This is a genomic window from Photobacterium sp. AWH4_225, from assembly GCF_056158405.1.
The window spans coordinates 634,386-692,056 of record NZ_JBSWTF010000004.1; the positions used below are offsets into that span (position 1 = coordinate 634,386).

51 protein-coding genes (1 of these 51 only partly in view) are annotated in these 57,671 nt (G+C 48.8%); 20 read left to right on the forward strand and 31 right to left on the reverse strand.

The genetic code is table 11. The features are described from left to right. Positions 1-257: 257 nt before the first annotated feature. Entirely contained in the window at positions 258-3,869 is a 3,612-nt protein-coding gene (locus ACXAD4_RS20260) for an ImpA family metalloprotease (RefSeq protein ID WP_475243719.1), read from the forward strand. Between the two features lie 64 nt (positions 3,870-3,933). Here the strand turns inward: ACXAD4_RS20260 and ACXAD4_RS20265 are convergent, their stop codons facing one another. Continuing rightward, positions 3,934-4,848, reverse strand: a complete 915-nt coding sequence (locus tag ACXAD4_RS20265) for a DUF808 domain-containing protein (RefSeq protein ID WP_475243721.1) — start codon at positions 4,846-4,848, stop codon at positions 3,934-3,936. Between the two features lie 288 nt (positions 4,849-5,136). Here ACXAD4_RS20265 and ACXAD4_RS20270 point away from each other — a divergent pair, with 288 nt between their 5' ends. Genes ACXAD4_RS20270 through ACXAD4_RS20290 form a run of 5 tightly spaced genes read left to right on the forward strand, consistent with a single transcriptional unit; the run spans position 5,137 to position 9,714 of the window. Further along, positions 5,137-6,270, forward strand: coding sequence for a cytochrome c oxidase subunit II (locus ACXAD4_RS20270; protein WP_475243722.1), 1,134 nt, complete (start codon positions 5,137-5,139; stop codon positions 6,268-6,270). Beyond that, positions 6,270-8,060, forward strand: coding sequence for a cytochrome c oxidase subunit I (gene ctaD, locus ACXAD4_RS20275; protein ID WP_475243723.1), 1,791 nt, complete (start codon positions 6,270-6,272; stop codon positions 8,058-8,060). The genes ACXAD4_RS20270 and ctaD overlap by 1 nt, the downstream gene beginning before the upstream one ends. Then, complete coding sequence (locus tag ACXAD4_RS20280) at positions 8,057-8,647, forward strand: cytochrome c oxidase subunit 3 (protein ID WP_475243724.1); 591 nt, start codon at positions 8,057-8,059, stop codon at positions 8,645-8,647. Before ctaD ends, ACXAD4_RS20280 begins: the two co-directional genes overlap by 4 nt. Before the next feature lie 15 nt (positions 8,648-8,662). Continuing rightward, positions 8,663-9,361 carry a heme-copper oxidase subunit III family protein gene (locus tag ACXAD4_RS20285; RefSeq protein WP_475243725.1) on the forward strand — a complete coding sequence of 233 codons (699 nt, stop codon included), beginning with the start codon at positions 8,663-8,665 and terminating at the stop codon, positions 9,359-9,361. Positions 9,362-9,387: 26 nt separating this feature from the next. Further along, on the forward strand, positions 9,388-9,714 hold the full coding sequence (locus ACXAD4_RS20290; protein ID WP_475243726.1) for a cytochrome C oxidase subunit IV family protein: 327 nt from the start codon (positions 9,388-9,390) through the stop codon (positions 9,712-9,714). Here the strand turns inward: ACXAD4_RS20290 and ACXAD4_RS20295 are convergent. Together ACXAD4_RS20295 and ACXAD4_RS20300 are read right to left on the reverse strand one after the other, a co-directional pair. Further along, a complete protein-coding gene (locus ACXAD4_RS20295) occupies positions 9,707-10,765 on the reverse strand; it encodes a patatin-like phospholipase family protein (RefSeq protein ID WP_475243727.1) in 1,059 nt (352 codons plus the stop codon). The two genes, ACXAD4_RS20290 and ACXAD4_RS20295, sit on opposite strands and share 8 nt — an antisense overlap. A gap of 246 nt (positions 10,766-11,011) precedes the next feature. After that, positions 11,012-11,716, reverse strand: a complete 705-nt coding sequence (locus ACXAD4_RS20300) for an NAD(P)H-dependent oxidoreductase (RefSeq protein WP_475243728.1) — start codon at positions 11,714-11,716, stop codon at positions 11,012-11,014. A gap of 302 nt (positions 11,717-12,018) precedes the next feature. Here ACXAD4_RS20300 and ACXAD4_RS20305 point away from each other — a divergent pair, with 302 nt between their 5' ends. Beyond that, the gene (locus ACXAD4_RS20305; protein WP_475243729.1) at positions 12,019-13,116 is read left to right on the forward strand and encodes a linear amide C-N hydrolase; all 1,098 of its coding nucleotides are present in this window, start codon (positions 12,019-12,021) and stop codon (positions 13,114-13,116) included. A gap of 106 nt (positions 13,117-13,222) precedes the next feature. Here ACXAD4_RS20305 and ACXAD4_RS20310 read toward each other — a convergent pair whose 3' ends face one another. Next, positions 13,223-13,723: a lactoylglutathione lyase family protein gene (locus ACXAD4_RS20310; RefSeq protein WP_475243730.1), complete on the reverse strand. Its 501-nt coding sequence runs from the start codon at positions 13,721-13,723 to the stop codon at positions 13,223-13,225. Positions 13,724-13,944: 221 nt separating this feature from the next. Between ACXAD4_RS20310 and ACXAD4_RS20315 the strand changes: the two genes are divergently transcribed. Both ACXAD4_RS20315 and ACXAD4_RS20320 read left to right on the forward strand, forming a co-directional pair. After that, positions 13,945-14,295 carry a putative quinol monooxygenase gene (locus tag ACXAD4_RS20315; RefSeq protein ID WP_107297174.1) on the forward strand — a complete coding sequence of 117 codons (351 nt, stop codon included), beginning with the start codon at positions 13,945-13,947 and terminating at the stop codon, positions 14,293-14,295. A 45-nt stretch (positions 14,296-14,340) separates the two neighbouring features. Continuing rightward, positions 14,341-14,643 (forward strand): DUF1330 domain-containing protein, encoded by a 303-nt coding sequence (locus ACXAD4_RS20320; protein WP_107297175.1) that lies wholly within the window; start codon positions 14,341-14,343, stop codon positions 14,641-14,643. Positions 14,644-14,720: 77 nt separating this feature from the next. On the opposite strand, the gene eno is transcribed toward ACXAD4_RS20320, so the two are convergent. The 8 genes from eno to ACXAD4_RS20360 form a co-directional block, all read right to left on the reverse strand. After that, entirely contained in the window at positions 14,721-16,022 is a 1,302-nt protein-coding gene (gene eno, locus ACXAD4_RS20325) for a phosphopyruvate hydratase (RefSeq protein WP_475243732.1), read from the reverse strand. After that, complete coding sequence (locus ACXAD4_RS20330; protein WP_475243733.1) at positions 16,003-16,983, reverse strand: phosphotransferase family protein; 981 nt, start codon at positions 16,981-16,983, stop codon at positions 16,003-16,005. The genes eno and ACXAD4_RS20330 overlap by 20 nt, the downstream gene beginning before the upstream one ends. 9 nt (positions 16,984-16,992) lie before the next feature. After that, the gene (locus tag ACXAD4_RS20335; RefSeq protein WP_475243734.1) at positions 16,993-18,471 is read right to left on the reverse strand and encodes an aldehyde dehydrogenase family protein; all 1,479 of its coding nucleotides are present in this window, start codon (positions 18,469-18,471) and stop codon (positions 16,993-16,995) included. Positions 18,472-18,523: 52 nt separating this feature from the next. After that, positions 18,524-19,717 (reverse strand): hypothetical protein, encoded by a 1,194-nt coding sequence (locus ACXAD4_RS20340; RefSeq protein ID WP_475243735.1) that lies wholly within the window; start codon positions 19,715-19,717, stop codon positions 18,524-18,526. A 59-nt stretch (positions 19,718-19,776) separates the two neighbouring features. Then, positions 19,777-21,372 (reverse strand): solute:sodium symporter family transporter, encoded by a 1,596-nt coding sequence (locus ACXAD4_RS20345; RefSeq protein WP_107297180.1) that lies wholly within the window; start codon positions 21,370-21,372, stop codon positions 19,777-19,779. A gap of 134 nt (positions 21,373-21,506) precedes the next feature. Continuing rightward, positions 21,507-22,340: a class II fructose-bisphosphate aldolase gene (locus ACXAD4_RS20350; RefSeq protein WP_475243737.1), complete on the reverse strand. Its 834-nt coding sequence runs from the start codon at positions 22,338-22,340 to the stop codon at positions 21,507-21,509. After that, positions 22,324-23,265 carry a carbohydrate kinase family protein gene (locus tag ACXAD4_RS20355; RefSeq protein WP_475243738.1) on the reverse strand — a complete coding sequence of 314 codons (942 nt, stop codon included), beginning with the start codon at positions 23,263-23,265 and terminating at the stop codon, positions 22,324-22,326. The genes ACXAD4_RS20350 and ACXAD4_RS20355 overlap by 17 nt, the downstream gene beginning before the upstream one ends. A gap of 2 nt (positions 23,266-23,267) precedes the next feature. Then, entirely contained in the window at positions 23,268-24,785 is a 1,518-nt protein-coding gene (locus ACXAD4_RS20360; RefSeq protein WP_475243739.1) for an L-fucose/L-arabinose isomerase family protein, read from the reverse strand. 184 nt (positions 24,786-24,969) lie between these two features. Between ACXAD4_RS20360 and ACXAD4_RS20365 the strand changes: the two genes are divergently transcribed. Continuing rightward, on the forward strand, positions 24,970-25,827 hold the full coding sequence (locus tag ACXAD4_RS20365; protein WP_475243740.1) for a helix-turn-helix domain-containing protein: 858 nt from the start codon (positions 24,970-24,972) through the stop codon (positions 25,825-25,827). A gap of 6 nt (positions 25,828-25,833) precedes the next feature. Here ACXAD4_RS20365 and ACXAD4_RS20370 read toward each other — a convergent pair whose 3' ends face one another. From ACXAD4_RS20370 to arcC, 4 genes are all read right to left on the reverse strand, one after another. After that, entirely contained in the window at positions 25,834-26,391 is a 558-nt protein-coding gene (locus tag ACXAD4_RS20370) for an NAD/FAD-utilizing enzyme (RefSeq protein ID WP_475243741.1), read from the reverse strand. A gap of 152 nt (positions 26,392-26,543) precedes the next feature. Further along, positions 26,544-27,590 (reverse strand): putrescine carbamoyltransferase, encoded by a 1,047-nt coding sequence (ptcA, locus tag ACXAD4_RS20375; protein WP_475243742.1) that lies wholly within the window; start codon positions 27,588-27,590, stop codon positions 26,544-26,546. 299 nt (positions 27,591-27,889) lie between these two features. Further along, positions 27,890-28,504, reverse strand: a complete 615-nt coding sequence (locus ACXAD4_RS20380) for a TetR/AcrR family transcriptional regulator (protein WP_475243743.1) — start codon at positions 28,502-28,504, stop codon at positions 27,890-27,892. A gap of 8 nt (positions 28,505-28,512) precedes the next feature. Then, the gene (gene arcC, locus ACXAD4_RS20385; RefSeq protein ID WP_475243744.1) at positions 28,513-29,433 is read right to left on the reverse strand and encodes a carbamate kinase; all 921 of its coding nucleotides are present in this window, start codon (positions 29,431-29,433) and stop codon (positions 28,513-28,515) included. Positions 29,434-29,710: 277 nt separating this feature from the next. Between arcC and ACXAD4_RS20390 the strand changes: the two genes are divergently transcribed. The 3 genes from ACXAD4_RS20390 to ACXAD4_RS20400 all read left to right on the forward strand — a co-directional run bounded on the left by ACXAD4_RS20390 (position 29,711) and on the right by ACXAD4_RS20400 (position 32,606). Beyond that, a complete protein-coding gene (locus ACXAD4_RS20390; RefSeq protein WP_107297189.1) occupies positions 29,711-31,135 on the forward strand; it encodes an APC family permease in 1,425 nt (474 codons plus the stop codon). 16 nt (positions 31,136-31,151) lie between these two features. Beyond that, the gene (aguA, locus tag ACXAD4_RS20395; RefSeq protein WP_475243745.1) at positions 31,152-32,243 is read left to right on the forward strand and encodes an agmatine deiminase; all 1,092 of its coding nucleotides are present in this window, start codon (positions 31,152-31,154) and stop codon (positions 32,241-32,243) included. Between the two features lie 180 nt (positions 32,244-32,423). Continuing rightward, positions 32,424-32,606, forward strand: a complete 183-nt coding sequence (locus ACXAD4_RS20400) for a hypothetical protein (RefSeq protein ID WP_222549380.1) — start codon at positions 32,424-32,426, stop codon at positions 32,604-32,606. A gap of 291 nt (positions 32,607-32,897) precedes the next feature. Here ACXAD4_RS20400 and ACXAD4_RS20405 read toward each other — a convergent pair whose 3' ends face one another. After that, positions 32,898-34,154, reverse strand: coding sequence for a D-amino acid dehydrogenase (locus ACXAD4_RS20405; RefSeq protein WP_475243747.1), 1,257 nt, complete (start codon positions 34,152-34,154; stop codon positions 32,898-32,900). Positions 34,155-34,324: 170 nt separating this feature from the next. Between ACXAD4_RS20405 and ACXAD4_RS20410 the strand changes: the two genes are divergently transcribed. Next, positions 34,325-35,221 carry a LysR substrate-binding domain-containing protein gene (locus ACXAD4_RS20410; protein WP_475243749.1) on the forward strand — a complete coding sequence of 299 codons (897 nt, stop codon included), beginning with the start codon at positions 34,325-34,327 and terminating at the stop codon, positions 35,219-35,221. 142 nt (positions 35,222-35,363) lie between these two features. Here ACXAD4_RS20410 and ACXAD4_RS20415 read toward each other — a convergent pair whose 3' ends face one another. Next, complete coding sequence (locus tag ACXAD4_RS20415; RefSeq protein ID WP_475243750.1) at positions 35,364-36,893, reverse strand: hypothetical protein; 1,530 nt, start codon at positions 36,891-36,893, stop codon at positions 35,364-35,366. Between the two features lie 399 nt (positions 36,894-37,292). After that, a complete protein-coding gene (locus ACXAD4_RS20420; protein WP_475245600.1) occupies positions 37,293-38,195 on the reverse strand; it encodes a LysR substrate-binding domain-containing protein in 903 nt (300 codons plus the stop codon). A gap of 235 nt (positions 38,196-38,430) precedes the next feature. Between ACXAD4_RS20420 and nagE the strand changes: the two genes are divergently transcribed. Beyond that, positions 38,431-39,885, forward strand: coding sequence for an N-acetylglucosamine-specific PTS transporter subunit IIBC (gene nagE, locus ACXAD4_RS20425; protein ID WP_475243752.1), 1,455 nt, complete (start codon positions 38,431-38,433; stop codon positions 39,883-39,885). A gap of 212 nt (positions 39,886-40,097) precedes the next feature. On the opposite strand, the gene ACXAD4_RS20430 is transcribed toward nagE, so the two are convergent. The 3 genes from ACXAD4_RS20430 to ACXAD4_RS20440 form a co-directional block, all read right to left on the reverse strand. After that, on the reverse strand, positions 40,098-42,176 hold the full coding sequence (locus ACXAD4_RS20430; protein ID WP_475243754.1) for a DUF4962 domain-containing protein: 2,079 nt from the start codon (positions 42,174-42,176) through the stop codon (positions 40,098-40,100). A gap of 319 nt (positions 42,177-42,495) precedes the next feature. Next, positions 42,496-42,966, reverse strand: a complete 471-nt coding sequence (locus tag ACXAD4_RS20435) for a GNAT family N-acetyltransferase (protein ID WP_475243755.1) — start codon at positions 42,964-42,966, stop codon at positions 42,496-42,498. Between the two features lie 89 nt (positions 42,967-43,055). Then, the gene (locus ACXAD4_RS20440; protein ID WP_475243757.1) at positions 43,056-44,360 is read right to left on the reverse strand and encodes an MATE family efflux transporter; all 1,305 of its coding nucleotides are present in this window, start codon (positions 44,358-44,360) and stop codon (positions 43,056-43,058) included. A 60-nt stretch (positions 44,361-44,420) separates the two neighbouring features. Here ACXAD4_RS20440 and ACXAD4_RS20445 point away from each other — a divergent pair, with 60 nt between their 5' ends. The 5 genes from ACXAD4_RS20445 to ACXAD4_RS20465 all read left to right on the forward strand — a co-directional run bounded on the left by ACXAD4_RS20445 (position 44,421) and on the right by ACXAD4_RS20465 (position 49,549). After that, on the forward strand, positions 44,421-44,594 hold the full coding sequence (locus tag ACXAD4_RS20445) for a hypothetical protein (protein WP_475243759.1): 174 nt from the start codon (positions 44,421-44,423) through the stop codon (positions 44,592-44,594). Positions 44,595-44,710: 116 nt separating this feature from the next. After that, on the forward strand, positions 44,711-45,466 hold the full coding sequence (locus ACXAD4_RS20450; RefSeq protein ID WP_475243760.1) for an ATP-binding cassette domain-containing protein: 756 nt from the start codon (positions 44,711-44,713) through the stop codon (positions 45,464-45,466). An 8-nt stretch (positions 45,467-45,474) separates the two neighbouring features. Continuing rightward, positions 45,475-46,278 carry an ABC transporter ATP-binding protein gene (locus ACXAD4_RS20455; RefSeq protein WP_475243761.1) on the forward strand — a complete coding sequence of 268 codons (804 nt, stop codon included), beginning with the start codon at positions 45,475-45,477 and terminating at the stop codon, positions 46,276-46,278. Between the two features lie 23 nt (positions 46,279-46,301). Then, entirely contained in the window at positions 46,302-47,792 is a 1,491-nt protein-coding gene (locus ACXAD4_RS20460; RefSeq protein WP_475243762.1) for an ABC transporter substrate-binding protein, read from the forward strand. Positions 47,793-47,827: 35 nt separating this feature from the next. Continuing rightward, positions 47,828-49,549 carry an ABC transporter permease subunit gene (locus ACXAD4_RS20465; protein ID WP_475243763.1) on the forward strand — a complete coding sequence of 574 codons (1,722 nt, stop codon included), beginning with the start codon at positions 47,828-47,830 and terminating at the stop codon, positions 49,547-49,549. Between the two features lie 70 nt (positions 49,550-49,619). Here ACXAD4_RS20465 and ACXAD4_RS20470 read toward each other — a convergent pair whose 3' ends face one another. The 9 genes in view from ACXAD4_RS20470 to ACXAD4_RS20510 are tightly spaced (at most 9 nt apart) and all read right to left on the reverse strand, a layout consistent with a single transcriptional unit that may run on beyond the window. After that, complete coding sequence (locus tag ACXAD4_RS20470) at positions 49,620-50,132, reverse strand: putative 4-hydroxy-4-methyl-2-oxoglutarate aldolase (protein ID WP_475243764.1); 513 nt, start codon at positions 50,130-50,132, stop codon at positions 49,620-49,622. Continuing rightward, on the reverse strand, positions 50,129-51,412 hold the full coding sequence (locus ACXAD4_RS20475; RefSeq protein WP_475243765.1) for an allantoate amidohydrolase: 1,284 nt from the start codon (positions 51,410-51,412) through the stop codon (positions 50,129-50,131). The genes ACXAD4_RS20470 and ACXAD4_RS20475 overlap by 4 nt, the downstream gene beginning before the upstream one ends. 8 nt (positions 51,413-51,420) lie before the next feature. Next, complete coding sequence (locus ACXAD4_RS20480; RefSeq protein WP_475243766.1) at positions 51,421-52,659, reverse strand: pyridoxal-phosphate-dependent aminotransferase family protein; 1,239 nt, start codon at positions 52,657-52,659, stop codon at positions 51,421-51,423. Between the two features lie 2 nt (positions 52,660-52,661). Then, complete coding sequence (locus ACXAD4_RS20485; RefSeq protein ID WP_475243767.1) at positions 52,662-54,233, reverse strand: gamma-glutamyltransferase family protein; 1,572 nt, start codon at positions 54,231-54,233, stop codon at positions 52,662-52,664. After that, complete coding sequence (locus ACXAD4_RS20490) at positions 54,230-55,459, reverse strand: amidase (RefSeq protein ID WP_475243768.1); 1,230 nt, start codon at positions 55,457-55,459, stop codon at positions 54,230-54,232. The genes ACXAD4_RS20485 and ACXAD4_RS20490 overlap by 4 nt, the downstream gene beginning before the upstream one ends. A gap of 8 nt (positions 55,460-55,467) precedes the next feature. Beyond that, positions 55,468-56,196 (reverse strand): amino acid ABC transporter ATP-binding protein, encoded by a 729-nt coding sequence (locus ACXAD4_RS20495; protein ID WP_475243769.1) that lies wholly within the window; start codon positions 56,194-56,196, stop codon positions 55,468-55,470. Beyond that, entirely contained in the window at positions 56,183-56,833 is a 651-nt protein-coding gene (locus tag ACXAD4_RS20500) for an amino acid ABC transporter permease (protein ID WP_475243771.1), read from the reverse strand. The genes ACXAD4_RS20495 and ACXAD4_RS20500 overlap by 14 nt, the downstream gene beginning before the upstream one ends. Further along, a complete protein-coding gene (locus tag ACXAD4_RS20505; protein ID WP_281027955.1) occupies positions 56,833-57,513 on the reverse strand; it encodes an amino acid ABC transporter permease in 681 nt (226 codons plus the stop codon). Before ACXAD4_RS20505 ends, ACXAD4_RS20500 begins: the two co-directional genes overlap by 1 nt. Before the next feature lie 9 nt (positions 57,514-57,522). Beyond that, positions 57,523-57,671 carry the 3' end of a transporter substrate-binding domain-containing protein gene (locus ACXAD4_RS20510; protein ID WP_475243773.1) on the reverse strand. The gene runs 637 nt beyond the window's last position, so only the last 149 of its 786 coding nucleotides appear in the window; its start codon lies beyond the right edge, outside the window; it ends in the stop codon at positions 57,523-57,525.

Genomic DNA, 57,671 nt, shown 5'->3' on the forward strand with positions numbered 1-57,671 from the left:
TCAACAATAGCTGCTTTGATGGCAAACTCTATTTTTCAAAAAAGAAACCAATACAAAAACGCCTAACCATCCATACAAATTATTACTTCATGAAGCAAGCTCACATAACCTTACTGGATTGAAGGTCTAATTCCATTACCCTTAATTAAGCACTTATATGCAATTAGCTTATTTTAATCATTCACAACACTCGACATGATTTTTTCGTAATAAAAATAACAACTTTCCCCGCAACGACAGTGATAAAGGAATTATCTATGACGAAAAGACTCGGCCAAATCGCGTTTAATGTATGGGCATTAAGCTGCTCATCGGCTATTGCCGCTCCCATAGCACTAGAACTAGAACAATTAGCCGGACAAGCCAATCAAGCTCTTGCTGATGTCTATATGGCTTCAGAGAGTGCTGGTATCAGCGAGTTAGGTGATTGCTCCTATAGTTGTGGTGGGCACCCAAACTGGGACCCCATCGCCGGGTACTATTTTGTCAATGTAAACGACACGAAGGTATACGTTCGCTATGGTGCCCCGGTACGCTTTTCTACACCTATTTATCGCAATGAGGGTGGCCAGACAGACTTCTTCAGCCAATTGGCTGGTCTCGATCTCGACAATTACCATACTGGGGTCATAAGACTGGATAAATGGCCTGATTTCTTCGTTGATAAAAGCTTACCTTCGGACTTCACTCAACAAGCTCAGAATTCGCATAGCGGCTGCTTCTTAGCTTACCAACCCGTCAATAGCTACGTCCCCCAAGCTAGCTTCTATACCGAAACATCAGGTTGCCCTGATCCCATGGATGCTGCAGTTGAGTCTGGCAATGCCCTTCTTATTCCGGATCGAGAATCAATCCTAAAAGCGATCCTCAACGTCATTGATGCGAACAGCACACAATATCAAGAGGCAAAAAATGCCATCTTTAATCTCACTCCTGAAGGGTATGCCAAAGAGGATGGCAGCAGCTTAACCAGCCTGTCTTGGGACCCAACCCATGATGCCAGCACCTTTATCCCCACCTATGGGGTCAACGAGGCCATCTTGTATACCAATGATGTCTATGTGTCGGGAAAAACAATGTATGAAAAGGCAATCGGTATTATCGGAGAAACAGACAACAGCCGCTATTTAGTACTCGGTTCCAATCCAATGCGCACTTGGCAACGTGGTTTTGAAACCAATGAACAGACAGAAAATTTTGTTGAAAACAGCATTCAATGGCTAACCGGAAAAACACACAGTGATATTCTCTCCAGCGGCCTGAACATCATTATCGCGCAGATGGAGAACGGGTATTACTTCCCCGATGAAAGTGCAACGCGGAACTGGCTGGATCACCGATTTCCAGACAACGTTACTTACAACCCGGCCAGAAGCTGCAATGGAACAGCTCTTGGCAACTGCCTTACCGCAGAAACAGATTTATTGATCATCTCCCAGTATCTTCGCAGCGGGGAAAACGCTGAGGCCATTGCTGAGCAGGTACAAGCAGCCCAATCACAAGGCATCCCCGTCATGTATCTGCATCATGACGGCAACCAGACCGCGCTTGGTAAGCAACTGTTCCTGAATTTCAATGTCAGTTACGAGTGGGATAATTATTGGAAAAAACTAGGACTGAAAGGTTTTGATATTACCGCGAGGCAAGGGGTACTGCCTAATGATGTCGTGAAGGTCAAAACCATGATCACACATTTCCTCGATCAGAGCTTTAGTAGTGACCTAAGCCAATGTAACTCAAGTTGCTCAAATATCGACAGCTTTAAAACAGAATTTCAAGAAGCAGCTACCCTTGTCAGGAACATAGCCAATAGCCTAGACAGCAACAAAACAGATTTATTTTCATTAGAAGGGTTTAAGTACCAGAAATCGCTGATCTTGCTCGCTGATTATTTCCGTCAGTCTATAGTATTTCCTATGGACATGGCCTCGGGAGAAACTACACGATTCCTAGAATCGTATTACGCTGATCATGTTCAATACAACTATCGTGGCCTCAGCCCTGCACAGCCAGATTTGGGCAACTTTAGCCGTGGTGACTTCAGCCATATCACCCCAAGTGACCGAACTGTAACCCTGACAAGCAAAGGGCATTTCCAGTCTGCCGGGGTTTACGCTCTGCCGGGACAGACATTTGAAGTCACACGCCTTGATGATAACCTCGCTGCTAATACCACAGTATTTGTCAACTCATTACGTTCTTCAGCTTCTAAACCCTTCTCCTCTGGAGGTTACAAACGACCGAAGTACCTTCAATCGGTAAAGATTACCTTACTGCCGGGTGAAACCCTCAAGTTCACATCTCCTTATGGTGGACCTGTTCAAGTTGGATTTAGTGGGGAAGCTGGGTTACCGATTGAGCTGGCATTTAAGCACATTGGCCGCCACCCTCACTGGCGTAACAGCGAAGATAATGCCCATTTTGCCCTCGCTATGGAGCAAGAGGACTTTGACTGGGCCGAAGTGGCAACCCCCTACTTTGAAATCCATTCAACCCTGTCTAAAATGAAATCCACCTTGTCCAATGCCAATTGGTCAACGGCTGAAAGCCTGGCAGCAGCCACTGAGGCTTACATGCATGACTACCCGCACGTACTCGCTGGGTTCCAAGGTGATGGTATTAGCCAGATACCTGAAATCCATGATTTTGCTGCCCAACAAGGTTGGACAATAGACAGCCATACTATCGTTAAACACATGAATGCGGATCAGCCGACTTGTGGCTATGGCTGCTCGGGTAACCCCTATGATGCCGGCTGGGCCTTTAGCCCAACAGGTCATGGTGATATTCACGAACTCGGACATGGTTTAGAAAAAGGGCGTTTTCGTTTTAGTGGTTGGGAAGGCCATGCCAGTACCAACCCTTACTCGTACTATTCTAAATCCCAATTCTTCAAGCAAACTGGAGAGGCACCTAGCTGCCAGAAACTTCCCTTTAAATCCATGTATGAAACATTGCAGACAGCGCAAAACCAGCCCGATCCTTTTGCCTATATGCAGCAAGCTAACTTAACCAAGTGGAATCATGGCGTCGCCATCTATATCCAAATGATGATGGCCGCCCAGGCACAAGGGGCATTGCAAGACGGTTGGCACCTACTGGCTCGACTGCACATACTTGAACGTGAATTTAATCGGGCGAAAAAAAATGGATCCGAATGGCTGCTTCACAGGGCTAACTTGGGATTCAGCCAGTATTCTTATGATGAGATTAAATCTATCAGCAATAACGACTGGCTCGCGGTCGGTATCTCTTACGTTACCCGCCTCGACTATGGTGATTACTTGAACATGTGGGGGATCTCAGTCTCTGAGAAAGCACTACAGCAATTGGCTGAACATGACTTCGCCCAAGTCATACTTCAATATTATCAAGCTGACGGTAATAATTACTGTTACGGCCTAGACAAGCCGGTATTACCAATCAATGGCACAATGAGGTGGTCTGGAATTGATCCAGGTGAAGGGACAGATGTTGCGTTCGGTAAGCCTGTAACGGCCTCTAGCTATTATGATGAAAGCCGCTTCCCAGCTAGCCATGCCGTCGACGGTAAGTCATCGACTTTCGTTCATACTCAACGCGGTAGCAATGAATGGCTGGAAGTCGATCTAGAGGGGAATGTTGAAATCAGTGCCATCATTCTGACCAACCGTACAGACTGTTGCCAATCGCGAACAGAAAATATCACGCTTGATCTGCTCGATGACTCTCGAAATATCCTCTGGTCCTCTGGTCCACTCGGCACTCAAGATGAATGGCTATTTGATTCACAGCACGGCTTACCAAAATCGGCGGCACGTTATATCCGTTTGGAGTCAAACAACCAATATATCAACATCGGGGGCATCATGGCATACAGCATGCCATAAGCCCATATTTTTGAACTAAAAAACCGCCACACTTGGCATTGAGTGCGGCGGTTTCTTATTATCTTTAAGCCACAGCATCTCTGACCCTGCGGTAAATCGTTACGGCAAACAACACTACCGCCCCACTGAACAGCCCAATAGCCGCATTAACAAACGCGGGAAGCATTAAGGCACCACCTGGTACCACAGCGGCTTGGTGGGTCAGGTGCTCGATCAAGACATGTGAATGCGGCATGCTGTGCACCACAATACCACCACCGACCAAGAACATTGCAATGGTGCCGACAATAGCCAAGAACTTCATCAAATAAGGGGCTGACTTTACCAAAGTCTCGCCAAATCCCCGCTTAAACGTACCCGGTTCGCTAGTTCGGACAAGGTACAAACCGCCATCATCCAGTTTAACGATGCCAGCGACCAAGCCGTAAACGCCTATGGTCATACACAGAGCGATCACACTGACCACCAGCACTTGGGTCAGCATGGCGGACTCCTGCACCGTACCCAGAGCAATCACTATGATCTCAGCGGAAAGAATAAAATCCGTCCGGATTGCACCCTGTATTTTCTTTTTCTCAAACTCGGCAATATCTTGTGGCTCGTCTAGCTGTTTCAGCTCTTCGTCTTCTTGCGGCCGTGGCGGATGAAGCATTTTCTCCACCACCTTTTCAAACCCTTCGAAGCACAGGAACAAGCCACCAATCAGCAGCATTGGCGTGATCAGCCACGGGGCAAAGGCACTGATCAGCAGTGCGGCTGGCACCAATATCAGCTTATTGCGAAACGAACCTTTGGCGACGGCCCAGACGACGGGAATTTCACGCTCAGCACGTACCCCTGACACCTGCTGGGCATTTAGGGCCAAATCATCCCCTAGCACCCCGGCAGTTTTACGGGCTGCTACTTTACTCATGACTGCCACATCATCGAGCACGGTGGCAATATCATCTAACAGAGTTAATAAGCTCGCTCCGGCCACTAATCACCTCTTTTTCTTTTTTGTACTGATTAACTGTAGTGAATATTTATCGGTTCTAGCCACCGCGGAGAAGCAATCAAGAGACAGCATCTAATTAAGAAATTCATTGAAGATCTCGCGGCATCGAGGATCCCCCGCTAGAATGTAACAAGATATTACCATTAATCAGCCTCTTGGCGAGATAGATATTATTCAGCGATGACCTAACCAATCGCTGCTTTGGGAACTCTTTCAGTCACATTTCATTATCACGGAAGCTAGCTTACCTATTTGCGAGGTGACAGGCTTATGGCGATTGCCATTGTCTTGATAGTGATAGTTGTGGCATCCATTGCCTTTCATTTCCTCAGCCCATGGTGGCTGACACCTGCTGCCTCCAACTGGGGCGAAATAGACAATGCCTTTAACCTAACATTGGTGATTACCGGTGCATTCTTCATTGTCATCAATCTGATGATCGCCTGGTTTGTGTTTAAATATCGGCATCGCAAGGGGCATAAATCCACTTACCAGCCGGATAACAAACGCCTAGAAGCTTGGCTTATCGGCCTAACCACAGTAGCGATAATCGGGCTATTAGCTCCCGGCTTAGTGGTTTACGGCAAATTCGTCGCTGTGCCAGATGATGCCAAGGAAGTAGAGGTGGTAGGCGAGCAATGGAAGTGGAGCTTTCGCTTCCCCGGCGAGGATAACCAACTGGGAAAATCGGATGTGCGTTTTATTAGCCCGACCAATCCGCTAGGGATTGATCCTGATGATCCGGCTTCCAGCGATGACAAGATCATATTGACCCCCGAACTGCACCTTCCACTGTACTCTCCCTATAAGGTGCTGCTCAGATCCAAAGATGTGCTGCATGATTTCAACGTACCGCAGTTTCGCGCCAAGATGGATATGGTACCCGGTAGCGTCACCTACTTTTGGCTCACCCCGACCCAGCGAGGCACCTTTGATATTTTATGTGCCGAGTTATGCGGTGTTGGCCACTACAATATGCGCGGCAGGGTGGTCGTTGAGGATGATGCCCAGTTTGGTCGCTGGCTCGCCAAGCAACCGACCTTTGCCCAAACCCAACAGCCCGCTTCAGAAAGAGATACGCCTATCACCGACCCTGTTGAGCACGGAAAAACCCTCTCTGAAGTCAATGGGTGTATCGGTTGCCATAGCATTGACGGCAAGCCCGGTGTCGGTCCAACCTGGCTTGGCCTTTACGGCAAGACTGAAATCATGTCAGACGATGCGGAAGTACTGGTCGACGATGAATACCTCAAAGTCGCTATTCTCGACGCCAACGCAGAAATCGTTAAAGGTTACCCACCTATCATGCCCGTCTACCAATTTAGCGATGAGGAAGTGGACGCCATCATTGCCTACATCAAGGCAGTGTCATCGCCACAGGCCGATAACGAGGGAGCACAATAATGTTTGAAACCAGCCCCTATGCCGTTAAAAAGCGTCCGCAGTCTTTCTGGACCAAATATGTCTGGAGCCAAGACCACAAAGTTATTGCCATCCAGTACACACTCACCGCCATTGCCATGGGGATGATAGCGCTTGTGCTGTCTTGGATTATGCGGCTGCAGCTCGGCTTCCCCGGCAAATTCGACTTTATCGACGCCAACTTTTACTACCAGTCGATGACCCTGCACGGCATGATCATGGTGGTCTACCTTCTGACTGCACTGTTCTTGGGAGGGTTCGGTAACTACCTCATTCCCTTGATGGTCGGCGCGCGGGATATGGTTTTCCCGTACCTCAATATGCTCAGTTTCTGGTTCTACTTTCTGGCATCACTCATTTTAGTCGCCAGCTTTTTCGTCACAGGGGGACCAACGGGAGCCGGCTGGACCCTCTACCCACCGCAAGCCATCATGCCCGGCACGCCCGGTACTGACTGGGGGATTGTGCTGATGCTGATCTCGCTGGCGGTGTTCATTGTTGCCGCCACCATGGGAGGCCTGAATTATGTCACCACCGTGTTGCAAGCCCGCACAGAGGGCATGACCCTATTGCGTATGCCACTGACGGTATGGGGTATTTTCACCGCCTCTGCCATGGCGCTGTTGGCTTTCCCCGCTTTGTTAGTCAGCGCGATCATGATGCTGTTCGATAAATTGTTAGGTTCGAGCTTTTTCATGCCCGCGATTTATTCTATGGGCCAGCAAGCCGGATACGACGGTGGTAGCCCCATCCTTTTCCAGCACCTCTTTTGGTTCTTCGGACACCCTGAGGTGTATATCGTGGCCCTGCCAGCGTTCGGTATTGTCTCTGATCTCATCAGTATCCATGCCCGCAAAAATATCTTCGGCTACAAAATGATGGTCTGGGCAATACTGGGTATCGCAGCCCTGAGCTTTATTGTTTGGGCCCACCATATGTATGTCAGTGGCATGAACCCGTATTTTGGCTTTTTCTTCGCCACCACCACGTTAGTGATAGCGGTGCCCACAGCTATCAAGGTCTATAACTGGCTGTTCACCCTCTGGCGCGGCGATATTCACCTCAGCCTGCCGATGCTTTTCGCTATCGCCTTTATGAGCAGCTTCATCATCGGCGGGCTAACCGGCTTATTCCTCGGTAATGTGATTGTCGATATCCCGCTATCCGATACCTACTTTGTGGTGGCTCACTTCCACATGGTGATGGGCGTTTCGCCAATATTGGTCATCTTCGGTGGGATCTATCACTGGTACCCGAAAGTGACTGGGCGAATGATGAACCAGGCCATGGGCCACATTCACTTTTGGATCACCTTCCTCGGCACCTATGCGATTTACTTCCCGATGCACTATCTCGGCATCCTCGGTATGCCAAGGCGTTATTACAACTGGGATGATTACAGCTTCATCCCCGAATCAGCACAGTCCATGAATGCCTTTATCACCATCGCGGCTTTAGTGGTTGGGGCTGCACAAATCATATTCCTGATCAATCTGTTTTGGAGTTGGAAATTTGGCAAAGTGGCCGACAGCAATCCATGGAAAGCGACCTCGCTTGAATGGTTGACCCCCGACACGCCACCTAAACACGGCAACTGGGGTGAAGAACTCCCTGTAGTATACCGCTGGGCTTATGATTTCAGTGTGCCGGGGCACGATAAGGACTTCATTCCGCAAACTCAGCCTCCAGCAGCGGTGCCAGACACACCAAGCGACCCTATTCAGTCAGGCGGTAGCGAATCAACGGCAAAATCCGATAAGGAGCGGTCATGATCAGATCATCACAAACACTGACCAAAGATCCTAACGCCCGTTACAGAAGCCAACTGCAGGCGCCAACATCAACGGCAGTATGGTTGATGATTGCGGTCATCACCATGTTCTTTTTTCTGTTTGCCGTCGCTTACCGGATCAGGATGTCATTGCCTGACTGGCAGCCTGTCAATGAACCGTGGCAACTCGCGGTCAGTACCGTGATGTTGGTGATGAGCTGCGTGACTATGCATTTGTGCTACCGAAAATCAGCCCTGTTGCCTTCACTTCGTGCCAACCATGCGCTGTTGATTTGGACTGTAACCTTTACCCTGGGCTTTGTATTCAGCCAGTTGTGGGCATGGCAAGCCTTGCTAGCCATCAATCTCGGCGTAGGTAGCACACCGGCAGCCAGCTTTTTCTACTTACTGACCGGATTGCATGCCCTGCACGTATTGGGCGGGCTTATTGCCCTTAGCTGGGTGGTATTTCACGCGGGGAGCGGTCATCGCAACCAACTGTATCCCGCCCTGCGGCTTTGCACCCGCTACTGGCATTTTCTATTGTTTGTCTGGCTGTTCTTACTCGGCCTACTTCGATTGACATAACGGGAGGTGTTCCCCATGCCTCGTTCTGCTTATTCCGATGACCATCCCACTCACCATGCGTGGGCATCGATAGTCAATGACTACTCTGCCGACAAGGCAGTGTTCAATGTATCAAGCAACAAAGCCATGATGTGGATATTCCTGCTCAGCGATATCTTCGTCTTCGGCTGTTTCCTCGTCGGCTACATGGCTGTGAGAATGACCACCACCGAGCCGTGGCCTATCCCCAGTGAAGTCTTTGCCCTCACTATCGCCGGGCATTCCATTCCCTTGGTTCTGATTGCGATCATGACCTTCATCCTCATTACCAGTAGCGGCACCATGGCGATGGCGGTTAACTGTGGCTACCAGAAAAAACGAGGGGCTACTGCTTTATTAATGCTGCTCACCGCCTTGCTCGGCCTCAGCTTTGTCGGCATGCAAGCGTTCGAATGGAGCAAACTGATAGAAGATGGCTTCCGACCTTGGGGTAACGAGGACGGGGCGGCGCAGTTTGGCGCCTGCTTTTTCATGATCACTGGTTTCCATGGCCTGCACGTATCGGTTGGTGTTATCTATCTGCTCATCGTCGCTTGGAAAGTCTGGCGGGGTGACTATGAACGGCGGGGGAACACGTCCCAAGGGAATTACGAAATCGTCGAAATTGCTGGTTTGTACTGGCACTTCGTCGACCTTGTCTGGGTCTTCATCTTTGCGTTTTTCTATCTCTGGTAGCGAACTCCCTGTAGGAGGACACGCATATGGCTAGTTCAGCGAAAGCTAAAACACAGCAGAAACACCCAATCAGCCTCTATCTGGGAATATGGTTACTGCTGTTTGTGCTCAGCGCCCTGTCTTACATGGTGGATTACTACCAGTTGGAAGGAATGTTGCGTTGGAGTTTGATCTTACTGTTCATGGCTCTAAAGGCTGGGCTCATCGCTAGCATTTTCATGCACATGCTATGGGAGCGAATGGCATTGGTCTGCACCATATTCCTGCCACCGCTGGTGCTCATAGTCCTTATTGTGCTGATGGCCAGCGAAGCTGACTATATTTTTGCACTCAGGGAGATCTTCTTTAGTTAATAGGACGTTCAATTGCATCAGGCTGGTAAAAGTCAGGCAACGAAGGAGGAAGGGCTTGCCAAGCTTTTCCCTCTTCCATTTTTTCGTAACTGTACTCAAATAGTTCAGTCATAAATTCACTGCTATATGGTGAAGCCTCATCAGAAGCCTCAAAGTCCTCGTCAATATAGGCTAAGTTAAAATGTATACCCTGCTGGCGGGCGTTGTGATAAATATGCTCAACATCCCCGATCCCTTGATTAAGCAATAAAGTGTTGATTGCCCTTTCACTGAGCTTGCTCAAACGAATAGAAACAGGCTGGAAATCCGATTTCAAACTGCCGTTGCGGATCACATAGAGGTTTTGCTCAACCTCTACATCACGCAGGTCAACCCACGAAGGGGCAAAGAAAACCTGACGCACTACCCCACCATCGACATGCAATTCATCGAAATGCTGGCCGCCATGTTCAAATTCGATTTTTCTCGCCGGGAATGCGCCTGGCACTGAGCTGCTGGCAATAATGATCTCTTGGATCAATGATGTTGCCTGTGGGGTAGCGTGCTCGGCAATTTGGCCGATATTCCAAAGGGCAAGCCGTTGATTGTCGATGTTGGCGGTACCGATGACTAAATGCCTTCCAGCCCTGTTCTGCTCAGCGATTTCAGCCACTAAATCATCGGTCACGATCTGGCGGACTTTTTGCTCGAATGGTGCGGTGTCCAATAGGGATTGGTTACGAAAAAGGGAGATGATATTTCTGCGGCGGAATAAGTCAGTAAAGTCAGTTTCGGTGTAGAGCTCAGTCAGCATATCGTCATAATCACTGCCAAGAAACGCGAATACAGAGACAATCGCCCCGGTAGAAATACCTGTTACCACATCAAACTGCGGCCGATCGCCCCGCTCGGTCCAAGCGGTTAAAATACCAGCCGAGAACGCGCCGTTGAAGCCTCCCCCCGATAACGCCAAATAATTAAGGCTTGGTCGTCCATTGCTTTCTTCAAGCCAACTGTCGGTTCGCGCTTGGATCATACCATTCAGTTCTGAAGGGTTATATTCGTCCCACATCCGGATGTCCTCAAACGACGAGGGCATCATAGTATATGTAACCGGATCGGCCCTGCGCTCAGTGCTACTACAAGCAGAGAGCAAAACAGCCAACAAAAAAGCACCAAAGCGCTGCACGATATATTCCTCAAGATATAACTACGGGATATTGTATGGGGGTAAGCTGTCAGGTGGCTGAATCAATTAGTAACGTAAAAAGCCCGCATAGACATATCTAATGCGGGCTCAGCGTCAGTCAACTATTACTTAGAACCAAGATACAATCTGATCCATTTCACGGCGGGTCTTAGTAAACGGCGGCTCATCTTCACGGTAACCCAAGGCTACCATCACCGCTGGTTTGTAGATTTTAGGATCAATACCAAAATGCTCTTCTAGCACATCGATGGTTTTATCCATTTCGAACCCTTCAATAGGGCATGAATCGATACCGAGCAATGCCGCAGCTGTCATGACATTACCTAGTGCAATATAAGCCTGACGTGCAGACCACTCGGTAATTTGCTGCGCACCTTCAATCTTAAAGTCATGCTCTTGGAATTTCTGGAAAGCTTGGTTGATAAAACCAATTACCTCTTCTGGCAACTGCTTCACTTCACGCATATGTTGCTGCTGATATTCAGAGTTGTGCTTCATGGTCGCATCGGTATGGGCAAGGAAAATGACAAAATGGCTAGCCGTACCCAGCTGGCCTGCTGTTCCATTGAATGCGCCATTAGCACCCCAGCTGAACTCGCGGAACAATTCACGTTTTTCCGGTGATTGCACAACAAGGATCTGCCATGGCTCAAAGCCAAATGAGCTAGGTGACAAACGTGCCGCTTCCAAAATGGTATTGAATTCGTCATCGCTGATCTTACGAGTAGGATCAAACACTTTCGTTGCATGACGAGAGTTGAATGCTTCTAGGATTTGCGCCTGAACGTCATTGGTTGGTTTGATATCTTTCACTGTACTAGCCCTATTTCACTTCGTTATGGACAATTCTTCCCACACCATATATTGAGCGACATTGCGATATACCGCGGTGTGGCTTGGCGCTTATATTGATGGTTTTATCACTTGAGAAAAAGGGCAGCTCAAGCCAATGACTTTGGTCATTTCGTTCCACAATCAGCTAAAAAATTTCATCGCTGTAATGCGCTGTAATACCCAAAATTTATCGCCTAGATGATAGTTATCTTATTCGATTGGATAGCTAATTCATTCATTAGCTATGACTACTTCGACTCAATGACCGATAGGGATATAGCATGTGTACTCGTATATTTAATAATCAGAACGAAGACTATCTAACAACGGCAAGGAACATGGATTGGGCAACGCAGTTACCTACATCTATCTATACATTCAAAAGCGGTCTGCATAAATCCGGTGAAAACGAGCTAAAGCAAGATACTCTGACATGGATGTCACTCTATGACAGTGTAGTGACTATGGTCGTTGGTGATGAGAAAGAAACTGGCCACTTTGGCGCCTCTGACGGCATGAACTCAGTAGGATTAGTCGCTAACGTGCTGTATGACAGCAATGCAGACTATGTACGTAAAGAACATCATGGTCAGCCGTACAAAAAACTCGATGTATTACGTTGGGTACAATATGTCTTGGATACCTGCTGCTCAGTTAAAAATGTGGTTGATAAGTTTAACGATAACAGCCATATAGAGCTCGTTGGCTCTAAGGTTCCAGCCTCAGATAAACAAGCCTCATTGCATTTATCTGTGTCGGATGTCATTGGTGAATCAGCGATAATTGAAGTTGTCGACGGCAAGTTTCAGGTCCACTTAAGCCCATCTTTTCGGGTAATGACCAATGAACCTAGCTACAACGAGCAACTTAGCTTAAACCAATATTGGCGTTGGCAATGGAGCGATAGCAATCCTTATCCAAGCCACACCATTCCTGGAGGCCCTTTTCCAACCGACCGTTTCGAGCGAGCGTCATTCAATATGCATCATCTGATCCGCCCTGAATCAATGGCTGAATCCTTGGCCCAATCAAAATCAGTCATTATGAATGCCTCAGTCCCTATCGGCTTTGACTTCGGTACAAACGATCACCCCAATATCGCTCCTACATTATGGTCTACCATTTCAAGCCATAACGAGCTGAAGTATTACTTTTGTAATGCTCGTACTACCGGGGCCTGCTGGGTCGACTTGGCTGACTTGGAATATGACAAGCAAGTTGGCAAAGTCAATGTGATCACACTCGATAACCATGAATTCACCAATCACTCTTTTAATGGGTTAATCAATAATGAGTTCTCTGTTGCAGAAGACCCTTTTGCTACCCCTCTAGCCAACCGCTCATCATCACGATTCAACAATGAGTTTGATCTGGTTTAACTCAATATCAGCAATGTATTCCTGCCATTAAGAACCAGAAAATAGTAAAGCCTCATTAAGCAATGAGGCTTTAATTAAATACCGGCATTAAATCAGGAAACAGTGCTTAATTATAAGCACCAGCTGAGTAAGTCAGCTCATAGCTATGGGAATAAATTTCCAGAATATTGCCGAACGGGTCTTCCATATAGATCATGCGGTAAGGCTTCTCTCCCGGGTAGTAGTAACGAGGCTCTTTCATCCGTTTTTTACCACCAGCAGCAACCACTTTCTCTGCTAACCCTTCCACATCTGGGTCCTGCACGCAGAAATGAAAGATACCGGTTTTCCAATATTCAAAATTATCTTCCGGGTTCTCTTGGTTCTTAAACTCAAAAATCTCTACCCCAACGCGATCGCCTGTCGATAAATGGGCAATACGAAAACGCTCCCACCCCGAGCCAAATACATCGGTGCACATTTCACCGATGGCTGAGTCATCTTCAACAATCTCTGTGGGCTCCATAATGAGATACCAACCAAGCACCTCGGTATAGAACTTTACGGCGGCTTCAAGATCAGGGACAGAGATACCAATATGGGAGAACGTACGTGGATAAGGGCTCATCATTTCACCTCAGGTTATTGCGATGACTAGGGTCAACTCGCTATTACGTTGCCAACCTCAGGATAGATCATCACTAGCAAATACGCCGTGATGTAGCAGAACGCCCAAACCCAATTATCAACTTTTTCTATAAAGTCATTCCTCAATCATACCTATTATCAACATCAACCATCGCGACTAATATTCAAATCAAGAAAGTAAACGTAATACTGGAGTCAATGATGTTTGAGAATATTGGTTGGATTGTTGAAGCAAAACTTAAAGACGGCAAACGCGATGAGTTCGAAGCGGTCATGAAAGAAATTGTTGCAGAGACACAGAAGGAAGCTGGCACCTTGAACTACCAGTACTACATCTCTGATGACGGCGATGTCATGGTATACGAGCGCTTTCAAGATGTTGAATCTGCCCATATCCACGTTAGCAATTGGGACAACTTTGCAGAACGTTGGGTCGCCGCCGCCGAGCCGACACGCATGGTTCACTTAGGTGATTTACCCGATGATTTGCGCTCTCGCCATGCGGCCCTGGCTCCACTTTGGCTTAAACCATTTGGCGGATTTGCCCGCTAAAACAGACCTTTTATAACTAATACTTTTACCCTACGGAGATACACCATGTCTTACTACTCTGTTCTCGCTGTTACCCCGACCAACCAAGATTGGGTTGCTGATTACATCGGCCCTGCCAATAAATTAGTGGCGCAATACGGCGGTAAATACCTTGCCCGTACCGACAGCCACCAGCGTTTGGAAGGCGAAGGGGAAGAAGCTGCCCTGCGGATTATCATTGAGTGGCCATCAAAACAGGCCTGCTTGGATTTCATGAGCGATCCTGGTTACGTACCGCACCTCAAAGCCCGTACCGAAGGGTCAGTCAGCCACCATTTCCTGATTGAAGGCAAAGACGACTTGGCATAAACCCAAAGAGCCACCATTTGCTATGGTGGCTCTTTGCTGTCAGATAAAGACTTTTGTCGTCAAATAAAGACTAAGTGCTATGCCGTTTCGACCAATTGCTGCAGGCTGTGATAAATCTCTCCCCCTATAAATTTGGCTTCCTTACCCAGTTCCCTTTCGATACGGATCACTTCATTCCATTTGACCATCCGCTCGCTGCGGGTAAATGATCCCACTTTAAGCTGACCTGCATTGGTAGCTACAGCGAGGTGGCTGATGAAAGCATCCTCGGTTTCTCCCGATCTGGCGGATACTACAGGCAACCAACCGGCTTTTTGGGTTAATTCAATAGCAGCTAAGGTTTCCGATACGGTGCCGATCTGGTTTAGCTTGATAAGCACGCTATTTGCCAGTTTCTGTTCAATACCTTGCTTGATCCTTTCGATATTGGTGGTAAACAAATCATCCCCAATAACCTGGATACGATCCCCCACCAATGCGGTGAAGCGCTGCCACATTTCGAAGTCGGTATCTGCAAACGGGTCTTCAATCGACAATACCGGATACTTTTCACACCAATCGAGCATCAGCGCCAAGAACTTTTCAGGCGTATAGCTTTTGCCATCAAGCGGTAAATGGTACTTGCCCTCGGAATAGAGATCACTGGCAGCAATATCGAGCGAAATCGATACTTCCTCACCGGGTAGATATCCGGCTTTCTCAATCGCTTCCACGACAAACTGGAAAATCTCATCATGGCTATTGAAGGTAGGCCAAAAACCCCCTTCATCAGCAGCACCAGCCAGTAAGCCCTTGCTCTTGAGTAAATTCTCTGCCGTCCGGTAGATGTTGTAGGTCACTTCCAGTGTTTCCTGATAACTTTTAGCGCCATTGACGATCAGCAGAAAATCCTGGATATCCGTGCGCCACTGGGCATGGGCACCGCCCCCTACCAACTGAATCTCAGGCAGCGGTAGCAACTTACCCTCACCATCTGGTGTGAGTGACTGGAATATCGGCTTCTGACCTAGCTTTGCCCTCGCATCGGCGACAGCCAACGAGACAGACAAAATAGCATTCGCCCCCAGGCGGGACTTGTTTGCCGTACCGTCGAGATCGCACATGATCTTGTCGATCACCGCCTGTGAATCAACACTCACCCCCTGCAGAACAGGGCCTATCTCTTTTTGCACATTGCCAACGGCCTTGAAGACAGACTTACCAAGGTAGCTATGTACATTGCCATCACGCAGTTCCAATGCCTCGAACTGCCCTGTTGATGCCCCAGACGGCACCATGCCCACTCCCTTTATGCCGTTTTCAAGTTCCACTACCGCCTCAACCGTTGGTTGCCCACGGGAGTCAAAAATCTGGTAAGCATCAACAGACTTGATTTTCATTGTGCTGCACTCCTTCCATCAACTGTTCCAATTTCGTCATATTCTGTTCCAACAAACGGATGACTCGCTCCCGGATAACACTTTTTTCTTTCGGCGATAAATATTCCACCGGGGACTTTCCATCAATACGAGCCAGCATCATCATCAATGTCAGCTCTACGACGTTATCCTCGCCAACAATAAGGAACCTGTCTTCACCAATGGCTCTGCGGTAGCGGGTATAAAACGCAACCGCCAGATCGAGGTAATCCGTATTTTTGAAATGGCAGTACTTGAGCAGTAAATGATGCAATAAAAAGGCAACGTCAAAGGAAGGGTCGCCATACCAGGCTACCTCACAATCGACAATTTTGATTTCTTCGCCAGACACCAAAATGTTTTTCGGGCTGAAGTCACCATGCACCAAGCAGTGCTTAGTCGCTGCCACCCGGCAGCACAATGCCGTGATTTGCTTAGCAAGCTGCGGATGGATACCCACCATAGACTCGAAATATGGCTCAAGCCGAAGTTGGTGAAAATTCTCATCTGATTTAAACAACCCTTCGGCAACGGGCTCATGCCAACTGACTTTATGAATTGCCCCTAAAATATCGCCAATTTTCTGCGAGACCACTATCGACGTTTGTCCCCGCATTAAATCCTTTTTCCAATCCTTGAAACGCTCAGGGAAAAATTCCATGGTAAATAGCCTTTCTTCCTCAAAGGAGTGCAAGATCTTTGGGACATATTTTGGAAACTGATTACCGACATACTTTAAGTAACGCTGCTCAAACAGATTCCTGCTGGTATCGGCGAACCAGTCTTGTTCAACTTTTAGTTTTTCCAGTGCCCGTTTCGCAACCAGCTTCTTTTTCGGGTCTTCCACAAGATAAATTTCACAGCTAACCCCACCTGACAGTGGGGTTGCCGTGGCATGTTCTTGTGATACCACTTGGTGTTTTTTCAGGATATCAAGAACCATGCCTTCACCTTAGCGGATGGCCGCAACTGATTGATGACGTAGGTAACCTTCAAAAGTTGCCTTGCTGTTTACCCCACCACCACAACCACTCTGGTTGCAGGCACCGTAATGCAGGCCGTACTCAAACACGTTATGGGCATTGATCCAGCTATTACCCGCAACCAACTCTGCGGCAATCCACTGTGCTTTGTCGCTGTCTTGTGTCCATACACTATTCGACAGGCCATAAGGGTTACGGTTAGCCCGCTCGACGACTTCCTCTTCATCGCTAAATTTCAGTAGGAAGGCCACAGGACCAAAGATTTCTTCCTGCGCCCAAGGGTTATCATCACTGCCAGCCAACAGCGTCGGCTGGATGAAATAGCCTTTATCCAACTCACCTGACATCAAGCGTTGACCACCCGTTACCACCTCAGCGCCATTAGCCTGCGCTTCAGCGATACACTCCAGCACCTTGGCCATCTGGCGGTGGGTACACATCGGCCCCATCTGACTGCTTGATTTGAGGCCATTGTCCACCACCACCGCTTCGAGGGTTGCTTTGGCCTTGGCGACAAACTCATCGTAGATAGACTCGTGGATGTACCAGCGCGAAGCGGTACAGCACACCTGACCGGCATTCAACGAAATGGCACCGCACAACCCTTCGACCGCTAGGTCAATATCCGCATCTTGGCAAATAACGGCGGCGCCTTTACCGCCAAGCTCCAATTTTGCCGGGACTAAATTGCGCCCGCACACTTCACCGATATGGCGGCCAACCTCGGTAGAACCGGTAAATGACATCAGCTTGACCTTAGGATGGCTAGTCAATGCTTCGCCTACAACGCTGCCTTTACCGGGAATGACATTGACTGTACCGGCTGGGAAACCGGCTTCTTCAACCAATTTAGCGAGATACAAGGTCGAAAGTGGTGTTTCAGAAGCTGGCTTTATCACCACTGTATTGCCTGCTGCCAAGGCTGGGGCAATCCCCCAAGCGCATAAGGTGAGTGGGAAATTCCACGGAAAAATGAAACCTGCCACGCCATAAGGGCGTTTGATAGTTTTGCTATCTGTAACCGACAGTCCCAATTCCACTTCGTATTCCGCGTCTAGGGCTACCTGGGCAAAATACTCAAAGCACTGAGCGGCAAATGGCACATCAAACCCTATTGCAGCAGCCACTGGCTTACCGACATCAATACATTCCAAATCAGCCAATATCTGGCTGTCCCTTTCAATTAATTGGGCAAGCTTGCGAAGCTTTTCACTGCGAAACGCTACCTCAGCCTTACGCCACACAGGGAACGCTTCATCGGCGGCCAATACGGCTTGATCCGTTGCTTTTGCATCGGCAAGGCAAACGTCGGCTACTCTAGTACCTGTTGCAGGGTTTTCTACCGTCAGGGTCTGCTCTGACTGGCTCCACTGGCCATTGACATAAAATGGCAGTGTTGCAGGCTCAAGAAATTCAAGGGTTTTAGGGTCTAGCGTTTGGATGGTCATATTTAACACTCCTGTGCTATTTATTATTTGCTTTTAATTCATGAAAAAGTCATTACCTGGCTTGCAGGCCGTCAAAAGAAATATCCAATGAACGGATATATTGCTCTATCATTTCGGTTAATTGCGACTCCCCGGTTATTGGCCTGCCGTAACCTTCAGGGGAGAAGAAAGAATTGATGCAAACAAAAGAGGCGGTGCTGTTTCCGGCTAATTCTAAGTACGTCGGCTTATTGAGAAACTGTGGGTATTCCCTGCTCCATTCATAGCCTTTGCAAGAGCCTCCAATGGCACACTCAAGCCCTAGAGCATAATTACGGTCGCAACCTCCTTCATAATCCGCCCAAGGCATCATTTCCCGGCCGCCACTATGGATCCAATAGTTCATAAAAGAAGGCGATACCTGATCCTCTAATTGAGCGAGGGGAATTACACTGACATACACTAGGTTGTAATAAGGGTTATAACAGGCACTCCAAAGTAATTGCCGGCTACTTGATACGCCGCTAATAAATTCTGCATGGCCGTTGTAACCTGGCATCAGGGATAAGTCACTTTTACCCCCGGTGCGGGTTGGGATATCACTCAATGACTCGAAACGTGCGCCTAGTTCGAGGCTTGCCGTTGTATCAAATTCCGTCCCTTGCGGACATACCTGATATTGCTGGCAGTTATCGAGCAACCAACATCCCCGCTCGACAAAAGGTGACCCCAAGGTCGTATGCCAGGCCATATTTATCGGTACTGCATAGTCATGGTTATTTTCAACCGTCATCACCATATAATGGCTACTATCACCTTGGCGCAGGTAATCTGTTTTTTGGTACTTTAATTGCTCAAACTCCCCAGCCAGATGCCAAACAGCTTTCGCATAGCTCTCACCGCCCGAGTCCACCAATCTTGCTGACGCTAATGACCAAACATTGTTGGCCGTATCACCGTGGGTAGGTATGGTGTCAGTACCTGGACCAAATGCCGGAGCGCAAGGAAAGGTGCCGGCAGCCTGGCGTAGCAATTCAACTTGCCAGTAAGCCCGTTGTTCAGGGTCGTCGTTATCCATCCTGCCGGAAAATGGTGCTTTAAAATGCGGCATCCAATGGGCATTAAGCCAATAGTCTCCAGTTAGGCTGCGCATTTTCCTTGAGAACTCCGGAGTCATCCCACCAAAAGCCTGGACAAATAACCGCGTCTCATCATTTTTGAGCCAAACGCCGTCCTGACCTAAATACTGGCCAACTTCTATATACATATTTATCTCCTATTTTGCCGGGGCGTATTTCAGCCCCAGCAATCCAGAGGAACAGTCGCTTATTGCGCGATCCCAATCGGTGAGAAAATGATATATAACGCTACAACGCCAACGCATATCACCAAAGAAAAACGCTTGGCATGTTTCCATGGTGTTAATTCAACCACACTGGTTTTCTGGGTTTCAGCCGCTTTTTCTTGTGGGAAGAAATAACCAATCAATATCATCAAGGCCGCCACTGCAACAAACAATATGCCTGTTAAGTGAAGGAAATGAATATCCGGCTGGAAGACAAAGCTAGTCAGTGCATAAGCCAACATAAATACCACGATACCAATATTTGCTGCCATGGCTGGCACCTTACGGGTTACCAAACCCACCACAATAATGGTGAACATCGGCGCCATATAAAAGCTATTGATGGTCTGGAAATATTGGAAGAAACCTTCGGGCGCATAGAAAATAAAAGGAGCAACAAAGATAGCAAATAGTCCAATTACCGCCCCGAAACGCTTACCCACCCTGACTAAGTCACGATCATCAGCTTTAGGGTTAAGCAAAGGTTTATATACATTGAGGGTAAACAATGTAGAGGTACTGTGCAGCACACTGTTAAAGGAGCTGAGGATTGCACCAAATAACACAGCAGCAAAGAACCCAACCAAAGGTGTTGGCAGCACTTCACGGACCAGCATAGGATAAGCAACTTCACCATTTGGTAAATCCGGCCCAAACATAGCGTATGCGATGATCCCCGGGATCAATAGGAAGAATGGCCCAAGCAGTTTTAGCATTCCCGCCCAAAGCACCCCTTTTTGTCCCTCCGCGAGGTTTTGTGCACCCAGCGCACGCTGGATAATCGACTGATTCGTTCCCCAATAGAAAAGGTTGAGGATCAGCATCCCGGTAAAGAATGTAGAAAACGGAACAGGATCGTCCTTGCCACCAATCGCATTGAGTTTTTCCGGATGTTCCGTCATCAGATGCTGGAACCCTGCAACGACACTGCCATCACCTAACGCAGACAGGCCAAACAAAGGGATAAGCACGACGCCGCCGACCAACAAGCCAATACCATTGAAGGTATCAGAATAGGCTATCGCTTTCAGCCCACCGAATACGGCATAAGCTGCCCCGACAAGGCCAATCGAGACGACCATAATCCATATTCCGCCCCAGTATGAGACATCAAATATCCCGGAGATATCAAATATACCGCCCAATGCGACCGAGCCGGTATACAATATTGGCGGAAGCAAATTCAGCACATACCCGAATAAAAACAGGAAAGTACAAAAATACATGGTACTTTTGCCAAATCGCTGTTCAATAAATTCAGGAATGGTTGTCACCCCGCCACTTAAATATTTCGGCAACAAATAGAGTGCCACAACAACTAGTGTCAATGCCGCACACACTTCCCACGCCATTGGTGTCATATTTGCGGTATAACCCTGGGCGTTCAAACCGACCAATTGTTCAGTAGATAGGTTTGTCAGCATCAGGGATGAAGCAATTAACACCCCGGTTAACCCTCGTCCTGCAAGGAAATAAGAGTTTGCTGATTCTTGTTGTTTCTCTTTTCTTCTGACCTTGTACCAAGACCCTAAAGCCACGGCTCCCGTTACCAAGGCAAATGAGATTGGAATAATCATAATTCGTCCTTTTATCACGTTATTGGAAGCTAAATAGTTTTAAAGGCACTATTTAGCTTGGACCGCATCCTTCCTTAGCGACACTTATTATATTTATTTTGAGTTTTAATTAATTTGCATTTATCTCTTAGCAGTTAAACAACTTGTGATGGATTTACCATTTCAAAATATTTAACGACTTCATTTTTAACTTGCGGCAATATTTCGCTAATAGTGGTTGGTGGATAAGCATCGATGCCGTCTTTTGTTATTTGCTTACCTAGGTTTTGCATATACGCAGTATGGATTGCCGTCCCGACATTAATTTTGGTGATCCCCAAAGTTATAGAGTGGCGTATATCTTCTTCGGGGATCCCGGTACCGCCATGCAGCACCAGTGGGGTACTGACAGACTGATGGATTTGCTGCAAACGTTCAAAGTTAATCTCTGGCTTCCCTTGATAGTGGCCGTGGGCTGTACCAATACCCACCGCAATCATATCGACACCGGTTTCTTCTGCCAGACGCTTTACATCCGCAACGCTTGCAAGATAATCGTCATCGGTCATTCCCCGGCCACGAATTTTCCCTATTTCCGCTTCAACGACTGCCCCTCTGGCATGGGCATAGTTTACAACCTTGATTGTCCTCTCGATGTTCTCTTCCAATGACAAGGCCGAACCATCAATCATCACCGAATCAAAACCGACATCAACCGCCTGCATGCACATTTCAACATCATCACAATGGTCAAGGTGGAGGTAGATCGGCACCGAGTATCTTGCTTTCATCCTCTCGACAATCGCTTGGATAAGATCAAGCCCCAACACCTCCACTACCTTGGTGTATGCCATCAACATAACCGGTTGGTTTCTTTCTTGTGCTGCCTGACAAATCGCTTGAACGTCCCACACATCATTGAAGTTAAAACCGATCAGGCAATCGCCGGTTTGATGATATTGTGCCAGCAACTCAGATAGCGTCTTCATAAACTTTCCTTGTGATATCAATTTGCTCGAAACTTTTAATCGCGCCGCTCGAACCGTATTGCTGTACGACCCTCGCCCCCGCGTGGTTGGCAACCTCTACAGCCTGTTCAAGTTGGTACCCCCTCGAGATGGCCGCCAGAAAGCCACTGACAAAACCATCTCCGGCCCCTGTGGTATCGACTACTTTTGAAACTCGCTCTCCTTTTACCCAGTAAGCCGATTTGCCGTCATTGACATAAGCGCCTTTGGCACCGGCTTTGATCACCACATTTTCAACCCCCCGCTCGATAAAGAAGGCCGCGCACTCCTCTATTGTTTGATAGCCAGTAATCTGCTGCGCTTCGTTAAGCGTCGGCAAGAAATAAGTCAGTGATGGCAATACCGGCGCTATTTTAGTTAACCATTGCTCATCAGCGTTCCAGCCGACATCCAATGAGGTTATTTTTCCTTGCTGTTTCGCGGTATAGAACAGCTCATTCAAGCCGCTGTTTTCCAAGGCTGGGAGTAGGTAGAACCCGCTGACATGCAGCATGTCGTGGCCCAGTAAGTTACCAATATCAATATCGGCCATGGTCATTTCGTCAATGGCACCACCGTTATAGATAAACACCCGTTCGCCGTCTTGTTTGACCAAAGCAACCGCCGTTGCAGTTTGGTGCCGCTTGGAAACCTTGACGGCACTTTCAATCCCCTTGGCCTGATAAACCTCCTGCAGATAACGGCCAAACATGTCGTCACCCAGCATAGAATGCAGGCTGACCGGAGTACGCGTTGCAGCCAAGTTGAGCGCAACATTTGCCGCGTCACCTCCCGGCTTGACCTGTACGTTGTCTACCAGAGTGACATCCGTTGAAAAACTAAATCCATCTAATGGCCCCACAATGACATCTGCGACCGCCATCCCTAAGCACGCAATACTTTTCATCGTTAGCCTCCAAAGCCGCAGCTCTCCCCAGCGTTAGCAACTTCTATCGATTCCGCCCCGATCCAATAATTGAGTACTTGGAGATCCCTCAAGAAGTGCCCACGGCCGACAATCCAATGGTGATCCAAGCCTTGGTCCATGATAGTGCCGACTATTTGCGCCGCCGTGTAACCGGAAGGGATCACCTCACCATAGGTGCCACGGAATTTCATATCAGAAGGGACAATTTCACCTTCGAAAGCCAGTACAGTATCAATAGAAGGCGCTTGGTATTTGGCGATAGTGACGGGACCCGGCTTGACTAGGAACTCAAACAACAACCCCCAGGCCGTATCTTCGTCGTAGTTTTCCAAAATACCGTGCTTGCGGCATTCATAGCCGGTCGCTGGATTTCTCAAGCAAGTTGCTGCCGAACCGTTGTGCCAGACACCCAGCCGCTCTCCATCTCCCGATAGGTAAGAGATATCGGAAAGCATTGGGATAGTGCCCGGCCCCGCTCCATCAGACATCAACTCTTTGAACAACAGCATGGTGATCATGGCCCCGGTATCGGCCTCGTCGGCCACCACTATGCCTTGGTCGTTCATCAGTGCCATCGCACCATCACCAGCAATCTGGAAGTGATCAAACAACTCTGGCCAGTTTTTGAAACTCACCGCAACGTAGTCGCCTTCGCGAGCAACCACCATCAGAGCCAGTGACAAGCGGATTGTGTCCTCGATTTGATTGTCGGGAACGTTGTTGAACTTACAGTCAACGTCAGAGAGGAGCTGGCGTTTGATTTCGGCAATATCTTCACTACGAAACTCTGCCATACGTGCTGTGATATCAACCAGGTTGACCCGGTCAAAACCCAGCTCCAATTTCTTCAAAATAGCAATTTCATTGATCTCGCAATCATAGAATCCTGGTACCCGGCTAGCGCCAGCAATCAGTGCTTTCTTGCCGCGTAGGTACCCCAGCACCCGGCAGACACGCGTGAAAGCCTGTATCTCCTCCTTAACTCGGGGGTCTTCCGGAGAGCAGAACTGCCACTGGTATTTCACTCCCAATGAATTGAGGATACCCAGTACAAAGTTTTGCGAACATAAGCGGTTTGCTTGGAGGTTAAGGCCATTCCCCATTGGTTCTGGCATCGCCAGGCTGAATATAGGGGTCTGATGTTTGGCAAGCCATGTACCTAACTGTGATGCCACTTCGCCGGTGGTATACGCTGAGTGGCACACAATCACCCCATCCAACCCTTGGTGTGCCGCATCGTCTAAAAATGCTTTGAGCTGGTTATGATCCTGAAATGGCTCATCGGCGACAATAAGATCATAGTGATCTTGTGGCAGCATCTCTCGCACCAACTCCGAAACCTGCAAGGTAGTTTCCTTGGCCAATTGCCAATTGAAGTGAATTTCAATCGCAACCGAAACAAACGCGATCCGAGACCGGCTACGGGCTTTTTGTTGAGGAATAAGGGTTGAGATAAAATCAGCTGCTACGCCGTTCAGAGTGATATCTTTGTTTTCCATGGTGCATCTCCAACATCCGCTTTGATAATCATCATAGGGCTGGAGACAAGGAGAATCTGCGCAAAAATTTGCCGAAAATAGCCAAATATTAGCAATCGGAAGAACCGTGAAATGGATCACTACCGTTCAAAAAACGCACCATTTACAATTCAGACAACAAGCAATGGATTGGTTGGGAGGGAGTTTGAAGGCTACCGCTGAAAATGTTGATCGTATGGATCGCTCATTTACTGCTTATGAATTTCAGTCCAAGGAGTTTGAGCACCCCTATCATTTCCATCATGAAACGGAATTGGTCTTCATCACCAAAGGTCACGGTCACGTCCTCATCGGAAATACCGCTAGCTACTTTGAGGCAGGCGATATCTTCTTTATTGGCTCAGACATTCCCCACCGTTTTCATTGCGAAGCAGAACAAAAACACAGCCCGCTTAACTCCTATATCCTGCAATTCAACCCATGCTGTTTTGGCTCACTGTTTACCAATACCCCCGAGCTTACCCGGATAGCGCGTATGATCAGCCATTCCAAACATGGTTTGGTAATAAGAAAAGCGCCAAAGCAGTTATTCCAGCAAATGAAATCCTTAATAGAATCCTCGGGCGTCAATTCCATTATCAAGTTTCTCCAGCTGCTCGCCGAAGTAGATAAAAGTACCCAACTTGAATTTATCTCTGCCCAGCCCAACTCGGAAGTCGAAGTTCTTGCCACAACCAAGATCCATGCCTCGATTGAGTGGATCAATGAAAACTACCACCGCGATATCAACCTGGAGGACATCGCCCTTCGAACCAGCATGAACAAGAATGCCTTCTGCCGGGCCTTCAAGAGCCAAACAGGCAATTCGCCAATGAACTATATCAACAATGTCAGGGTTGAAGCCGCCTCTACCCTGCTGCTTGAGGGCAAACAGGGCATCGCCGATATCGGCTTTACGGTGGGGTTTCCCACCGTCTCCAGCTTCAACCGAAACTTCAAGCAGTTAAAAGGCGTATCACCGGGTATGTACCGGAAAATGACGTCAGTATTCACCGATAGCTAAGACTGCCTATGGCAGGGTATGCATCATCCGATCCCAGCGGTTGTGCAGCGAGACCAACCAACGTGGTGGTGCTTTGCCGGTTCCAGCGGGTTTGAGTTTGTCATGAGCTAAGGTGACATTGGCCAGCATGATCTCTTGTTCGGGTTCAACGTCTACCATCAATACATGGCGGCCAGATTGCAGTACCTGTTTGAAGCGACGGAACTGGTAATGAAGCTCTTGGAAACCAAACAGGCCCCCTTCCCAGGTGATAAAGCCCATCATAATGATTGCCAACATGATAAAGGGCAGCCAACCTACCGTATCTACCACGCCAGTGGCATAAGCAAAAAACAAAACAAGTACAGCAACCACCACGCCAATCACAGCACCTATCTCGGTGGAGTGAATAACGTCATTGCGCATAAAGGATTTCACCGGATGGAGATGTTGATGGCTGGCAACCTCGGCATCATTGTCGGTGAGCACGTGGATTTGCGACGGGCCAAGCCCACTGAGTTCCAACTCGTATTCCACCAGCTCTAGGTCGTCTAAGTCATCGCTAATGTAAAAAACCCTAACCATAAGGGCCTCCTGACATTTCGATTTGACGGGTTTGTCATTAAATTTTAAACCATCTTTCACATTCGTGAGGGGTTTAACAGCTACGTCCCATAACCCTCAAACGAAAACAGCCCGATGCGATCACCGGGCTGTTTCTCGTTAGCTAGCGGAAGTTATAAAGCAGAGAGGAAACGGTCAATTTTCTCTTTGTGTTCCGCTTCAACCTCTGAGGTTGGGATGTTCATGTCTTTGTGGGTAAAGTACACCAACAGCGCCATTTGTGCGGTTAGGCGGTTCTCGGCCTCATCGAAAATCAGCGAGTTATCTGCTTCCATCACTCCGCGGGTACACTCACGCTGATCATTGGCTGGCAGGCAATGCATGAACATTGCATTTGGCCCGGCTTTCGCCATCATCTCTTCTGTCACCACATACTCAGGAATGAAGGTAGATAGGCGGATCTCTTTTTCTTCCTCCTGACCAAACCAGTAGAAGCTGTCAGCGACGATGATATCGCAACCTGCGACTTCGTCTGTATTGTCAGTGATTACCAATTTCCCGCCAGATGTTTCACAGTTGCCCAGCGCAATTTCAACCCACTCCTGTGGTGCCTTGAAGCGCTCTGGGCAGATGTGCTTGAAGGTCATGCCAAACTTAGTACAAGCGAACATCAGTGAAGACGCTACGTTGGTCGCATCGCCCACGAAGGCAACAGTCAAATCACTCAGCGCCTTGCCTTCAGGTAGGTGCTCTTTCATGGTAAACAAATCAGCCATGATCTGGGTTGGGTGTAGCCAGTCACACAGACCATTGATAACAGGTACGCTGGCGTTTTTCGCCAAGCCTGCCACTGTGTCATGCTCATCAACACGAGCCATAATCACATCAACCATGCGTGACAGTACGCGGCCGGTATCTTCCAATGATTCTTTGGCACCTAGGTGGATATCCTTAGGGGATAGGAACAGTGCGTGGCCGCCAAGAATTGTCGCTGCGGTTTCGAAAGATACACGGGTACGGGTAGAAGGCTGTTCGAAAATCATCGCAACCGATTTGCCTTTGAATAGTTGTGGAACCGCATTGTCTCGGCGAGCCTGCTTTAGCATCGCCATCAACTCTAAAATTTCTTCAAGTTCTTGCTTGGTAAAATCCTGAGTCTTCAGAAAATGGCGCAGGTTTGGTTTATTTAGTTCGGTTGCACTAGAAGATGGAAGTCTCATTTTCGTATCCTTTTTACCAGAGTTAATTTATTCATCGAGCAATCACGTTTTGGTGTATTGCTTGGTTGAAATCAGTATCCGGAAAAAGAACAATGAATTCTAAAATTAGAATCACTAATCGGTATTGTTATTTCCACTTGAATAATCACATTGACGCAAGTCACACTGATTAAAACAAACAGCAGCTATTTTTCGATATTCATTTCTAATAATATATTCAGGCAATAAAAAGCCTGCTATTGCAATGGCAACAGCAGGCTTATAAATAAAAGTTACGGTAAAATCGTCGATAGAAATAATTAGTTGAGAGTAACAGCCCTCGGCAGTTGCTTAGGCAAATATGTTCCCAAATAGGCTTCGGTGATCACTATTGCTTCCCTCGCCATTTCGGGGGCAATATCGCCATTTTCCCGATAATTCATCGAGTAGACTTTATCGGCCACCTGCAACGCGATGGCAAAAATATTTACATCACTTGGCAACTCAGGCAGTGTAAAATACTGCCGGTAAATATCTTCTACCTTCTTACCCAGAACCAAATCATTTTTTGCATCGGCCTGGCGGACGGAGGAGTAAGTATGTTGCCCTAATAACGTGTGCTGCGCCAATGGCGCCAGACGATAATAGTCAACGAAACTCTGCTCAATCATCCGATTAATGTCAGACCAATGGTGGACTTTTTCTGCCACCACAGCATCATCTAATACTTGCTCAAAGTCATCAAATACCGAGTTCATTAACTCGCAAATCAAGGCTTCAATATTCGGGTAATGATGATAAACCGTTGAGGCAGCAATCGCAGCCTCCTTGGCAACATCATAGATAGATATTGCGCTCACCTCCCGCTGTGATGCCAAACGAATTGCCGCTGAATGGATCCTCTCAAGTCTCTTCTCTGTCGACTCTTTTCGCATTGAGTTACCTATCCGTGTATATGTGTTCCAGAACGGTTTGCCATGATCTCTGCCGCTTTATGAAGCGAGCCTATATGCCCAACCCCCGCACCTTTTGTATAGGTCGCAAAGTCACAGCAGGCTTCAACCTTCGGCGCCATAGAGCCTGCAGCAAAAATGTATTGCCCCAGTTGCTCAACCGTTACATCGTAGAGTGGCTGCTCTGTTGGCTTACCCCAATCGACACAGACATAATCACCGTCGGTGAGGATAAGCAGGTGCTGTGCATTCAACTGCTTGGCCAATGTCGCCGCTGAAAAATCCTTGTCTATCACAGCCTCAACCCCGGTCATTTCACCCTCTTTCTCAACCACCGGGCAGCCGCCACCACCGCAACATATTACTGTATGACCCGCATCGAGTAATGTGCGTATACTATCAATTTCAATAATTCCCTGCGGGAATGGCGAAGGAACAACCCGACGCCAGTAATCGCCATCCGGTTTTATATTCCAGCCATATTGTGCCGACTTGGCTTGTGCCGTTTCTTTGTCGTAAACCGGTCCAATAAATTTATTTGGCGCATCAAAAGCAGGATCGGCTTGGTCAACCGCTATTTGTGTCACGACCGTGCTTACATGACCCGTTTTCATATATTTCTTCAGGCTCCTAGCCATCATATATCCGATCATTCCCTGGGTTTCTGCGCCCAAGACATCGAGTGGATAAGGTGGTGCATCGGTATAAGCTAAATTTTGTAGTGCAAGCAAGCCAACCTGGGGGCCATTTCCATGTACCACAACCACACGGTAATTTTCGCTTAATTCTGCCAATGCCTTAGAAGCGATATCAATATTATTAGCCTGATTTTCGTAACTCATTAATTCGCCACGTTGTAATAGTGCATTACCACCAACAGCGACCACAATAATTGGTTTATCCTGTGCCATACTACCAACCTGTCTTATTTATCATTGAGAACCTGCCATTCAATTTATCGCTAATAATAATTACCATTATTTGACCAGAATCAATTTTCTCATCCTAGCCACATTCATCCGTTTTATTTATGGTAAGAGTCACGCCTTTGGCAGCCATATATTAACGATATCCGATAAGTGATTCTAATAACGAATATCTGCCCTCCATAGGCATAAGATTATTTCCGTGAATTAAAGAATTGGACATCAAGCATAAATAACGTGTAACAATCACGGAGATATAATTATGGAAACACAAACCTCAGGCGGAAAGATGGGAGTAGGCAGTCTCGCCCTCTTTAGCCTATGTGCTGTTATAGTCGTTGACACCTTGACGGCCTCTGCATCCATTGGCGTCAGTGCTATCGGGTGGTGGCTGGTTACCCTCATTGTTTTTGTTATCCCTTACGGATTAATCACTTCTGAACTGGGCACCACCTACCCTGGCGACGGCGGAATTTACGACTGGGTCAAGAAAGCGTTTGGCTACAAATGGGCCGTCCGGACAACCTGGTTCTACTGGATTAACGTCGGCCTGTGGATGCCTGCGGTCTATATCATGTTTGCCGGCATGTTCGCCGAACTCTTCTTCCCAGGCCTATCACTGATGTGGCAAATCGCCATATGTATTGCCCTGACTTGGCTCACCATCTGGATCTGCAATGTTTCCGTTGATGTCGGCGTATGGGTAACCAACATCGGGGCAATCCTTAAAGTCACTGTCATCGCGGTATTGGGTTTTGGTGGTTTCTTCTACGCTGCCAAGCATGGTGTTGCCAATGAATTTACCATTTCCGCCATGATGCCAAGCCTAGATACCGGTGTGGCGTTCCTTCCAGCCTTGGTGTTCAACCTGATGGGGTTTGAACTAGTCGCGACCATGACCAAAGAGATGAAAGACGTCCGTGACATGCCAAAGTCTATCTTCCTTGCCGCTGCTATCACAGCATTCCTGTATGTCTTTGGCACGGTTGGCATCTTGATGGCACTGCCGGTACAGGATATCGGCTTGGTTGCGGGTATTGTCGACACGTTACGCAAACTGTTCGGAACCGGCGCATTTGGCACCATGATGGTTTACCTAATCGGTACCATGGCACTGCTCACCTTTATCGGCAACATGGTGACCTGGACAATGGGTGCCAGCCGGGCAGCAGCCGAAGCCGCTAACGAAGGCGAGCTACCTGAAGCAGTCGCTAAAATGTCTGAGAAACATGACACCCCGGTCGGTGCCAACAACATTACCGGTATCCTATCGACCGTAGTGATTCTGGCCTATGCCCTCTTTGCCCAAACCAGTGACGATTTGTTCTGGTCTGTGTTTGCCTTCTCCAGCTGTATTTTCCTTCTACCTTACCTGTTTATGTTCCCGTCATACCTGAAGCTGCGTATCAGTGACCCAGAGACAGAGCGTCCTTTCCGTGTGCCTGGCGGCCTAGGTGTGCAGTGGGTACTGAGCATCATCTGCTTCGTGGTCATTGCCCAAGCGGTGATCCTGTTTATCTTCCCGGAACTTATCGATATGACCGTGAACTGGACATACAGTGCACCGGTACTTATCGGGGTCATTCTGACAGTGGGTATCGGTGAATACCTATTGAAACTCGCGGTTGCCAAGAAAAATGCAGAACACACAGAGCAGCCTAACCAACACCCTTCTCATAGCCATTAATATAGGATGTCTAGCCATGAGCAAACGAATTGATTCAACACCAAGACAAGACGGCTTCAGAATGCCGGGCGAACATGAACCACAAGCCGCAGTATGGATGGCATGGCCTGAGCGCACCGATAACTGGCGCTTCGGGGGTAAACCGGCGCAGACAACCTTCGTCAAAGTTGCAGAGGCTATCTCCCAGTCAACCCCTGTCAATATGGTAGTCAGTGCCCAGCAATTTGAAAATGCCCGCCAGATGCTGCCAGACCACGTCCGTTTGGTCGAAATGAGCACCGACGATTCATGGATGCGCGATATCGGCCCATCTTATGTGGTTGATAAGGACGGTCATAGACGCGGCGTCGATTGGCACTTCAACGCTTGGGGCGGATTGGTCGATGGTTTGTACTTCCCTTGGGATAAAGACGATGCGGTCGCTCAAAAGGTGTGTGAATTCCATGGTGATGCCAGCTACCGTGCGCCTATCGTCCTCGAAGGCGGCTCCATCCACGTCGATGGTGAAGGAACCCTTTACACCACCGAAGAGTGCTTGCTCCATCCGAGCCGTAATCCAGACTTATCTAAAGAAGAGATCGAGCAGGTCCTTTACGACTACCTTTCCGTGGAAAAAGTCATCTGGATCCCAAGTGGTTTATACAATGACGAAACTAACGGTCATGTCGATAACCTGATTCATGTTGTTCGCCCTGGTGAAGTGGTGCTGACTTGGTGTGAGGATAAGAATGACCCGCAGTATGACATCTCACGCCAGGCATTAGATGTGCTTGAAACCCAAACGGATGCGAAGGGACGGCAAATCAAAGTCCATAAACTGCCAATGCCGGGGCCTTTGTTTATCTCGGAAAATGAAGCCAGCGGGGTTGATATGTCTGAGGGGATGGAACGTACACCGGGTGAGCGTTTGGCAGGCTCGTACGCCAACTACCTCGTTACCAATGATCAGATTGTCTATCCATTGCTTGATGACAACCTGGATGCCGAGGTAGAGGACTTACTCAACGACCTCTACCCTGGTTACAAAGTCACTGGCGTAGATGCAAGGGAGATTCTATTGGGCGGAGGTAACATCCACTGTATTACCCAGCAGGTACCTTGTGTTTAACCTCATGAGTTAGGCTAAAAAGCTAACTCTTAACGGCTTAACCTTAAATCAAGCGGGCCGGGTTGATACCGGCTCGCTTAAAACCATTTCCAAATTGACTTCTCGCTGACACTTCCCTGACACAAATCACGGCCAAAAAATATACAGTGCGCACCCCAGTTTTACTTAAGCCCTTTTAAGATGAAAAGAATCACTTTGCTGCTTGTGCTATTTGCCTCTGTGACCCTAACAGGTTGCCAACTGACCCATGTTGAAGGGGAAGTCGAAGGCGTAACCATTAAGGCGTCAACCAAAGATAGCCACCACAGCCACGGTAACGGAAGCTTCTGCCCTCCAGGCCAAGCCAAAAAAGGCAATTGCTAATCCAGCAACGAAAGCAAAGCATGAAGCCGCGAATCGAGCGGCTTCACAGCTACAAGTCCCTCTTCCATACCAAATTGCACTACCCATTAAGTCATGTAAGTTATAATGGTTCTATTATCAGGTAGGATCATTAGAGAGCTTATGGATATCAATAATCAGATATTAATCATCCTGTTACTGGCGGCAGCTATTTGCTTTATTGCGATACACTACATAGAAAAGTTCATGAACCGCAATAAAGACAAGAACAAAAATAAATAGCAATATCCGTTTTAAAATCCGCGTTCAGGCTTAGTTGATATAACGATACACATCCAGGCCAGTGGTATCGATATCCGTTTCTGTACCACTGATAATGTCGGCTAGCAATTTGCCTGAGCCGCATGCCATGGTCCAGCCCAATGTGCCGTGGCCAGAGTTGGTAAACAAATTCTTGAGCGGTGTTTTGCCAATTACCGGCGTGCCATCTGGTGTCATTGGCCTTAGCCCAGTCCAGTACTCCGCCTTTTCAATCTCGCCACCTTGCGGGAACAAGTCCTGAATCACCATGGCAATGGTTGCCTTGCGCTTTTCTGCCAAGTTCAAATCAAACCCTGCCAGTTCAGCTGTACCGGCAACCCGGATCCTGTCATCAAACCGAGTCATCGCCACCTTGTAGGTCTCATCCATCACGGTAGAAATAGGTGCAGCCTCACCATTTTTTACCGGCATGGTCAGTGAGTACCCCTTAACTGGATAGACGGGAACAACAATGCCAGCCTGAGATAACACCTGCGGTGAATAGCTTCCCATCGCCACCACGAAGGCATCCGCTTTGAACTCGCCATTGCTGGTATGTACCGAGCTAATCCGGTTATCGTCAACTTCCAGTCTGGTTATCTCGGTATCAAACCTAAAGTTCACACCGGCTTGCTTGGCTAGTTCTGTCAATTGCTGACAGAACAGGTAACAATCGCCCGTTTCATCATCAGGCAAGCGCAACCCACCCACCAACTTGTCTTTTACCGCAGCCAAGGCAGGCTCGGCAGCGATGCAGCCCGCCACATCCAACTCCTGATAACGGGTGCCGCTTTCGGCCAGCAACTCAATATCTTTTGCCACCGCTTCTAACTGCTTTTCGGTGCGGAACACTTGTAAAGTACCCTGCTGGCGACCCTCATAATTTAAATCAAAGTCGTTACGCAGTTGCTTTAAGCACTCGCGGCTGTAATTGGCGATTCTCAGCATCCGGGACTTATTGACTTGGTAACGAGCCATATTGCAGTTTGCCAACATTTTGCTGGCCCAGAGATATAACTCAGGCGAGACCGATGGCTTGATCTTCAAGGGAGCGTGTTCCTGCAATAACCATTTCATGGCTTTGACCGGAATACCTGGTGCGGCCCAAGGTGATGAATAGCCGTATGAGATTTGCCCGGCATTGGCGAAACTGGTTTCCTCGGCACTGCGCGGCTGGCGGTCAATGACCGTGACATCATGCCCGGCTTGGTGCAGATACCAAGCAGAGGTCAACCCAACCACACCACTACCCAATACAATAACTTCCATCTGAATCCTCAAAACTAAACCAAAGCAAATCATCCAGCCAATCGGGATGAAGCACGCATTATTGTGCGAGCAAGAATCCTCCATTTACATTCTGCTAACAATCGATATTATTTAAGGGCTGTGTTTAGAAATACTAAACACAATCAAATGACGTCATTTCGAGGATTAATGTGAGAGCAAGTACATTCGCCGGCCTCGCCACTTTTGCCGTTGTGGCTAAACACCAAAGCCTGACCAAGGCAGCACAAGAATTGCACCTAACAACAGGGGCGCTGAGTCAACAAATCAAACAACTAGAGCACCGATTGGATATCACCTTGTTCCACCGCCATTCTCGCGGGCTCACCTTGACTGACAGTGGCAAGCAGTTGTTTGATGTGGTGGATCTTAGTATTGGGCAAATCAAGCAAGTATTAGCCGAGCTAAAGGCCCCGCAAACCAGTACAGAAATACGGCTTAAACTCACACCGTCTTTTGCCTTCAAATGGTTGGTGCCCAAACTCCATGACTTTAACCGCCAGTACCCAGAACTCAAGGTACAAACCTTTGCCGATGGTGCACTCGTTGATCACCGGTGTGATGATGTAGATCTGGTGATTGATTACTGCCAGTTCGACACTGATACCAACGGCGGTGAATTATTACTTGAGGAACACCTCGTTCCAGTCATGAGTCCGTCATATTACAACAGTTTCAATTGGCAATCTGAAAGCATATGGCAAGAGATCACTTTGCTACACGATGCGATGCCATGGCAGGGAGCGCAAAAAGATCAGGAGTGGCTGGACTGGTTTGATTCGATGAAACTAGAGCTGGCCCAGTTACCGCAAGGACACTATTTCAACCGAACCGATATGGCGATGGCAGCAGCAGAAGCGGGGCTCGGCGTAGCCCTTGCTCGCAAAGCTTTGCTGGGCAGCGAAGTTGATCAAAACCGGTTGGTTACTCCCTACCCCGCCATTAAGGCCGAGGCCGGATATTTCCTATATCGCCAGCACAATACCCCTGCTGTTGAATGCTTCTGTCAGTGGTTAAGCCAAACTATCACACAGCAACGAAACCGATAACACAACCACCGATAACGCAACCAATAGCAAGTTGCGGGCACAAAAAAAGCCACCGCCATCAACTCGTATTTTAGAGTTGCTGACGGTGGCTTTAATCGGTTAGACCGCGATTGAATTACGCGATACTAGGTAACTCGCATACTTACACTGAGAATGCTGAGAAAAGCACGCCCAGGGAACCGATAATGAATACGGCCATAACCGCTTTGCTCGCCATCGGGCCATTGTTCTCTGCCGCTTTACCAAACAGGCCAAATACCAGTGGGTGAACTAGGAATGGCGTTGCGAAGATGAAGGTGATCATACTCGCCGCTTCCGCACCGAACATACCGCCCTGGGTTGCTGCGAACAGACCGAAGTGAGATAGGCCAGACGCTGCTGCCATAGAAGCGTTTTCGATTGGCATACCGGCAAAGTGCAGGATGGTGAAACTACCGAATACTGCAGTGATCTGCCAGCCGAACGAGAACTGCATCAAGCCTTTGATTTCCATCTCATCGTTACCATTAGCCTTGCGCAGGTTCTTGGTTGCTAGGTAAACACAGCCCAAACCGACTAGAACAAGAGGAATCACCCATTGCACTAGAAGTACGCCGCTTTCTGCACTTGCAGCCAAGATGGTGAATACGAAGATATGGCCAAGGAAAGGTACGTTAATCATGATCGGGGCACGACCTGCAGCCGTTGCACCAAGGTCACCTGCTGTACATGCGCCGGTCAGACCTGAGTGAGACAGGCCACCCGCCATACCCGGTGCCAAGTTACGCACATGGTTCGCATTTGCCAGGAAGATAAGGATAGCAAGACCACCGAACATCCAGAACATTTGACCGGCAAAGCCGTATACGATTACGCTCTGTAGACCTGGGATGCTAAACGCTTCCATCATGTGAGAACCACCCACCAAGAAGCTACCAGTTAGTACGACAGGGATACCGGCAAAAAGGAGCGCGTTCATTGTTGGACCCAACTTCCACTTAGGCATTGCCATACCTAGGCCAGAAGAAAGCACCATCGCGAAGAAGATTTGCGGTAGGCCGATAAAGCCTGATACCAACTGCGAGATACGAAGTGAAATGATCAAGACAGCAATAATAGCTATAACTTCAACCACACCGCGTACAAGGTAGTTACGCTTGTTGGCAATTTTCGCCTTGCTATCGATAAGGATCAGGGAAATCGTCATGCCTACATACGCTAGCGCCATGTAAGACTCACCAAGTGGGTGAGAGCCACTGCGGCCTGAAATCAGCGCAGAAACCATCTCGATACTCATCAGTAGCACGAATGCACGGATCACATACACCAATTGGGTGCTTGTGGTACCGACGAACACTTCATGTTTACCCGGTTCAACCAAGCTTTCCACACTGCCCAACTGCTTCATCAACAAGCGGCGGATTTCCTGTCCACCGACGAAGAATGAGGCAATAAGCGCAATGACCGTAGTCTGGCCCAACAACACAATAACCGGGAAATCACCCAAGCCAGGTTGAGCAAGCCCACTTTCTACAAATAGCGTACCCATTAGCAGACCGAAAACAACGATCATCAGCACTGCTGAATACTTAGTGCCCGCAACAACGGTACGAGCGAGTAAAACCATGATAACGACAGCAACCATGGAGAAAAACAAGTGATTGAAAGCCACTAGATAGGATAAGTTTTCCATCAAAACTCCAAATAAAACCGCCTCAAAAAAAGCGGTAATTAAACTTATTTACCAGTAAGCATCCTTGCTTGCTCATTAAACTTTGAACTTAAAAAAGTGCTCAAAAAAAAAGGCGCCGAACTGACGTCCGGTGCCTCGCTATATTGTGTATTAACTAGGGTGTTTATCACTATTTCAAAAGTGTTACAGTGCAATTCAATCGTTACTATTTCTGTCAAAGCGAGCAGCCCGCCCCCATATGAAACTATGACCTGTTTAATCCTGTTCTTACTTGAAAAAAACTCTTTATTTTTAATGGCTAATCAAAGATCAGAGCAAAAAAAATCCCTGCCTACCATAATTTCAGAATTTAGTGTGCCCCTGTGAGAAACGGAAAAAAACTGTGACTTGCTAATCAATTTAACATTTGGACATATTTATATCCGAACTATCGAGATCAAACTGATTTTCCTGCTCAACTTCCTGCGCCAGCCAGCGGGCAAAAGCCTGGAATTTAGGCCGCTTCTGCATCCCTTCCGGACATACCAAGTCATAGCCCAAACCATTATTTATCGACTCAAATGGAGCAACAAGCTCACCGGATTGTAAATATGGCAAAACAAAACGAAGTCGGCCCATCGCAACACCGAGTGACTGCCTCGCCGCCATGATGTCATGCTCGTAAAGGTTAAAAGTGCATGTCCGGCGGTAGCAATTGATATCCAGCCCCATTTTTTCCAGCCAGCGAGACCAGATTTGTGAGCGGTCACCATGGATAAATGTCACGCCCTCCAACCGGTTCATTTTGCCCTCCTCAAGTTCAAACTGCCGCGCATAGTCAGGGGAACACACGGGGATACGGCGCTCGTCAAACAACCGGGAGCTGTAACAATCTGGATAGTGGCCGCTACTATAGAAAATTGCGGCATCCAACGGTTCATATTGAAAATCTGGCCGGTAACCTTTTACCTTCACCCTCAAATTTAACTGCGGATACAGTTCACGAAACTTACCAAGGCGTGGCATCAACCAACTACTGGCAAAGGCCGGGGACGTTCCGATATATAACTCGCCACTCAACTCATTGCTGATAATATCTTCAAGTTCATTGAAGATACTTTCAAATGACTGGTTCAAGGTCAAAAGCAGCCTTTCCCCTTCCGGCGTCAATTCCATTCGGCGGGTCAACCTGACAAACAACGGAAAGCCCAACTGCTTTTCGAGGTTTTTGATCCTATGACTTACCGCACCTTGGGTGAGATTAAGCTCGTGCGCAGCTTTGGTGAAACTAAGATATTTGGCCACCACGCTGAATGAATGCATATTGGCCAGCAGTTGTTGTTTTCGCTCCACTATCCCTTCCAATCATTAAGCTGCCTACATCGGCATGCATTAAATTATTTAATACATTCTACTGCACTTTTCGTTTGTCCGTCTCCCTGAAATTACCGATGATGAGCGCCATTAAATTCACAGTTCATTTCTGGCAAGTGGATTGCCGGGCGCGCTTGCGCTGCCTGAAAAAGTTTCTTCATCTCACAAAATAACAAGGTAAATCATGAACATACTTGGATATCTACAAAAGGTCGGAAAGGCCCTTATGGTACCAGTAGCGACCCTACCCGCTGCGGCTATCCTAATGGGGATTGGATACTGGATGGACCCCGTCGGCTGGGGTTCGGAAAGTGTCGCGGCAGCCTTACTCATTAAATCAGGTGCTGCCATCATTGATAATATGGCGGTGTTGTTCGCAATCGGTGTCGCCTTTGGCTTAAGCCGGGATAAAAGCGGCTCTGCGGCGCTGTCCGGTTATGTTTGCTTTATGGTTCTGACCACATTGCTTTCCCCAGCAGTGGTTGCCCAGCTCAAACACATTCCAGCCGATGCGGTACCTGCGGCTTTCTCAAAAATAGCCAACCAGTTTGTCGGTATCCTGGTAGGTATTGTCTCGGCTGAAATCTACAACCGCTTCCACGAGGTCGAATTGCCTAAAGCACTGGCTTTCTTCAGCGGCAAACGTTTGGTTCCTATCCTGACATCAATCGCCGGTATCGCAATGGCCTGTATCCTGCTGGTTGTCTGGCCGGTCATTTATGATGCATTGATTGCATTCGGAACCCAGCTGCAATCTATGGGTGCAGTGGGTGCAGGCCTGTTCGGCTTCTTCAACCGTTTGATGTTGACCATCGGTATGCACCACGCCTTGTACCCTGTGTTCTGGTTTGACGTCGTCGGTATCAATGACATCCCGAACTTCCTTGGCGGTGCGCAATCTATCGCCAACGGTACTGCAGTCGTCGGCCAGACCGGTATGTACCAGGCAGGCTTCTTCCCTATCATGATGTTCGGCCTACCGGGTGCAGCTTTGGCTATCTACCAGTGCGCGGACAAGAAAAGCAAAGACAAAGTCTTCTCTATCATGCTGGCAGCGGCAATGGCGTCTTTCTTTACCGGTATCACTGAACCACTTGAATTCAGCTTCATGTTCGTCGCCCCTGTGCTTTACCTGATCCACGCCGTACTGACAGGTATTTCACTCTACATCGCCGCGACAATGGAGTGGATGGCAGGTTTCGGCTTCTCGGCAGGCTTGGTTGACCTTGTACTTTCAAGCCAGAACCCACTAGCAACCAAATGGTACATGCTAATTGTTCAAGGCCTTGTATTCTTCGGTCTTTACTACGGCATCTTCCGAGTGACTATTACCAAGTTCAACCTGATGACACCGGGACGCGGCGAAGTTGAGCAGTCTGGTATCAACAAGGAAGATATGGGCGAACTAGCCAATGCCTATATCGCAGCTATCGGCGGTAAGGAGAACATCCTAGAGGTTGATAACTGTATTACCCGCCTGCGCCTAACGGTGAAAGACTCATCTATTGCTGACAAAGAAGCGATGAAAGCACTAGGCGCTGCTGGCGTAGTAACCATCGGCTCTGGCGGCCTGCAGGTTATCGTTGGCATGGGCAAGGTTGATAAGGTTGCCCAAGAAATGAAAAACCTGTTGAGCTAATTGCTTGGAGAACTAATCGCTTAACAACTTACCGTCAAACGGTTCCCCCGAGAGCGAAATGTTAAACGCATCAATTCCCCCTGATGCACACCCAAACATTTCGCTCTCACCCTTTCTGATGTTGTTCCTTTTACAGCAATGAAAAAGGCCCTAGGTTTTTCAACCTAGGGCCTTTTAGCTGTATCTAGAACAGGCTTAAACTGTTCGGCTGATTACAGCTCGATAGTAACGGTTTCGCCGTCAACAGTTAGCATTAGCGTGTTGCCTTCAAGCTTGTGAGACACCTCAACCTGCTCGCCGTTGTTCTTGTTAGGAACAAGTAGCGTTAGGATGTTGTGCTCTTTAGCCGCGCCGAACTCAACCTCTACGTGACGGTGGATTTCTAGATCCTTGTACTCGTATGGGTCAACCTCGCCGAAGCCTTCAACGTTCTTAACAGAAAGAATGTTGTCTGCAGACTCGTTGATGAAGTTCACGTCTAGATGCGCTTTCTCACCACGAATAGTGAATGACTTGTCAGCCACTTCGTTTGCAAATGTAGTGTGCATTAGCCAAGTCATGTCTTTCTCTTCAGAAAGTGTCGCCTTGTCCTGCATCACGAATACTTTGCCCTGTACGAACCAGATCTTACGCTTGTAAGACTCGATTTCAGGTACGAAGTACTTGTAAGAAGCCGTCGCATCACCTTCAACCATTTTCACGTCAGACTCAGTATCGAAGTCAGTGATCTGGCCGCCCGCTTCGATACAGAAGCGGTCTTGGTGGTTTTCGTAGCCTGTGTTTTTGTTCTCGCCGTACTGACCCTTACCGCCGAATAGAGGTAGGTTCTTCGAGAACGTTTGACGACGCCACTTGGTGTGCATGTCTACACCGAAGCCACCGTAGTAGCCAGTGATAGCTGCTAGGGTCTCACCGAATGCGTGTAGAGTGAATGCGTTCTGATCACCGTGTGAGTGAGAGATAGAACCAAATGGTGAACACTTGAATACCATGTGGATGTGGTTATCACGCTCAGTCATCTTGTTGTGGAACGCCGCCCAACCAGTGATTGGGAACACTTTCAGCAGTGGGTCGTTAGACGGTGCTTTCTCTTCAGGTGCATCCCATAGGATGTTGAAACGAAGATCGTCGTAGCCGAAGTCCCACCAACCGAAGTTGTAGAACTTGGTGTGCGCTTCAGTATCACGACCTTTAAGCTGGTTGTAGTACCAAACGTACTCTGGCTTCTGGTTAACACCTGCGTAGTGCTTGATGTTGTAAGCCAGTTTCAGGCCTGGGAAGTCACCGATTGAAGACTGGTCACAGAAGCTCGCACGCTTCGAGTGAACAGGCATACAGTATAACGGGAAGTCACCAGTGTTTTCGTAGAATGTCTTGTTGAACATATCTACGCCACAGTAGGCTTTCAATAGGTCGAATGCTTCGCCTAGGAATGCAGTCTGGGTGTTCCAGTAATCAGGACCTTCAGCCCAACCGCCGTCTTCACCGCCCCATGGCGGGTAGTGTACTGCGTAGTACTCTAGTGCGTAAGCAATGTACTCGCCCGCTTTCGGGTGGTCATGGTATAGCGCAATACAAGTCGGGATGATCGCAGAAGAGATAGAACGAACACCGTGGCTGTTTAGTGGGTTGTTCAGTAGATCAACCGTTACTTTCAGGTGGTGCATGATTTCGTCTAGACGCTCAATCAGTGCGTCTTGAACTTGCTGACGCTCTTCGTCTGTGAAGTGAGCGTGTAGCCAGTCGTAACCCCAAGCCATTGCTGCGATGACACGGAATGCTGCTTCATCGTTGTAGCCACGAGAAGTCACGCCTTCTGGATCGTAAGTAGAAAGCTTTAGAGTCCAAGCTTTTGCTTTCGCAATTAGCTCTTCGTCTTCTTTCACGATACCGGCAATTGCCAGGTTACGTGTTGCGTTAAGAGCCATCTGGCAATCAACGTACATTTGACGCCAGTAAGGACGCCATAGTGACGCTTTACCCACTGTTTCTTCTGGGTAAGGCTGAGGCTCTGCGTACGGTTCTGTGTCTAGGAACTTAACGGTTGAGTTGTTCCAGAAATCGTCGAACATGCAGTATGACTCATCAGCCTGCACCTTCGCTTTAAAATCTGCTAGATCTTTAGCTTGAACCAGAAGACGAGGACGCTCTTCGCTCAAGTTGTCTAGGAAAGAAAGGTCGAAGTCACGCTTTTGAACTTCGATAGGGAGTAGGTCTACAAGGTTACCAGCTGAAGTATCGTTTTCCAGCTTCATCTTCCTGATCGCATCAAGAGACTTTTGGTTGCTCATGCTAACTCTCTTATATCAATGAAAGTGTATGGGGATTGGTATAAATCAATTAATGCTATTGTAATACAATAAGGGGAATAGTCACCACCCTGACACGAATTTTTACTTATTTCGTGATATGACGATATGCAACAAAGCACAAAAGTAAAACCAAAGTAAAATACCGCATCTTCAGTTTCAATAGGGCGACTTGAAAGGTGGGCGTGTTTTAAAAAATAGACAAGGGGCAAGCTGCTGGCCAATCCTCCTTCCCCACCATCAAAATGAGATCGCAGGAGGATTGATAATAGATACATAGTTGGAGAACTGTTGAGTAGCCCTAGGCTGGCAATGTCGAGAAATTCTGACGGGTTACCGGCCCCCAGTATGGATCCTGGTAGATATCTTCCACAAAGTGTTCGTGGGTGAAGGCACCTATTGCCCTGCGCCAAAAAGCGATCGCATGCACGGCCCCTTCAATTTGCTTACTTTCCCACTCGCCGGGCATCATGGTAAACAACTGATGGGCAAACTGCTGCCCCATCTTATTCTTGCGGAAAATCGGCACGACATAGAAATCACAGACTTCGTAATGGCCTTTAGAGGTTTCTGCAATAGCAGCCAAACCCGCTGGGGCATTATCGATATACAGCAAAAAACCCATCACGTTGCCGCCAATTAAGGTATCCATAGCGAAGAGCCCGCTCTCATCGGGGACCTTCTTGGTGTACACCGAAAATTCAGCTTCGTAAGGCTGTGATAAATGGAGGTATACCTGCATATTGCCTTGATCAACGTTCACTATGTTCACAATACAACTCTCTTTGCTGACAATAGTTACTCGCTTTAATCTTAGGCTATGGGTACACCTCCCTCTTAACGATTGATAACCCTATTGAATCACAAACACTTTTCTCTCACTTGGGATATCGAAGGGTACAAAAAAGCAAAACGGCCGACATAAAACAGTGTAAAGGCTAGCCAAAGGCCATGATTACCCATTGCCTCAACAGCAAAGTAGGCAACCAAAAGGAACACCAATAAAGTCGCAATACTTGAATTACGCACCGGGCGAGTAGTGCCTGTGCCAGTAAAAATGCCATAAACCGTCAAGCCATAGCCTGCCACCAACGGGAACAACAATAGCCAAGCTGACATATCTTCAAACAAATTAATGATCGATGGGATTTGGGTAAACAGCAACACTAAGTCATTTTTAAACAAGGCAATAAAGGCCGTCATCACCACTACAAACAATGTCGTCCATTGGAAGTTGAGCCGCAGTACATCTTTAAGCAACCCAGGGTTCTTTTCACCCACCGCTTTACCGGAAAAGACACTCGATGCATTAGCAACACCATCGAACATATAGCTGACAATAAAGGTCACTTGCATCAGGATAGCATTGGTCGCCAGCACATCGGCACCAAGACGAGAGCCGGTTCTAGCCATCATGTTGAAGAAAATAAGAATACACACGGTACGCAGCATCAAATCAGAATTCGATGCGATAATGGTCTTGAGATCTGCCTTGCTCATTCGCGCCAAGCCAATGTAATGCAGCATAGAGAAGTCGCTTGATTTAACCACCAACGCCATACCAATCGCAAAGGTTGTCGCTTGGGCAATCAAACTGGCAAACGCAACACCGGCGACACCGAAGTCAAACCAAAGGACAAAAATCGCATCGAGGACAATGTTAAGCACATTACCGAAGACCTGGGTAAACAGGACTTCCTTCACCTTAGCCTGCCCCATCAACCACCCAATCACGGTGTAGTTGAGCAGCACCAAAGGTGCACCGAAGATCAAGATATCAAAGTAAGTCTTAGCGTGAACAGCCACATCCGCAGCAGGCTCTATAACCCATAGTGCCCCTTGCCAAATTAGCGATTGGCTCAAAATAAAGATCAAACCGACTAGTCCTGACAGGACAAAAGGTCGCAGCAAACTGCTGGCCTTGGCTTCATTGCAATTCTTGCCCATGGCAATCGCACTCTGGCCGGTGGTGCTCACACGGAAAAAGCCAAACAGCCAGTAAAGGGTATTCATGATAACGGTACCGATAGCAACACCGCCAATAAGCTCAGCAATTCCCAAGCGGCCAATAACCGCCGTATCGACAGCGCCAAGCAAAGGCTGGGTCACCGTCGAAATAATGAATGGAATTGCAATCTTGTAATAGTCTTTGTTTGTTAACGCCATGATTTTAATCGTTCAGATACAAATTGTAGGGACGTGTTTGGACCGTCCCAAGAGCGCAAAATGTCGCCTGTTAATGAGATAGGAAAGCCGATTTTTAGCCTTGGTAAAGCGAACTTTTGGCCGAAACCAGCAGAAAATGAGAATTATTACCATAACAACCTGACATTTCCTACTGTTTTTCGCCGTGCAGATGATTTTATAAAACACCAAATAACTAGCAAAAAAAGTGCATAAAAGCGCTTTTCTACCCACAAAAACACTCCTTTTTATTCAAAAATACCTCTTGTCATACAGATAAAAATGAATACTATTGTTACTTTATAACATAACACCAATAGTTCGATAGCCAGATGACCGCACCATTACTTTCCGTCAACCAGTTAAGCCTTAATCATGATAAGGGTTCGCTGTTTCAAAACATCACCTTTGAAGTTAAGGCCGGAGAAATCTTGGCGGTTATGGGGCCATCGGGTATCGGAAAGTCAATGATGTCGAAAGCCATTGCTGGTTTTCTCCCGAAAGGTATTCGACCACAGGGGGAGATACGTATTACAGGCAATGAGGTTGCACAAATTCCATTGCTCAATCGTACCCCAGAGCAACGTGCTGCAGTCATCTTCCAGGATCCCCTACAGGCGCTGAACCCTCTAGCACGTATCGGCACACAGCTGAGCTTAGCGCTCAATGCGGGTAAATCTAAACAAGGTAAGGACAAAGAAGTCATCTGTTCTTTGCTCGGACAACTTGGTTTTGAACAACCGGAACAAACTCTCAAGCATTACCCGAGCCAGCTTTCAGGCGGCCAACGCCAACGAATTTGTATTGCCATGGCACTGCTTGGCAGCGCCCCTGTCTTGATTGCCGATGAACCCACCAGCGCATTGGATCCTGTGACAGAGCGGGAAATTCTCGACTTGCTGCGCAGCAGCATCAAACAACAAGGGATTGCTGGAGTCTTGATCACCCATGACCTGCACAGTGCACTAGCTTGCGACAAGCTCGTGGTTATCGATGAGGGGCAAATGATTGCCTACGGCAAACCACAACAAGCTCTACTAGAAAGCCAGCACCCATTTTGCCACCAGCTACGCCAGCTGATGGTATAGGAGCACACATGCATCATCACAACAGGGGCTCAGCCCAACTTCATTTCGAGAATGTCAGTGTGCACTATTACTCAAGGCCGCGCTGGTTAGGCGGAAAGCCCTTTGTCGCACTTAACAAACTGAATTTGGATATTGATCAACAAAGCCTAGCGGTTGTTGGTCCATCCGGAGCAGGCAAATCCACCCTGATTGAATTGCTGTTTGGCCTGCGCCAGATCAGTGAAGGTGAAGTTTACCTTTGCGAACAACCGCTTTCTCAGATTTCAGCGCAACAGCGCCAGCAGTTGTGCCGCCATATACAGCTTATCCCGCAGGAACCGCACACCAGCCTGAACCCTCACTACACCGTGAGGGAAATCCTGACCGAACCGCAACATTGCGTCGGTTTGACTGAGGGTTGCGAGCAGCGTCTGCTTAACGCGCTCGCAGATGTCAACCTAAGTGCTGATCTGCTTGAGCATAAATCAAACCAACTTTCTCTGGGCCAAGCCCAGCGGGTTGCAATTGCCAGGGCACTCGTTGTTGAGCCTTGTGTTTTAGTCGCTGATGAGCCCACCAGCAGTCTTGACCCTGTCAGCCGCCAGTACATTCTTGATCTGCTAAGTCACTTGCAGAAACAAAGAGATATGCGGCTACTACTGGTTACCCATGACCTGAGCGCGGCCAAAGAATTATGTGATGAGATCTTAGTCCTAGATAAAGGCCAAGCCGTTGAATACGGCACTGCTACTGAGATTTTTGACAACCCAACCCACCCTACCAGCCAATCGCTGATAGATATGCAATTTCCATCGCAAGCTATTGCGAGCTAACTATGATTATCAAGGACATTATCATGCCCTCAAACCTGCTTAAAACCACTGTTGCCGCTGGCCTAATGCTAGCCCTGAGTGGTTGTTTCGACTCTTCAACAGAAAACACAGCCGAGAGCGAAGGCGCTGAAATTCATCTTGCCATGATGCAGCCTCCACGTACTGGCCTTTCGCCGTTATCTGATGATGCGTTCAAACTTTCTCGTTGGAGAACAGCTGAGACGCTTATTGAGTTGAACCCACAAGCGGAAGCTTTACCAAAACTCGCGACTGAGTGGAAACAGGTTGATGATCTGACTTGGCAATTTACACTCCGTGATGGTGTCACCTTCCATGATGGCAGCAAACTGACAGCCGAAACTGTCGTTAATTCTCTAGAGAAAGCCTTCGCGGCAGCACCAAAGCCACGTATTATCGACGGCATCGAATGGCAAGTACGTGCCCTGGATGACATGCGTGTAGAAATTAAAACCGAGTTTAACGACCCACTACTGCCAAGCCGCCTTTCTAGCCCGCAGCTTTCTATCCTTGCCACAAGTGCCTACCAAGACGATGGCCGCGTAAACCCAACCCGTACCGGTAGTGGCCCATTCATCCTGACCGAGATTAACGGTGCGACCAGCGCCAAACTAGAACGTTTTGATGATTACTGGGGTGAGAAGGCGAAAGTCGCACGTGTTACTGCTGAGTATGTGCCGGACGGTTTTGCCCGTGCCGCTGCACTGCGCACCGGTAAAGCAGACGTCGTGGAAGCCGTGCCTGTTTCCCAGCTAGCGATGATTGACCCTGAACTGCTTCACGAAGTCAGCATGCCTCGTACCAATACGCTTTACCTGAACAACTCGTCTGAAGTATTTAGCAAGCTTGAAATGCGTAAAATTGCTGCCGCAGCGATTGACCGTGAGCAGATCATCAAAACGGTTTACGAAAATCGTGCGGACAAAGCAAATGGCCTGTTAGGTCCAGCTCTGGCTTGGGCAGCCCCACTTCGCCCTGACGCGCCAGCACTTGAACAAGGCAAGGCCAATGGCGAGAAAATTGTCCTAGGTACCTTTACCGACCGTGCAGAGCTTCCGGAGGTTGCGGTACTAGTTAAACAGCAACTTGAAAGTGCAGGCTTTAATGTAGAGCTGGATATCCGTGAGTACGCCCAGATCGAAAATGATGCCCTTGCCGGTAACTTTGATATCTTCATGCTATCACGTGCCACAGTACTCGATTCAGGTGACCCAGTCGCTTACATGATGAGTGATTTCGGCTGTGAAGGCTCATTCAACTTGGGCCAATTCTGTTCAGAAGAAGTGGATAAGGCACTGACCCATGCTGATCTTCAGCCTCTAGGTGAAGCCCGCCAGAAAGCGACCATTGCAGCTGAGCAGATGATTCTTGGCCAATACGCAGCAATTCCTCTGCTGCACGAACGTGTTATCCAAGGTGAAAGCCTGCGCGTTCAAAATGCAGAGCGTGACCCACGCGAGCGCCTGCTGGTCACTGAATTTACGGATGTGAACTAAGCAAAATGCGATTAGCCAACCTATCAGGTTCTCCTATGCTAAATCGCTCGCTACCATGGCTGTCACGCGCTGGTGCGCTGTCTGCCATGGTCGTGCTGGTTGGCTTATTGCCGGACATTGCCGGCATTGATCCTACCCAGGCGATTCTGCGTGCCCGTTCGGGGCAACAGCGTATGATGACACCTGAGGCCTTAGAAGCAGTCCGCCAAGATCTGGGACTGCACCGAACTAGCTTGGAGCGGCTTTGGGACTGGCTCACCTCATTATTTCAGGGTGACCTCGGTGTCTCCTGGATTGACGGCAGTCCTGTCAGTGAATCAATCATGAGTGCCGCTGGTACCTCGTTACTGTTAATGGGTTGTGCATTTGGCCTAACCTTGTTGTTCTGTGCTATCAGTGTCCAGCACACCATGTGGCAATGGCGACGGAACCGACTGGATAAGCTCAATGGCAGTATCAGTACGGTACTCATCACTTTGCCTGAGTACGTGATAGCCACCTTGCTGATCTTGTTTTTTGCCATTTGGCTCAATTTATTGCCGCCTTATGGCTGGCAGGGTTGGCAAAACATCTGGTTACCGAGCCTTGCACTGGCACTGCCAGCAACGGGCCTGTTTACCAAGCTACTCAACGATAGCTTGCGGCGGGTGTTGGATGAGCCTTGGGTTATCACCTGGCTCAGTGCCAATATTAGTTCAGTACATATTGGCCGCTATGCGCTGCGCCGTGCGCTGACTAACCTATTGCCTCAGATAGCGATGATCGTCATTGGCCTGACTGGCGGGGCGGTAACTGTCGAACACATATTCTCTATCCCGGGGATTGGCCGACTAACGCTAGGGGCAACCGCTGCGCAGGATCTCCCAACCTTACAGGGGGGCTTGCTGTTCCTTCTGGTGCTGTCGATAGCTATCAGTAGTTTGACGATCCTTTTCCAGCATCTGTGGCTAGGGCAAGGGTTGAAAAGTGGCAAGTTGATCAGCAGTAACTCACCACTCGGCTTTACCAAAAGTCGTGCAAAACGTGTGGTCAGTGCGTCAATCTTCATCTTGTTAGTTGGATTTGCCTTGTGGGCAGAAATGCGTGATCCCTACACCAGCCAGTTCGGTCGCTTGATCTCACCAAGTTTAGCTGCGCCGTTAGGTTCTGATGCGGTTGGCCGTGACTTGTTAGCCCGAGTAGGACAAGGGATGCTCTCCACCCTTAGCATGGGTGTGCTAGCGACACTCCTCAGCTTACTGGTCGGTCTTATCATGGGCTTCAATACCAAGCTCAGCCAAGGCTTGATTGAAGTGACGAAAGGGACACCGTATATCGTCGCGGGCTTACTGGTTGCCGGGCTTTCAGGTATGCATCCCAACAGCGCGTTGATTGCGGTGGTCTTGGTATCATGGGCGCCGTTGGCTTCCCATTGTTCCAGCCTGTTGCTTGAGGCTAGGGCACAGCCACATATCCGGTTAGCGCCGCTTTGGGGTGTAGGCCGTTGGCGAATGTTGAGGCACTATCAACTTCCTTATATTTTACCGCCATTGCTAAAGCACACGGTGATGCGTTTTCCGCCAATCACCTTAAGCCTGACGGCATTGAGCTTCATTGGCTTGGGCGCAAAGCCGCCCCATCCAGAATGGGGACTGTTAATTGCAGAAAGCTTACCTTACATAGAACGTGCGCCATTGGCGGTTCTAGCGCCAATCGCTGGCTTGGTATTGGTGAGTATTGCCATCAACCTGCTGTTTGAAGATCAGCAGGAAAAATAAGCGGGCATAACAATAAACCCAGCAGCAATCATTCATTGCCGCTGGGTTTTCTTTTGCCTAGTCATTGAGCTTAGCTTACCAAAAGCCCTGGGCTATCAAAAAGCTCAGGGCTAACTAGCACCCCATTAAGGTCGGCATAGATATAGTGGCCCGGCTCCACTTCTGCCCCAGCCAGCAGCAAGGACACATTCAACTCACCTTTGCCGAGTTTGTCTGCTCGAAAAGGGCATGGCGCCAGCGCTTTAATCCCGATAGGCATTTGGGATAACTGGGCAATATCACGAGCCGCACCGTTAATCACAATACCTTCCCAGCCATTATCAATAGCCAGCTGGGCAAACTGATCACCAATCAAAGCCCTTGCCAACGAGCCACCACCATCGACCACCAGCACTTTCCCCTTGCCGTCCTGCTGCAATGTATCAATCAGCAGCTGGTTATCATGGAAGCAGCGCAGGGTGACGGCTTGGCCAAAAAAAATCGGCTTGGCGCCAAAGTGCTGAAAAGGAATGGGGACCAACGTGACATCGTCACCATATGCATCACAGAGATCAGGTAGTAGATCCATTAGCTCACTCATCATTGGTTCCCTCCCAGCGAACTCTCTTTATCTAAAGCCAGAGCAAGTACCGATTCACATAGCACTTCCAGACCAGCCGCAACATCATCAAGCAGTACCGCTTCGGCAGGGTGATGGCTGATCCCTTTATGGCAACGAACAAACACCATGCCTACCGGGCAGCAATGTGCCATTGCCATCGCGTCGTGGCCTGCGCCGCTTGGCAAGCTCAATGGACTTTTTCTGGTGACCTTTTCACAGGCTGCGGCAATAATCCCAGTAAGCTCGGGAGCACACTCAACGCTAGCTGCTCGGTGAATTTTCTGATAGCTCGCAACCAAGCCACGCCGTGCCACAATAGCATCGACCTGCTGGAAGATCGCACGCTCGGCCTTTGCAAGTTCAGCTTCATCTAGACTGCGGATATCCAAACTAAAACCCGCCTTGCCCGCAATCACATTCACCGCCCCAGGCGCTGCGGAAACCTGCCCCACCGTGGCAACGACATCTTTGACATTGTTCGCAACGGTTTCTATCGCCAGTATCATTTCAGCCGTACCCGCCAGCGCATCCTGACGTTGCGTCATTGGCACTGTGCCGGCATGACCTGCCATCCCTGTCACTTCAAAATGATACCTTTTGGCACCGGCAATACCGGTCACCGCGCCAACCGGTAAGTCTTTAGCTTCTAATACTGGTCCCTGCTCAATATGAAGCTCCAAATAAGCAGTCACAGGTTCTTTGGCACAACTGGCTTTTGCTGCTTCACGAGGCGCTAAACCAAACTCAACCATCGCCTCACTTAGGCTGACACCATTATCATCAACCAATTCTAGCCAATTGGGATCCCACTCACCGGCAACTGCCGATGAGCCAATCAATGTTTGTCCAAAGCGCGTCCCTTCCTCGTCACCGAAGGCCACAACATCGAGGTGAAAGGGTAAAGCCCTAGACTGTAGCTTCGCTGCAACCGAGATGCCTGCTAACACCCCCAACATGCCATCATATTTGCCTGCATTTCGGACTGTATCAATGTGGGAGCCGATAATAACTCTAGGGATCAATGAAGTGCCTCTAGCTTGACTATCTAAAGCTGGCAACCGCCCCCAGGCATTGCCCACAGCATCTGTCCAGGTCTGCATCCCCACATTGTGCATCCATTCATGAACTGCCTGATTGGTTTGTTGGTGTTGTTCTGTCAGATAGCAGCGGGTTAATTCAGTTGTTGATTCGCTCAGCATGGCAAGATGCTCAGCTTGGGCTAACACGGTTTCAGCCAACTGGCGGAAGCTTGTATCTGTCATCCGCCCCCCTACTTTTCAAATGCGGCATAACAGGCCATTGCTGCCTGCACACCCACACCGGTATTGATCGCGGTTTTGTGTTTGACCAAAACCGCCTCCAACGCTGCCAGTGTCGACAACACCGCTTCTTGGCGGGCGTTGTAACCCATGGTACCGATACGCCAAATTTTGCCATGTAATGGTCCAAATGATGTGCCGATTTCAATACCGAACAGGTTCAGCAACTCACCGCGAACCGCTTCGCCATCAAGCTGCTGTGGGATATAAACACCTACCACATTGTTCATCTTATATTTCTGGTTACCGAACAATTTCAGCCCCATTGCCTTCAAGCCAAGCGCCATCGCTCGTCCAGCTACTTCATGACGTGCAAGCACAGACTCTTCGCCTTCTTCTAGAAACAGGCGGGCACACTCTCGGGCAGCATAGAGCATCGTCGTCGCTTCGGTATGGTGGTTGAGCCGCTCTTCTCCCCAATAATCAAGGATCATAGGCAAATCAAAATAGTTTGAGCGGATCATTGGTTCGCTTCCCGCACAGTGCTGATCGGTGCGAAGACCCAGCTCGATATGGCGGCGCTTGCTGATCTCGCTGACAAAGCCATCGCTCAGCGTGATTGGGGCGCTACCTGACGGTCCGCCAAGGCATTTTTGCAAGCCGACAGAGACCGCATCCAAGTGCCATTCGTCTACCTTCAGCGCATTCCCCCCCACTGACGCGGTCGCATCACAGTAGTACAACACGCCATGCCGGCGGCATATCTCACCGATTTCAGCCAACGGCTGATTCATGGTGGTAGACGTATCCCCCTGCACTGTCGCCAAAAGCTTAGGCTGGAACGACTTTATTTCTTTTTCGACCAATTCCGGATCGCACACCTCGCCCCATTCCACATCGATAGTCCGGATCTCTGCGCCGACACGGTGGGCAATTTCACACAGCAAGTGGCCAAATCGGCCAATGACAGGGATCAGCACCTTGTCGCCCGGCTTCAGGGCAGACACCAATACCGCTTCGATCCCGGCACGCGCAGTCCCATCAATCAACAGCGTGGCTTCGTTGCTGGTATTAAAGACCCCGCGGTAAAGCTGCTGGACTTGCTGCATGTAACCGGTCATCACAGGATCATATTGGCCAATCAATTGATTAGACATCGCCTGCAAGACACGCGGATACGCATTGATAGGCCCAGGCCCCATTAATAAACGTTGTGGTGGGTTCAAGGTCTCGAAAATTGGGTTTGTCATCATTACTTCCTTATAAAAAACTGTCCGTCACTGCGTGGATCGGTGGCTGCTTCAATCTGGCCATCAGGCTGGCACACAATAGCGCCGGCATGGCCCATCAGCTCTGAGAGATCATCGACACAAGCAAGTTGGTGGCCTCTTCCGGCTAACTCGCCTGAGGCTTGTTGATAAAGTGATTGTTCTAGGCGCAGGTGGTGGTTGTCATCCCCCCATGTTCGCCCTAATAACCAGCGGGGCTTGGCAATAGACTCCGCTAAACTATCGCCCTGATAGTGGTATCGGCTAAACAGGCAGGCTTGGGTTTGAGGCTGGCCTTCCCCGCCCATGGTGCCGTAAACCATCCTGCTGCCATCGGAGAGTTCCGCATAGGCCGGGTTCAACGTATGGAAAGGCTTCTTTGATGCTGCCAGTGCATTATGGTGATTGGGATCGGTACTGAAAGACACACCGCGGTTGTTCCAGACAATACCGGTTTGCGGCAGCATCACACCCGAGCCAAACTCCCAGTACACACTCTGGATAAAACTTACCATGGTGCCATATTGATCAACCGCTCCCATCCAAACAGTATCACCGGGAACCGCTTGCTCAGGCCATGGTGCCGCCGTGTCGAGAGAGACATCCGCAGCTAGCTGGGCTATCTGGTCAGCCTGGAGGAAATCGGCCAGCGGCTGTGACAAACAATGAGGATCAGTCACCACACGGTTGCGGATCTGAAATGCTTTTTTTGTCGCCTCCACCAGTAAATGCATGTGGTCAACATCGGTGGTAGCCGTTTCAGCCAGCAAATCGTAAATGGCCAAAATCAATAACGAAGCAACGCCTTGGGTCGGCGCATCCATATTGTAAAGACGGCCTTTGGAGATATTCACAGACAAAGGAGCAACATACTCCGCCTTGTGTTGGTTAAAGTCGGCAAGAGACAACACACTGCCCGCAGCACTCAGGTCCTCAGCCATCGAATCGGCCAACTGACCATGGTAGAAATCATCCAATCCTGCACCAGCAAGGCGACGAAGGGTATTAGCCAGCGCTGGATTAGTCACTCTTTCCCCTGGCTCAAGGGGGCGGCCATTAGGCAAAAAAGTAGCCGCAAATGCGGTATTATCTTTATGGGATTCAAATGTTTTACGGCTCGCGGCAGCCAGGCTATCTGTCACTTCAATCCCAGACTCAGCACCTTCTATCGCTACTCGGAACAAATCAAGCAGTGACGTTCCCGAGTTGTCTATCGCCAACGCTTTTTGCCAACCAGAGACCGTTCCAGCCATGGTCAGCGCCGCACCCGCGCCTGAACTAGGCAAACCGGCTTGTTCAGCCTGTTGGCAATAAGCCGTATCAATACCTAGAGCACTGCGGCCACACGCATCAATCGTGATTGGCTCCTGCCCCGCTTTTGCGACCAACCAGAAACTGTCTCCACCCAAACCATTCATATGGGGGTAATAAACGGCCACTGCTGCTGCGGCAGCGACCATCGCCTCACAGGCTGTTCCACCCGCTTCTAGTACAGCTTGCCCGGCTTCAGCTGCTTTAAAATGGGGCGCAGTAAAGCTCACTCCTTGCTGACTCATACTCCCTCCCTAGCGTTTCTCTCGCTACCCAAACACGCCATCAGCCTTTTCCCTTGGTTGATCAGCGCCAAATCAGTTCCCGGCAAACCCAGCAATGACACCCCATAAGGCTTGCTATCCAGCTTTCCCAAAGGCAGGTGCAATTGAGGCAGGCCGCATAAACCTGCGATTGCAGTAAAGCCCAACAAGGTTTGCCGGTAAGTCGCCAAGCTTTCCGGGCTGGTATTTCGAAGAGGAGGCAAGCCCGGTGTCGTCGGGATCAACAACCAGCCCCCTAAGCCAACTAGCTCTTTTAACAAGCGCTGTTTAAACATGACAGCTTGTTCTAGCGCTTCACTGTATTGCTGATCGGTAATGGTAAACGCCATCTCGACCCGATCGGCAATGCTGTCGCCCAGTGTGTTTTTATGGGTCATCAGCCAATCACGGTGCTCATCAATGATGCTTCTGCCTTGGATCAACTTAAACCACTCAGCAAGCTGGCCGGTTGTCACGCCGCATTTTTCTAGAATGCTGGCATAACATTGATCGCGGTAACCTTCTTCGAGCTTACCCAATAACGGCTGGATCTCGTCTGCGACAGGCTGATCAACAAGATCAAACAAGCCGCGGTCTATCGCTATGCCAAATACCGTTTTTTCATCAATCTCATCCGGGCTTTCCAGCTCAGGTAACAAGGTGTGGGCGACTTTATCCAGCACAGAAATGTCACGAGCGAGTATCCCTGCGGTGTCAAAACAGGTCGCTAGAGCAAAGGCATGATCCAATGACAACGCGCCGTGGGTCGGGCGCAACCCGAATAATCCGCAGTAACTTGCTGGTACCCTGATAGAGCCACCGGTGTCAGTCCCCAGGGCAAAATGGGCATCTCCTTGGGCAACAGCAACCGCCGAGCCACTGGATGAGCCTCCCGGCAAACACTGTGGGGCTACTGGATTAACAGGGGTGCCATAATGGGTATTTTGGCCATTGAGGCTGTAGGCCAGTTCATCGGTCTGTACCCTTCCGACACATTTCGCCCCGCTAGCCAACAAGCTCAAAATCAGCGGCGATGTTTGCTTGGAAGGTTGATGGGTTGCCAGCCAAGCTGGGTTTCCCGCCCCGGTGATATACCCTTCAACATCAAACAAGTCTTTGAAAACAAACTCGTAGCCCTGCAACACCCCATGGGAAGCAAGCGGTGGTAAAACACTTGGTCCTTGGCTGCAATAAACGCTTTGATCCATCACGCCTCCTACAACACTGACGATAAGAACTGCTGCAGTTCAGGCGTTTGAGGGTTGGCAAATACTGCTTCACTCTCGCCGGTTTCCCATACCTTGCCCTGGTGCATAAACACCACCCTGTCACCGACATCTCGGGCGAAATTCATCTCGTGGGTCACAAGAACCAAGGTCATGCCATCCTTGGCCAGATCTTCGAGTACCTTGAGCACTTCACCGACTAACTCAGGGTCGAGCGCAGAGGTGATTTCATCGCAAAGCAATACACTCGGTGCCATGGCCAGCGAGCGGGCAATCGCCACCCGCTGCTGCTGGCCACCAGACATACTGGTCGGGTACTGGTCAAACTTCTCAACCATGCCGACCTTCTCCAGCATCGCCATGGCTAACTCACGGCACTCTTCAGGGCTTTTACCTAATACCAACTTGGGTGCCAGCATCACGTTCTCGCCTGCCGTCATGTGCGGAAACAGGTTGAACCCCTGGAAGATCATGCCAACTTTGCGGCTTAGCTGACGTAGTTGGTATTCGTCGTCAGTCACTGCCTGGTTGGCAACAACAATCGCCCCTTCCTGATAATTCTCAAGACCATTGATACAACGCAGCAGCGTGCTCTTGCCTGAGCCCGATTTACCGATGATGGATACCACTTCACCGGCCTTTACCTTGAGATCTACGCCTTTAAGGACATGGTTCTCACCATAGAATTTATGTACTTGATCGATACTAACCAGCGACATTGAGCTTCCTTTCTAAATATTTGCTGTAACGGGTAAGTGGGTAACAAATCGCGAAGTAGAACAGAGCCACTAGGGCAAACACTTTAAATGGCTCGAAAGTCGCGTTGTTAAGCATGGTTCCTGCTTTGGTGAGCTCGACAAACCCGATAATCGAAGCCAACGCTGTGTTTTTAACAACCTGAACCGAAAAGCCGACTGTCGGTGCGGTCGCAACACGAATAGATTGCGGCACAATCACATAGCGCATGGTTTGGAAGTAATTCAGCCCCAATGTACGGCTTGCCTCCCATTGCCCCTTAGGCAGGGAGTCGATACAGCCACGCCATATTTCACAAAGATAGGCACTGGTAAATAAGGTCAGCGCCAGACTGGCAGCAGTCCATGCACCTAAATCAATACCCAACAATGACAGGCCAAAGAAAGCCAAGAACAGCTGCATAAGAAGAGGCGTACCCTGGAACACCTCGGTATAAACCCGAACCAAGCCCACCAGCAGGACATTTTTGGTCATGCGTAACATCAGCATGATCCCTGCGACAATGCCGCCGCCGATGAAAGCAATAATAGAGAGCAGTACGGTCCATCTTGCGGCAAGCGCCAGATTGCGGAAGATATCCCAGTCAGTAAATTCAACCATTAAGCTACCCTCCCCATCACATGGGTCTTGAATAACTTGTTGCTGATTTGCACCAGCGTCCAGCGCATCACCAATGCCAGCCCTAGATAAATTGCCGCCGTCACCAAATAAGATTCAAAGCTCAAAAAGTTACGTGACTGAATAAAGTTGGCGGTAAAAGTAAGCTCTTCGACCGAAATCTGTGACAGCACTGAGGAGCCCAGCATCACGATGATGCACTGGCTAATCAAAGCCGGTGAGATGCGATGGAAAGCTTGCGGCAAAATCACCCGGACAAACACCTGTACAGGTTTTAGGCCAAGGGTTTTCGCCGCTTCCCACTGCCCTTTTGGAATCGCCTCAATACCAGCCCGCAGGATCTCGGTACTGTAGGCGCCAAGGTTAACCACCATGGCAATCATCCCGGCTTCCCAGGCGGAAAGTTTCATCCCGATAGCCGGTAGGCCGAAAAAGATAAAAAAGAGCTGAACAATAAAGGGAGTGTTACGCACCACTTCGACGTAAGCGCCGACAACACGTTTAAGCATCCCTGCGGGGCGGATGCGAACTGCCGCCCCGAGGATACCCACACCGACACCCAGCACCGTGGTGACAATGGCTAACTGCACGGTCAGCCAGATCCCCTGGATCAAATCACCGTAATATGGCGAAAGCCCTGAAAAATCGAGTTGGTAATCCATTGCCACCTCTTATGATGCTAGGTCAGTTGGCAATGGCGCTTTCAGCCAGTTCACAGACATATCATTGAGCTTGCCTTTGGTATGAGCTTGTTTGATTAGGCCGTTAACTTCGCTCAGCAAGGCTTCTTGGCCTTTGCGAACGCCGATAAAACATGGCG

Bases quoted from the DNA above. Each gene is read 5' to 3' on its own strand.
- ACXAD4_RS20260 (WP_475243719.1), top strand. From the start codon at position 258: ATGACGAAAAGACTCGGCCAAATCGCGTTTAATGTATGGGCATTAAGC.
- ACXAD4_RS20270 (WP_475243722.1), top strand. From the start codon at position 5,137: ATGGCGATTGCCATTGTCTTGATAGTGATAGTTGTGGCATCCATTGCC.
- ctaD (WP_475243723.1), top strand. From the start codon at position 6,270: ATGTTTGAAACCAGCCCCTATGCCGTTAAAAAGCGTCCGCAGTCTTTC.
- ACXAD4_RS20280 (WP_475243724.1), top strand. From the start codon at position 8,057: ATGATCAGATCATCACAAACACTGACCAAAGATCCTAACGCCCGTTAC.
- ACXAD4_RS20285 (WP_475243725.1), top strand. From the start codon at position 8,663: ATGCCTCGTTCTGCTTATTCCGATGACCATCCCACTCACCATGCGTGG.
- ACXAD4_RS20290 (WP_475243726.1), top strand. From the start codon at position 9,388: ATGGCTAGTTCAGCGAAAGCTAAAACACAGCAGAAACACCCAATCAGC.
- ACXAD4_RS20295 (WP_475243727.1), bottom strand. From the start codon at position 10,765: ATGTGGGACGAATATAACCCTTCAGAACTGAATGGTATGATCCAAGCG.
- ACXAD4_RS20305 (WP_475243729.1), top strand. From the start codon at position 12,019: ATGTGTACTCGTATATTTAATAATCAGAACGAAGACTATCTAACAACG.
- ACXAD4_RS20310 (WP_475243730.1), bottom strand. From the start codon at position 13,723: ATGAGCCCTTATCCACGTACGTTCTCCCATATTGGTATCTCTGTCCCT.
- ACXAD4_RS20315 (WP_107297174.1), top strand. From the start codon at position 13,945: ATGTTTGAGAATATTGGTTGGATTGTTGAAGCAAAACTTAAAGACGGC.
- ACXAD4_RS20320 (WP_107297175.1), top strand. From the start codon at position 14,341: ATGTCTTACTACTCTGTTCTCGCTGTTACCCCGACCAACCAAGATTGG.
- eno (WP_475243732.1), bottom strand. From the start codon at position 16,022: ATGAAAATCAAGTCTGTTGATGCTTACCAGATTTTTGACTCCCGTGGG.
- ACXAD4_RS20330 (WP_475243733.1), bottom strand. From the start codon at position 16,983: ATGGTTCTTGATATCCTGAAAAAACACCAAGTGGTATCACAAGAACAT.
- ACXAD4_RS20335 (WP_475243734.1), bottom strand. From the start codon at position 18,471: ATGACCATCCAAACGCTAGACCCTAAAACCCTTGAATTTCTTGAGCCT.
- ACXAD4_RS20340 (WP_475243735.1), bottom strand. From the start codon at position 19,717: ATGTATATAGAAGTTGGCCAGTATTTAGGTCAGGACGGCGTTTGGCTC.
- ACXAD4_RS20345 (WP_107297180.1), bottom strand. From the start codon at position 21,372: ATGATTATTCCAATCTCATTTGCCTTGGTAACGGGAGCCGTGGCTTTA.
- ACXAD4_RS20350 (WP_475243737.1), bottom strand. From the start codon at position 22,340: ATGAAGACGCTATCTGAGTTGCTGGCACAATATCATCAAACCGGCGAT.
- ACXAD4_RS20355 (WP_475243738.1), bottom strand. From the start codon at position 23,265: ATGAAAAGTATTGCGTGCTTAGGGATGGCGGTCGCAGATGTCATTGTG.
- ACXAD4_RS20360 (WP_475243739.1), bottom strand. From the start codon at position 24,785: ATGGAAAACAAAGATATCACTCTGAACGGCGTAGCAGCTGATTTTATC.
- ACXAD4_RS20370 (WP_475243741.1), bottom strand. From the start codon at position 26,391: ATGGTTAGGGTTTTTTACATTAGCGATGACTTAGACGACCTAGAGCTG.
- ptcA (WP_475243742.1), bottom strand. From the start codon at position 27,590: ATGAGACTTCCATCTTCTAGTGCAACCGAACTAAATAAACCAAACCTG.
- ACXAD4_RS20380 (WP_475243743.1), bottom strand. From the start codon at position 28,504: ATGCGAAAAGAGTCGACAGAGAAGAGACTTGAGAGGATCCATTCAGCG.
- arcC (WP_475243744.1), bottom strand. From the start codon at position 29,433: ATGGCACAGGATAAACCAATTATTGTGGTCGCTGTTGGTGGTAATGCA.
- ACXAD4_RS20390 (WP_107297189.1), top strand. From the start codon at position 29,711: ATGGAAACACAAACCTCAGGCGGAAAGATGGGAGTAGGCAGTCTCGCC.
- aguA (WP_475243745.1), top strand. From the start codon at position 31,152: ATGAGCAAACGAATTGATTCAACACCAAGACAAGACGGCTTCAGAATG.
- ACXAD4_RS20400 (WP_222549380.1), top strand. From the start codon at position 32,424: ATGAAAAGAATCACTTTGCTGCTTGTGCTATTTGCCTCTGTGACCCTA.
- ACXAD4_RS20405 (WP_475243747.1), bottom strand. From the start codon at position 34,154: ATGGAAGTTATTGTATTGGGTAGTGGTGTGGTTGGGTTGACCTCTGCT.
- ACXAD4_RS20415 (WP_475243750.1), bottom strand. From the start codon at position 36,893: ATGGAAAACTTATCCTATCTAGTGGCTTTCAATCACTTGTTTTTCTCC.
- ACXAD4_RS20420 (WP_475245600.1), bottom strand. From the start codon at position 38,195: ATGCATTCATTCAGCGTGGTGGCCAAATATCTTAGTTTCACCAAAGCT.
- nagE (WP_475243752.1), top strand. From the start codon at position 38,431: ATGAACATACTTGGATATCTACAAAAGGTCGGAAAGGCCCTTATGGTA.
- ACXAD4_RS20430 (WP_475243754.1), bottom strand. From the start codon at position 42,176: ATGAGCAACCAAAAGTCTCTTGATGCGATCAGGAAGATGAAGCTGGAA.
- ACXAD4_RS20440 (WP_475243757.1), bottom strand. From the start codon at position 44,360: ATGGCGTTAACAAACAAAGACTATTACAAGATTGCAATTCCATTCATT.
- ACXAD4_RS20445 (WP_475243759.1), top strand. From the start codon at position 44,421: ATGTCGCCTGTTAATGAGATAGGAAAGCCGATTTTTAGCCTTGGTAAA.
- ACXAD4_RS20450 (WP_475243760.1), top strand. From the start codon at position 44,711: ATGACCGCACCATTACTTTCCGTCAACCAGTTAAGCCTTAATCATGAT.
- ACXAD4_RS20455 (WP_475243761.1), top strand. From the start codon at position 45,475: ATGCATCATCACAACAGGGGCTCAGCCCAACTTCATTTCGAGAATGTC.
- ACXAD4_RS20460 (WP_475243762.1), top strand. From the start codon at position 46,302: ATGCCCTCAAACCTGCTTAAAACCACTGTTGCCGCTGGCCTAATGCTA.
- ACXAD4_RS20465 (WP_475243763.1), top strand. From the start codon at position 47,828: ATGCTAAATCGCTCGCTACCATGGCTGTCACGCGCTGGTGCGCTGTCT.
- ACXAD4_RS20470 (WP_475243764.1), bottom strand. From the start codon at position 50,132: ATGATGAGTGAGCTAATGGATCTACTACCTGATCTCTGTGATGCATAT.
- ACXAD4_RS20475 (WP_475243765.1), bottom strand. From the start codon at position 51,412: ATGACAGATACAAGCTTCCGCCAGTTGGCTGAAACCGTGTTAGCCCAA.
- ACXAD4_RS20480 (WP_475243766.1), bottom strand. From the start codon at position 52,659: ATGACAAACCCAATTTTCGAGACCTTGAACCCACCACAACGTTTATTA.
- ACXAD4_RS20485 (WP_475243767.1), bottom strand. From the start codon at position 54,233: ATGAGTCAGCAAGGAGTGAGCTTTACTGCGCCCCATTTTAAAGCAGCT.
- ACXAD4_RS20490 (WP_475243768.1), bottom strand. From the start codon at position 55,459: ATGGATCAAAGCGTTTATTGCAGCCAAGGACCAAGTGTTTTACCACCG.
- ACXAD4_RS20495 (WP_475243769.1), bottom strand. From the start codon at position 56,196: ATGTCGCTGGTTAGTATCGATCAAGTACATAAATTCTATGGTGAGAAC.
- ACXAD4_RS20500 (WP_475243771.1), bottom strand. From the start codon at position 56,833: ATGGTTGAATTTACTGACTGGGATATCTTCCGCAATCTGGCGCTTGCC.
- ACXAD4_RS20505 (WP_281027955.1), bottom strand. From the start codon at position 57,513: ATGGATTACCAACTCGATTTTTCAGGGCTTTCGCCATATTACGGTGAT.